Source organism: Arthrobacter glycogeni, assembly GCF_054511155.1.
Genome location: NZ_JBTNDE010000026.1, coordinates 1 through 47567, shown reverse-complemented (window position 1 = coordinate 47567; position 47567 = coordinate 1). Strand labels below are relative to the sequence as shown.

Sequence of the window (47567 nt, the reverse complement as noted above, 5' to 3'; positions counted from 1 at the left end):
CTATGATCAATCAGGGTCCCGGCGGTCACTTCCGGCACCCGGGTGGCCGCACCCAGTTCCGCCGCGGCGAGCATCCTGACCCGCCCCCGATCCTCCACCCAGGGATGCGCTCCACTGGTGAGGTCATGAAGATGGGTGACAGCTTTCGCTTCCTGCGCATCAACCCAGGAACGCAACCCTCCCAGATCCTTAATCAGGTCCAAGGTCCGCCCCGCATCCAGGCCGACCACCGCCGCCACAGCCACCCCGCCCATCAACACCGGCGGCACCTCACTGGAGCGCACCCCGGCATCAGGGCCAGCACCAAAATCGGCCTCAGGCCCGCCACCAACAAAGGCACCAGCAGAGGTGTCAGCAGAAGCATCAGCAAAGGCACCAGCGGAAGTGTTGGGCGGATCACCTACCGGGGCAGTCCACACCGCGCCGACACCCAACGGACCACCCGGACCATACCCACCAGACGCCCCACCAGACGCCCCACCAGACGCCCCACCAGACGCCCCGCCGGGCGTTCCGCCGGAAGCCCCGCCTGACGTCCCGCCTGAAGAACCGCCCGAAGCCCCCGCGGCGGTATTCGCGGGCCCGTTAGTGGAGCCGGAATCCGCGCCGGATTCGGGAACGAATCCCTTTCCGGTAGGAGAAGCTGTACTGCTTTTCATACCTTCATTCCATCATCGGGCACTGACAAAATAAGGTCCGTGGGAAGGCACCCGGAAAAGAATTTTGAACTATTTTTCCTGGCAGATCAAAATTTTGGATCGGCGGCATAAAGGGAACCACAACCCACCCGCTGAGGCGTTAGATCGGGCCCTCACAAGCCCGATGACCCACCAGATCTCACGGTTCGGCGAAATATGAGGCACGGCCGATCCACAGGGGAAGATCGTGGGGCGGGTGAGGCTGACCTAGTTCTGGCACTACCAAACCGGACTCAACCACGGGCGCAGACCGGGCGCAGAGGTGACTCAACCTCGGCTCAACCTCGGACTCAACCGGGACAAATCCGCCGCACCCACCAACCCGGCGAACGGCCCCAGGGCGGCGGCTTCCACACGGGCCGCGGGCCGGAACCCGCGACCCGTCAGGTTGCGGGCAAACGCCCGGCGGGCAGGTTCCAGCAATACTTCACCCGCCGCGCCAAGGCCACCACCGACAACGAAGGTTCCCGGATCCAGGGCCGCCGCGAGGTTGGCCAACCCAAGCCCGAGCCACTGCCCGACGTCGTCGACCAGTTCCCGGCACGCCGGGTCGCCCTCCAGAGCCAGCTTGGTGACGACAGCACCAGTGATGAGCCGCGGATCGCCGTCGACCTCCCGCAGCAGGGCCTGCGCCACCGGGGAATTGGCTGTCGCGAGCTCGCGCGCTTCCCGCCCCAACGCGTTGCCCGACGCGTACTGCTCCCAGCACCCCCGGTTACCGCACTCACAGCGGTGCCCCTGTGGCACGATGATCTGGTGGCCAAACTCCCCCGCCACACCAAAGCGGCCCCGCTCCAGGGCGCCATCCATAATCATTGCCCCGCCGATCCCGGTCCCCAGGGTGATGCAGACCAACCGGCTCTCACCCCGGCCCGCACCGAACCGCCATTCCGCCCAGGCCGCGGCGTCGGCGTCGTTCACCACGGTGACCCGCCGCCGTAAAATCCGCTCCAGATTGTGGCGGAGCGGTTCGTTGCGCCAGGCAAGGTGGGGGCTAAACAGCACCGTTCCGTTGGTCAAATCCATCCAGCCGGCGGCTCCGATCCCCACGGATCTGATCCGATACCCGGTGGAGAGCTCAGTCACCAGCTCGGCGATGATCGCTTCTACATGACGCGGGTCGTGGCCGGGGGTGTCACGCCGCGCCTCGGCCAGGATGTTCCCGCGGATGTCGACGACGCCGGCCGCCACCTTGGTCCCACCGATGTCGATCCCGATGGCAAGACCTCGGCGCAGGAAGGTCGGCGAATCCGTAGGGCCAGCCAACAGACCACCAGGCCGACGTCGGGCAGCCCTGCCGCCGGCCCCGGGACCGCGCAGTTGCGTTCGTAACCGGGGCTGCGTCGCGGCATCCGACTGTCTGATCATGGTAAGTCCTCGTCCCCGGCCAGCTCTAGGCGTTGTGTGACCGTTACCGATTCGTACATTACTGGAGAGTATTAACGCTCACCGAACCTATAGGCTAATAAAATCCCGCAGGTTTTGGAGATATCAAAGGAGATAGTCGTGCGCGAATACAGCGTCCCCATTCTGGTGGACACACCCCGTGACAGCAATATCACGGAGTTGGTTGTCAAGCAGGCTGCGAAAGCCTCCGACCCCGCGCTGTTCTCGAAGAAGGACAGTGCCGGGGAGTGGCAGAACATTCGGGCAACTGAATTCCTCGCTGACGTCCAACTCCTCGCCAAGGGCCTGATGGCCAGCGGTGTTCAGGCCGGCGACCGCGTCGCCATCATGGCACGCACCCGGTATGAGTGGTCTCTGGTGGACTTTGCCATCTGGTTTGCCGGTGCCATCTCGGTTCCTGTCTACGAGACCTCGTCGCCATCGCAGGTGGGCTGGATCCTTGAGGATTCGGGCGCCGTTGCCGCATTCGTTGAGTCATCCCGCCACGAGAACGTGGTCCGTCAGGCCACCGCAGCATCGAACATCCCGGGTGTCCAACATGTCTGGCAGCTCGACAACAATGGCCTCGACCCGCTGCGTAGCGCGGGCAGCGACATCGGCAACCAGGCGCTGGAGGCCCGTCGCACGACGGCCGGGCTCGACGACGTCGCCACCATCATTTACACCTCGGGGACCACCGGCAAGCCCAAGGGTTGCGAACTCACCCACGGGAACTTCGTGGACCTGTCAGTCAACGCCGCTGCAGCGCTGCCGGAGGTAGCCCATGAGGGCGCGCAGACCATCATGTTCCTCCCCCTGGCCCATGTGTTTGCCCGGTTCATCTCGGTGCTGTGCGTGGCATCCGGTGCGACAGTGGCCCACACCCCCGACGTCAAGAACCTGCTCCCCGATCTGCAGAGCTACCAGCCATCTTTCATCCTCGCGGTTCCCCGGGTCTTCGAGAAGGTCTACAACAACTCAATGCTCAAAGCCGAGGACGGCGGCAAAGGCAAGATCTTCCACGCCGGCGCCAAGGTGGCCATCGAATGGTCCAAGGCCGACCAGGCAGGCAGGGTGCCGCTGATGCTCAAGGTGAAGCACGCCGTGTTCGACAGGATCCTGTTCAGCAAGATTCGCGACGCCATGGGCGGACGCGTGGAACATGCAGTCTCCGGAGGCGCGCCGCTGGGCGACCGGTTGGGGCACTTCTTCCACGGCATCGGCCTGATGGTCCTCGAAGGGTACGGGCTCACCGAGACCACCGCGCCGATCACCGTCAGCACCCCGAAGCGGATCAAGATCGGCACCGTAGGCGCTCCCCTTCCCGGCAACGCTGTCAAGATCGCCGACGACGGCGAAATCCTCGCGAAGGGCGTATGCGTCATGCGCGGCTATTACAAGCGCGACGACCTCACCGAAGAGGCCTTTGTCGATGGCTGGTTCCGCACTGGCGACATCGGCGAGCTGGACACCGATGGTTTCCTCAAAATCACCGGCCGGAAGAAGGAAATAATCGTCACCGCGGGCGGCAAGAACGTCATCCCCGCGCAGCTGGAAGACACGATCCGCTCCAATGCCCTGGTGTCCCAGTGTGTTGTGGTCGGCGACCACCGAGCGTTCATCTCCGCCCTGATCACCCTTGATGAAGAAGCACTCCCGGGCTGGCTCGAACGTCACCAGTTGCCCAAGGACACGACCATGGCGCAAGCGGTCGAGCACCCGCTCGTCACCGCCGAGGTGCAACAGCTGGTCGATCAAGCCAACGCCAACGTCTCCCAGGCTGAGTCGATCAAGGCGTTCCGCATCGTCGCGACCGACTTCACCGAGACCAGCGGGCACCTGACGCCGTCGCTGAAGATCAAGCGCGCCCAGGTCTTGAAGGACTACTCGACAGTGGTCGAAGGGATCTATTCGGCCCCTCGCGCCTAGCCAGAACCCGCGGTGCGGGGCTGATTACCCGGTCTTCAGGGATAGGAGTGCGTTCTCGACTACTTCCGTCAGGGCCGGGTGGATCCAGTACTGGCCGCTGGCCATGGTCTGGGCGTCGAGCCCAAAAGACATCGCCTGAATCACCGGCTGGATGATCATTGACGCCTCGTGGCCCATGATGTGCGCGCCGAGAATCATCCCGGTGCGCTGATTTGCGATCAGCTTCACAAACCCTGTGGTGTCCTCCATCGCCCAGCCATATGCCGTCGACCCGTACCGTTGGACCGCCACCGTGACCTCGAAGCCTTCAGCTTCGGCCTTCGCCAACGCCTCTGCTTCGGTCAGTCCGACAACAGCAACCTGCGGGTGGGTGAACACCGCGGCGGGAACAAACCGGTGGTCGCTGGTGCGCAGATCCTCCGGGTGGCTCAGGTTATGCGACACGATCCGCGCCTCATGGTTGGCAACGTGTTTGAGCTGGAATTTGCTGCTGACGTCGCCGAGCGCCCACAACCCATCAACCGGCGCGCCGTTCCGGAGCACCCGCTGCTGCCCGTCGACGACCAGACGTCCGTCCGCTTCAAGATCGAACCCGACGGCGGCGGCATCCAGCCGATCGGTGTTGGGCACCCTACCCGCAGCCACCAGGACGACGTCGACGTCGAGCTCCCGTGCGCTGTCCCCTGCGAGAACTGCGTGGACCGAGCTGTCGTCGTTGGCGGTCAGCGAGGCCACCGTATGGTCGAGAACGACGTCCCACTGGCGTACCGCCTGAGCGGTGAATGCCGCGGAGACGGTGTCATCGAGCGTTCGCAGTAGCTGGCCGGACCGGTTGACCACAGTGACAGCCGATCCGAACGCACCAAAGATATGGGCAAACTCAGCGGCGATGTAGCCGCCGCCAATGATCAGGATCCGGCCCGGCAGCTCGTCCAGCCGCATGATGGTGTCTGAGGTGTGAACCTGAGGAAGGGTGATGCCGGGAATATCGGGAAGTACCGCGCGGGACCCGGCGGCGATGACTACCTGGTCCGCCTGAATCTCCTCGCCGGATCCGGTCACCAACGATCTGTCGCCGGTAAACCGGACGTAATCCTGATAGAGGGTGACATTCTCCAGCTCGTCGGCCCGGTACCGTCTGCCGTCCCGCGAGATCGCATCGATGCGGGAGAAGATCCGGTCCCGGATGGCGCGCCAGCTGACGCCGCGAAGCTCAAGGTCCACGCCCAGCGCAGCCGCTTCGCGGGCGCCGGTGGCAAGCTCCGCCGGGAAGACGAACATCTTGGTCGGGATGCAGCCGACGTTGAGGCAGGTTCCGCCGAAGACGCCGCCGTCGATCAGAGCCACTTTCCGGCCGTCCCACTCGGGGGTGATCAGGCTGTTCCCCGATCCGGAACCGATGATCGCCAGGTCGTAGTGGGTCACAGCAGTTCGTCTACCACGAGGGCGGCCAACTCGATGACTGCGTCGCGGGTGGCGGGCTTGAGCTGGGCCAGATCGATGCGGGAGCCTTCAGCCAGATGACGGTCGTAGGGAATCCGCACGACGGTGCTGACCCGCGACTGGAAATGCTCCTCGATCTCGGCGACATTCACCTGCGTGCCGTTGCCTGACGACAAGTTGATCACCACGATGGCGTTAGCCACCAGATCGTGCCGACCGTGCGCTTCCAGCCAGGACAGCGTCTCGGAGGCGAGCCGCGCCTCGTCGACGCTACCGCCGGAGACCAGCACGACGGCGTCGGCCTTCTCCAACGTCCCCTTCATCACCGAGTGCACCATGCCGGTGCCCGAATCGGTGAGGACAATCGAGTAATAGCGGCTCAGGATGTCGGTGACCGCGCGGTAATCGGCGTCGTCGAACGCCTGGGCGACGGCGGGATCCGTCTCGGACGCCAACACGTGCAGCCGTGAGCCTTCGCGGGCCACGTAGCTGGAGAGCTGGGCAAAAGAGTCAACCATGAACCGGTTCTGGACCAGCTGGCGGGCGGTGAAGTCCGCTTTGCCGGGTGAGCGATCGGAGAGTGTTCCCCGGTCCGGGTTGGCGTCCATGGCGATAATGCGGTCTTCGCGCATCTCGGCCAGGGTCATGCCCAGCAGCGTGGTGACGGTGGTTTTTCCCACCCCGCCCTTTCGGGACAGTACCGGTACGAACCGGGTGCGCTCCCCCAACCGCACACCAATGCGGTGCTCCAGGGCGCGGCGGATGCGAACGGCGTCCGAGTCGCCGAGGCTGACGTAGCCGAAAGTGAGCATGTGGAGCAGCCTGCGCCATCCGTCGACGGGTGGCCGCTTCGTCACTTCGAGGAGCCGGTCCGCGGTCAGGGAAGAAGCCGTTTCCGGGCCGGCTTCCTTCTGCCGGCGGGCGCTGCGCGCTTCAGCGGTCTCTGCGACTGGCCGGTCCGCCGGTGGTGCGGCGGTGGCGGTGGCGGTGGAGCCAGCCGTGGGCAACCAGCCGGCAAGGTCGGCTACCGCTTCCGGAGCAACCGTGGGGGCAGCCGGAAGAGCCGCAGCAGGAAGAGTGGCCGCTGGCCTTGAAGTGGCTGCTGGTCCTGAGAGATCCGCTGGCCCTGAGGATGCCACCGTTGAAGTCTCACCGGTCCTGAGGGGCAACGCGGCCGCATAATCGACCGGAAATCCGGCCAGCGCTCCATGATCATGCTCTGGCTCCCCGGCGCTGGGAGCATCGGGGGCCGTGCCGATTGGGGCGGAAAACTCCGGCTCGTCATCGGGCGCGACGCTGGTGGTGGTGGCGTCGTCGGGCGCATCAGCTTGGTGCGCCTCGGGATGCGAATCGACCGAAGTGACATTGTTTGAAGTGTCATCGACTGGTCTGTCATTGTCTGGTCCAGCGGACGGGCTGGTACCGGACGGATCTTGCGGGGTCATAGTTCCTCACAGGGTCAGCGGGCGCGCCAAAGGCGCCGAGGTTTCCAGCCAAACACTAGCGCACCGAATCCCGCGGCAGGGCACTGGCTACGCGGTCTTGATCACCAGGAGGAGGTCCCCGCCCTGCACCTGGGACACGACGTCGACGGCGATCCGCTGGACGGTACCGCCCACCGGCGACGTGATTCCCGCTTCCATCTTCATGGCCTCGATGGTGGCGATGGTGGCACCCTGTTCGACCGTGTCGCCTTCGGCCACGGTGATGGTGACCGCACCCGCGAAAGGCGCAGCGATCTGGCCCGGCGTCGCCTTATCGGCCTTCTCGGCGGCTTTGACATCGCTGTGGATGCTGCGGTCGCGGACGGCGACGGGACGCATCTGCCCATTGAGCGTGCACATCACTGTGCGCATGCCCTTCTCATCCGGCTCGGACACCGCACTGAGCGTGGCAATCAGCCGGACACCCCTTTCCAGCGGGATGACATGTTCGCGGCCCTGTTGCAGGCCATATAGGTAGTCCCGGGTGTCCAGGACTGACACGTCCCCGTAGGTTTCGCGGGTGGCGAGGAAGTCCTTGGTCGGTCCGGCGAATAGCAGTCGGTTCAGGGTGGCACGGCGCAACGCTGAGTCCCCGGTCAGGGCCTTCTGATCCTCGGCACTGAGCTCAGTGTCGCGGACCTTGACGTCGCGGCCCTGCAGCGCCTTGGTACGGAAGGGTTCGGGCCAGCCGCCGGGAGGGTCGCCGAGTTCGCCGCTGAGGAAGCCGATCACCGAGTCGGGGATGTCGTAGTTCTGTGGGTTCTGCTCAAAATCAACGGGATCCACGTTGGTGCCGACGAGCTGCAGGGCAAGGTCGCCCACCACCTTCGACGACGGCGTGACTTTCACCAGTCGCCCCAGCATCCGGTCAGCTGCCGTGTACATGTCCTCGATGGCTTCGAACCGTTCGCCGAGGCCCAGGGCGATGGCCTGCTGGCGCAGGTTGGAGAGCTGTCCGCCCGGAATTTCGTGACGATACACGCGCCCAGTGGGCCCGGGCAGCCCGGATTCGAAGGGAGCATAGACCCGACGGACCGCTTCCCAGTAGGGTTCCAGTGAACAGACGGCCGCGAGGCTGATGCCGGTATCGCGCTCAGTGTTGGCCAGGGCTGCGACCAGGGCCGACGCCGAGGGCTGGCTGGTGGTACCGGCCAGGGATGCGCTGGCGACGTCGACGGCATCCACCCCCGCGTCCACGGCCGCGAGGAGCGTGGCCAGCTGGCCGCCAGCGGTGTCGTGGGTATGTAGGTGGACCGGAAGGTGGAAGCGTTCCCGCAGGGCAGAGACAAGCTGGGTTGCTGCTGCTGGCCGCAGCAACCCTGCCATGTCCTTGATCGCCAGGATGTGGGCGCCGGCGTCGACCATCCGCTGCGCCAGCTCCAGGTAGTACTCCAGCGTGTACAGCTTCTCTTCGGGGTCCAGCATGTTGGAGGTGTAGCAGAGGGCCACCTCGGCCACAGCGGTGCCGGTGGCCCGGACCGCGCGGATGGCCGGCTCCATCTGGGAGACGTCGTTGAGGGCGTCGAAAATCCTGAAAATGTCAATCCCGGTGCCCGCGGCCTCCTTGACGAACGCTTCGGTGACCTCTTCCGGGTACGGGGTATAACCCACTGTGTTGCGGCCGCGCAGGAGCATCTGCAGGCAGATGTTCGGCAGTTCCTTGCGGAGCGCGGCGAGCCGCTCCCACGGTTCTTCGCCGAGGAACCGGAGGGCGACATCGTAGGTGGCCCCGCCCCAGGCTTCCACCGACAGCAGCTGGGGGGTGGCACGGGAGACAGCGTTGCCGGCTGCCACCAGGTCGCGGGTGCGGACCCGGGTGGCGAGCAGCGACTGGTGGGCGTCGCGGAAGGTGGTGTCGGTAACGGCGACGGCGGTCTGGGCGCGGAGTTCGGCAGCGAACTTCTCCGGGCCGAGTTCCTGGAGCCGCTGCCGTGACCCGGGGCCCGGGGCTGGCTCGCCCTCGACGGCTTCGGGCAGTTTCTCGGCCGGATCGATCTCGACACGTCGTTCACCATGGGGCTTGTTGACTGTTACGTCGGCGAGCCAAGTGAGCAGCTTGGTGCCGCGGTCGGCAGAGACCCTGGCCGTGAGAAGTTCGGGCCGTTCGTCGATGAAGTTGGTCGCCACGTCGCCGGCGATGAAGTCCGGGTCGTCCAGGACGGCCTGCAGGAAGGAGATGTTGGTGGAGACCCCGCGGACCCTGAACTCGGCCAGGGCGCGCCGGGCGCGGGTCACCGCCGATTTATGGTCGCGGCCGCGGCAGGTCAGCTTCACAAGCATGGAGTCGAAGTGCGGGCTGATTTCGGCACCCGCGTAAACGGTTCCGCCATCGAGCCGCACCCCGGCGCCGCCGGCGGACCGGTAGGCGGTGATCTGTCCAACGTCGGGCCGGAAGCCGTTGGCGGGATCCTCGGTGGTGATGCGGCTCTGCAGGGCGGCACCCCGAACCTGGACGCTGTCCTGGCTCAGGCCGAGATCGGCAAGAGTCTCCCCCGCGGCGATACGCAGCTGGGCCTGGACCAGGTCGACGTCGGTAATCTCCTCGGTGACCGTGTGCTCCACCTGGATCCGGGGGTTCATCTCGATGAAGACGTGCTGGCCCGCCCGCTCGCCCACGGTGTCGACGAGGAACTCGACAGTGCCGGCGTTGACGTAGCCCAGCGCGGTGGCGAAAGCGACAGCGTCTCGGTGCAGCGCCTGACGGATGTTCTCGTCGAGGTTCGGGGCAGGCGCTATTTCGATGACCTTCTGATGGCGACGCTGGATGGAGCAGTCACGCTCAAACAGGTGCATGACGTTGCCCTGCGCGTCGGCGAGGATTTGAACCTCGATGTGGCGGGGGCGGAGCACAGCTTGTTCAAGGAACATGGTCGGATCGCCGAACGCGGAGTCAGCTTCCCTCATGGCTGCTTCGAGCGCCTCCGGGAGCGCTTCCCGCTTGTCGACGCGCCGCATTCCGCGCCCGCCGCCGCCCGCGACCGCCTTGGCGAAGATGGGGAAGCCGATCTCGTCAGCGGCGGCGATCAGCTCGTCGACGTCGGAGCTGGGTTGCGAGGACTTCAGTACCGGGATGCCAGCCTTGCGGGCGGCTTCCAGCGCGTGGACCTTGTTGCCAGCGAGTTCGAGCACGTCGGCGGGCGGCCCCACGAAGGTGATGCCAGCCTCTTCGGCGGCGCGGGCGAGGCCAGGGTTTTCTGAGAGGAAGCCGTAGCCCGGGTAGATGGCGTCGCACCCTGACTCCTTGGCGACCCGGACGATCTCCTGGACGTCGAGGTAGGCGCGGACCGGGTGGCCCTCTTCACCAATCAGGTAAGCCTCGTCGGCTTTCTGCCGGTGGATCGAGTTGCGGTCCTCATAGGGGAACACCGCTACCGTCTTGGCCCCAACCTCGAACCCAGCCCGGAAGGCGCGGATGGCAATCTCGCCGCGGTTTGCTACCAGAATTTTCGAAAACATCGCTCTCCTGCGTCCGTGCATCTCACCACCGGGTAGGGGCGTCCGTGTCCTGCGTCACGGCAATCTTCACCCTACCGCGCTGTGACGCCGCTCCCTTAATGCTTCTCAGCATACGAATTCGGGCGACCCTGCAGCGGACCTTGCTACGGCTGGCGCTCACCTATGATGGAGGTAGGTCCGCCGCCGTAGCGGCACCGACCAGATCCAGACGCGAGCAGGCCGCCAGCAGACGGCTGCGGCCCGGGATCCCCCTAGCGCGACCCCCGGCAGCCGCGTACACGAGATGTTAGGTATTGGTTTAAGAAGTGCAAGTAGTGAGCATCAGCAGCCTCAAAGGCGGTGTCGGCAAGACGTCTGTGACTCTCGGGCTGGCATCGGCAGCACTCGCCGCAGGAATTCCAACCCTGGTGGTCGATCTGGACCCGCATGCTGATGCCACCACGGGTCTGGGCGTGAGGTCGGCCGATCAGCTTGATATTGGTCGGCTGCTCAAGATCGCGCGCCGCGGCGATCTCGCAGCCAACGTGATGCCCAGCGGTTGGGTGGCATCAGCACTGGCGCAGAACCCGCCGTCGTCGGGGAGGAAGCCCATCCTCGACGTCGCCGTGGGCTCCGCCTATTCAGGCATCTACGACCGGCCGGATCTGGGAAGGCGCGACCTGCGCCGGCTTGCTACCCTGTTGTCCCGTCTCGAGGGCTACGGGCTGGTCCTGATTGACTGCCCGCCGTCGCTCAATGGGCTGACGAGGATGGCGTGGACGGCGAGTAACCGGGTGCTCCTCGTCGCGGAGCCGGGCCTGTTCTCAGTGGCAGGCACCGAGCGGACCATGCGCGCCATCGAACTGTTCAAGCGGGAGTTCGCGCCGAATCTGTCGACTGCCGGGATTGTTGCCAACCGGGTGCGCCCGGGCTCTAACGAGCACGCGTTCCGGCTGGCCGAAATGCGCCAGATGTTTGGGGACCTGTTGCTCAGTACCACCATCGCTGAGCAGGCCAATTGGCAGCAGATTCAGGGTGCTGCCCACTCGGTACATCATTGGCCCGGCGAATCGGCACACATTGCGGCCGGGTATTTCGACGAACTGCTGAAGAACCTCTTGGATTCCGGCCGGATGAGAAGCCGAGTCGCCCGACGCGCCTGATATCAGCCACTACACGGTTTGCGGTCGACCTGTGCGGTATGGCCCGCTGGGTGCGGGAAGGGCGTGGTGTTAGCTGATCTTGCGGGTGGCCCGGCGTTTGCTGAGCTCGTCGTCGGGGAAGTTCTGATCAACTGCATGCTCGCTGGGCAGGGCAGCAAGGCTACCTTCAACCTCGCGCCAGACCTTGCCAACAGCGATACCGAAGACACCCTGGCCGCCCTGGACCAGGTCGATGACTTCCTCGGCCGAGGTGCATTCGTAGACGCTGGCGCCGTCGCTCATGAGCGTGATTTGTGCGAGATCGTCGACGCCCCGTTCCCGGAGATGCTCGATGGCGGTGCGGATCTGCTGGAGGGAAACGCCTGTGTCGAGCAACCGTTTCACAACCTTCAAGACCAGGATGTCCCGAAAACCGTAGAGGCGTTGGGTTCCCGAGCCTGAGGCTCCACGGACGGCTGGTTCCACCAGACCGGTGCGGGCCCAGTAGTCGAGTTGGCGGTAGGTGATTCCGGCGGCCTTGCAGGCCGTTGGGCCACGATAGCCGGCATCCTCATCGAGAACGGGGAGGTCTTCGGTGAACAGGAGACCCTGTGCACTGGCCGGGATCCCGGATCCGGACGCAACCGCATTGGAACCCGGACCGGCTTCGCCTTTGGGACTCACGTGCTGCCTCCTCGTTCTGATGGCCGTGGAAAAACCTGAACGGTAGGCATTGGTCACACACCAGGACTATCAGGGTTTGCTCCCAAGTCTGCCTTGAGTTCGTGGGTAGTGCAATGGAACCGTATGCTTCGACGTTAGATTGCCGGGCACCCCAGGTCAAAGAGGTGGGGCTTTAAGAGTTTGGCGTGTCGGCCTTCTCAGCGCTCGAAATCTTCGGGTTCGACGTCCGCGAGGAACTCCCGGAACTGACGAAGTTCCCGTTCGGCGTTCACCGGTGGCTGCGCGGGGGTATCGTCGTCGTCGTCGACCGCCTCGGTAATCTCCACCCCCGCCTCATCCATTACCGACACCGCGCAGTAGATGGGGCACGGTACGCGGAGGGCGACGGCGATCGCGTCGGATGCGCGCGAGCTCACTGACGTACCATCGTCGAACACCAGTTCGGCATGGAAGACCGTGTCCTCCACGGAGATCAGCCGGACCTGACTCACCGCCCGGCCCAGGGCGTTGACCACGCTGACCAAGAGGTCATGGGTCATCGGTCGGGGCGGGATGATTCCTTGTTGCACGAAGGCGATGGCGCTGGCTTCGGGGGCACCGATCCAGATGGGGATGTGGCGTTCGCCTTTAGTTTCCTTGAGGAGCACCAGCGGCTGGTTTGAGGGCAGCTCGATCCGAACTCCGACAACTTCTACTTCAAGCATTGCGGGTCGCCTCAGCTATCCATGCGGGAAATGTGGCCCTGCACCAGTGCCGTGTGCAGGTTCAGGCACAACTCGCTGATTTCGCGGGCCATTTCAGCGGCGCGGGCCTTGGAAGCGACGTCCCGCCGGGAGGCGACCGGGGCGACCACCCGTTCGACGAGGCCCAGCTCGCGGTCGGCTGCGGCGCGGAAGGGGCGCAGATGACGGGGTTCAATCCCGTGGCCCTCGAGCAAGACGCACGCTCGGGTGATCCTCAGCGCGTGTTCGTCGAAGCGACCATCAACCGGGGCGATCAATCCGAACCCCACCAGGTCCAGCACCAGAGCATGTCTGGCGCCGGCCTCGGCGGTCAGTGTTTCAAGCGTCAGGGAACGGGTGTACGAGTGCAGGTCACGTGACATCTGGTCGGAGACCATCCGCGGAGACAGCGTCATGCCGCCCGGCAGCGACTCGGGTTTCTCACCGCGGTCAATGGCGTCGACGTAATCCTTGATGACCTTCAGCGGTAGGTACTGGTCCCGTTGTAACGCGAGGACAAAGCGTAGGCGCTCCACATCGTGCGGTGCGTACTTCCGGTAGCCGGCGCGGGTTCGCTGAGGAGAAATCAGTCCTTTTTCCTCGAGGAACCGGATTTTGGACGCAGTGATCTGCGGAAAGTCCCCGGACAGCTCGGTGAGGACCTCGCCAATGTTGAGCACATTGCCGTGGACTCGCTCGGGAGCGATTCCTACGGTGCGCCGCGCTGACTGGGGTGGGGGCATGCAGCGGGACCTATTCCTGTCCGCGAGGCTGAACTGGCGACTGCTGCTGTCCTGCGGTTTGTGCGGTGTAGAAGGTCAATCGGAACTTGCCGATCTGGATCTCGTTGCCATTGCGCAGCACAACACTGTCCACCCGGTCATGGTTGACGTAGGTGCCGTTCAGGCTTCGGGTATCCATTACCGTAAATCCGGCATCGGTGCGCTCAAACTGAGCATGCTTGCGGGACACCGTGACGTCGTCGAGGAAGATGTCGGCGTTCGGGTGGCGTCCGGCGCTTGTCACGTCCTGATCGAGGAGGAACCGTGCGCCAGCATTGGGTCCGCTGTGCGCGACGAGCAAGGCGGAGGCGCTGGGCAGCGCGGTGACCGCCGCCTGCTCTTCGGGGGACAGCTTCGGATCCACAGCGGAGGGCGCCAGTGCCGGGATGCCAATCGTTGTGGTTTCGGGCGACGGCGCCTTACTTTCTGTGCCGCCATACGTGGCCGCATTCTCGTTGCCAACCATGGTGTTCCTCCCCAAAATATGTGGCCAACCAGTCGAGAGACCGGTTGACCACCGTGTCCCTACAACGGTGATCTTGCCAGCTGCGCCGGACGAATCCGGTAGCTCTAGCCTACCTGCTGTGAGTAGTCCGATGAACTCAGCAGGTCATCCACCACTGCGGTATCCGCAACCTTGATCTCGAGGAGCCAGCCTTCACCGTAAGGATCAGAGTTAATCAGTCCCGGGTTGTCTTCCAGAGCCTCGTTGCGGGCTACCACCTCGCCCGTGACTGGTGCGTAGATATCGCTGACGCTCTTGGTGGATTCCACTTCTCCGACGACGTCGGCGGCGGTGAGCCGCGAGCCGGCCTCAGGCATCTGGACGTAGACCACGTCGCCGAGCGCGTCTTGCGCGAAGTCGGTGATACCGACGCGGACCACGCCGTCGCTGGTCGGCGGGGTCACCCATTCGTGCTCGACCGTGTAGTGAAGATTCTCGGGAACGTTGCTCATGGGCAGCCTTTCGTCGTACTCCGGTCTGACTGGGCGCGACGTCCTGCGGAGGCCACTGATCGAGTATAGGCATAGTGATCGAACGATGGGCAGGGGTGGACTGCCCAGGGACTACCCACAGGCCGCTGAGTGAGGAAAGATCGGATCATGACTGATCTCCCGTTCCCCGTTCAGCCCATGCTGGCCAAAGCCGTCAGCGATGTGCCAGAACCCGACAGTGTGGCCGGCGGCCTGCTGTATGAACCGAAGTGGGACGGTTTTCGCGCCATCATCCACCGCGATGGCGACACCGTCGACATCGGCAGCCGCGGCTCGAAGATGCTGACCCGGTATTTCCCGGAACTGGTCGAGGCGTTGAAAACGTCCCTTCCGGAGAGGTGCGTGGTCGACGGCGAAATTGTGGTCCGCACCGGCTCCCCCGGCAATGAACGGTTGGACTGGGAGGCACTGTCGCAGCGGATCCACCCCGCCGACAGCCGGGTGCGGCTGCTCGCCGAGCAGACTCCGGCCTCGTTCGTCGCTTTCGATCTGCTGGCGGCCGGCTCCGAGAACCTGATTAATTCCCCCTTCGCTGAACGTCGGGCGGCACTCGAACGCATTGGCGGCACGTTTACCGCGCCGATCCACCTCTCCCAAACCACCCGGGATGTGGAGCTGGCCCGTCGCTGGCTGGTCGAATTTGAGGGTGCTGGACTGGACGGCGTCGTCGCCAAGCCGCTGGGTGCCGGCTACGAGCCGGGCAAGCGCCGGATGCTCAAGATCAAGCACCACCGCAGCGCCGACGTCGTCGTCCTCGGCTACCGTGTCCACACCAGCGGTGCGGGCGTCGGGTCCCTGCTGCTGGGACTGTACGACGACGGCGAGCTGCGCAATGTGGGCGGCGCCTCGGCCTTCTCCAATAAACGGCGGCTGGAGTTGGTCGATGAGTTGGCGTCCGACGTCGTGCGCGACGCGGACGGGGAAGCAGTTCGTGGGGAGACGGATCGCAGCCGGTTCACTTCCAGTAAGGACGTGTCCTTTGTGCGGTTGCACCCGCGGCGGGTCATGGAGGTGAGGTACGACCAGATGGAAGGGTCGCGCTTTCGTCACACCGCCCAGTTCTCCCGGTGGCGGCTGGACCGCGACCCCGAGTCCTGCACCTTCGATCAGCTGGAGGTCCCGGCGGCGTACGACCTCAGCGAGGTGCTCGCCTAGCCTCTCCTTCCCTTTTGTCGCACATGTAGGACCTGGACCCGGAATTTGCGCAGTTGTGGCGGGTTGTCCGCGTCCGGCGCGCCGTCGTCGGGAGCCTTTGTGCAGCAGTGGCGGGTTGATCACGCCTCTACTCACCACAGCTGCGCAGGTGTTTCAGTACACCCGCCACAACTGCGCAGATACGGGGCCGGAGGTGCTGAATGCGTGGGTTCCGGCACTCATGGCCCCCGGCGGAGGAGTTACTTAGCCTTCTTTGCCCGACTGGGCTGGACGCGGGACGGCTCCCCCGGCATCTTCGGATAGTCCGGAGGGAAGGGCAGCTCGCCGAGTCCAGAGTCGAGGTCGCGCTGCCACCAGCCGAGTAGCTGATCGATGGAGCCTGGCTTGTCGTGGAAGCGGGCCCACGGATCGCCGGTGGTTTTCAGACGCTCGGGCACGGTCAGCACGGTGAAGAGTTTGGGATCGGCGCTCTCCAGTTCGTCCCACTCGATGGGGCAGGACACGGGGGCGTGGGCAAGAGCCCTGGGGCTGTAGGCGCCAGCAATGGTGCGGTCCCGGTTGGCCTGGTTGAAGTCGACGAACACCTTCTCACCCCGTTCCTCCTTCCACCATGCGGTAGTGACTGCGTCGGGCATGCGGCGTTCCAGCTCGCGGGCGGCTGCGATGACCGCGTGGCGGACATCGAGGAACTCCCGGACCGGCTCAATGGGCGCGAAAACGTGGAGCCCACGGTTACCCGAGGTTTTGATGAAGGCGGTAAGTCCGGCCTCCTCCAGCACCTTGCGCAGTTCGATGGCGGCGGGAATGGCGTCGTCGAAATCTGTTCCTGGCTGGGGGTCAAGGTCGATCCGCAGCTGGTCGGGGTTGTCCGAGTTGTCGGCCCGGGACGGCCAGGGGTGGAAGACGATTGTGTTCATCTGAGCAGCCCAGACCGCGGCGGCGGGTTCATCGATGACTAGTTGAGGGTGTGATCGTGCGCTCGGGTAGATGACGGGCACCGACCGGATGTACTCGGGTGCACCCTTGGGCGGGTTCTTGGAGAAGAACTGTTCGCCGCCGATCCCGTCCTTGAACCGCTGCAGGGCGAGGGGCCGGTCGCCGTTGGCGGCAACGAAGGCCTCCCCTACCTCGACAAGATATTTGGCCAGGTCGAGCTTGGTAATCCCCAGATCGGGCCATAGCTCCCGGCCGGGACTGGAGATCCGCACGTTGCGGGTGCCATGGGGTCCGTCAACGGACAGGACAGTTGCCTCAGATGCCATGCCTCCAACATACTCCCGCTCCTGGAGGGGCTCCACCGAGCGAGGACTGGCTCCGCGCGCGGAGCTCGCCGGGTTGGACGAGGCGATCCTCCGGCTGGAGCGTGCTGACCCGTCTCAGTCGGCGAGAGCCAACTTCTGGCCGTCCGATGTCCGTTCTCCCTTTGCGCTCACCGCCGGTTCGATGGCGGGAGGGTTTCTGCAATGCGCTCGATCCCGTCCAGGACGACACGCAAACCGATATCGAACGACGCCGTGAACGGGTATACCTCGGCCTCGGCGTACGCCGCAGCCAATTCTGCAACCCGCGGGAATCGCGCGAGGTCCATGCCTGCCACCACGTCTGCCGAGCTGTCTGGCACACCGGCGACCTCGAGCATCGCCTCCTGGAGCGAGAATCCGTAGACGAAGGCGTCGAGAATCGCGTACGCGTGGGCGGATGCTTCCAGCGAGAAGCCCGACGCTCGAAGTACGGCCAGCACTCCCTCATGGCGGGCCAAGGTCGCGGGCCCTGGGTGCGCGCGTGTTTCCATGACCGGCAATGCCCAACGATGCCGCGCGAGTGCCTCCCTCATCGACACGGACCGTCGTAGCAGCTCCTCTCGCCAGTTGCCCTCGGGATGCGGGAGGTAAACCTCGCCGAACACCACGTCGATCAGCGCGTCCAGCAACTCTTCCTTCGACGTCGTGTAGTGATAGATCGACATCGGGCGGACCCCGAGGCGCGCAGCGAGTTCGCGGATGGTGAACGCGCTGAGGCCCTCCCGATCCACCAACTCCAGCGCAGCGGCAACCACCTTCTCGTGGGTCAGCGTGTTACGCGGCGCTCTTGTGGTTGACATCTTCCCAGCTTATCGTACCATGTACTGTACAACGTACGATACGCATCACGGAAGGGCGTCAGTCATGACATTCAGCGATCCACGGGTTGCAGCAGCCACATTCATCCCGCCCCTGGCATCGATGACGGCGATCATGCAGCATCGTCGCGGTTCTCCGCACATCCCGCGACAGGTATTCGGCATCGCGCGAGACTCATTCGCCGATTACGCGGTCGAAAAGGCGAATCATCTGACCCCAGCCCCACCGGAACCCACTGACGTGGTCACCGGAAAGATCGCCATCCACCTCACCGCACAGGACCGTCCATGAACACATCACTCCGCACCTCCGCGCTCGTCGCGGGTATCTCACTTGCACTCATGGTGGTGCTCGCGCCTCTCGGGCTCATGATGGCACTGCCAACCGGCGCAACCGGCGCAGCAGCTCTCGCCGTCCTACTCATCGCGGCACTCGATGTGGTCGCAGCCGTTGCGCTCTACCCCCTCCTGAGGTCGGGGGGAACACTGCTGGCTCAGAGCGCCGTCGCATTGAGGATCGCTTATGGTGGGATTTTTGCCGTCGCCGCCAGCTCCCTATACCACCCCGCCGATGCCGAGCGCTTCCAGACGATATGGGATGCCGGGCTCTTCCTCTTCGGCCTCCACCTTGCACTTGTCGGCCTCGCAATCCTGCGGTCCCCTTCGATCCCATCCTGGATCGGCGTGTTCCTGCTCATCGCCGGCGCCGGCTACCTCATCGACTCGGCCACCATCGCGATCCTGCCCGGCAGCCCGACCTCGATCGGACAATTCACCTTCGTCGGCGAAGTTATTTTCCTGATCTGGCTGATCGGCTGGGGCGGTCGCAGATCGACCGTTCACTCTGCATCGCCCCAACCCTCGGATAGCGCAGTCTGAACGGTTTGTTTTCTCGAGAAAATGAACACAGTCAACAGTCCTGTTGGCTGGAAGAAGCATAACCACGAAATCCCCAACTCAGCATGAGTCAATCCCTCGCAGCGCGGGTTACGTTGCAACCGAGAATTTGACCCATCAACTCGTCCTTCTCGGGGTGATAGGAGTCTGGGCAGCGACTGCCGTGCCGATGGCCGGGCTGGCGTGGGTGATCGCGCCGTTGCTTGCATCCGGTTGGAATTCGCCCGTCGCCCTCGCTGGGTCCCTCATCATGCTGTTGACGGTGGGCATGGTCAGACGGCTCGCGCTGATTCTGATTTAGCGTCTATAGGAGCTCTTAGGTGGTCAGCCGTTCGAGCTGTCCTTGGCTGCGGGCTCCGCGTAACCCTCAGATAGGTTTGACGCGGGGGGCGCAGGTGGTTTTGTTGTCCCGATCGGCGCCCACTGTGGAACCCCACGACTCGGAAGGCTTCGGCACGCCGCTCTGGAGGCTCTCATAGCGCCTACCCGCTGTCTGGGGTGCCAGCAGCCGCGAAATTTCGTTACAGTTGAGGCAATCTGGCCTGGTGAGACTTGACTAACGTCCCATTCGGGTCTGGCTACGTCAACCCTTCCTGTGCGCCGTCGAGCCGCGCGAGGGCTTTACGGAGACGCTCATTGGCATCGCCGGCGATCTCCCGGACGGCCGGGGTGTCGCTGAGCTGAACCATAGTTTGAGGATCAATAGCCTCAATGGTCGTCTCACCTGCGCCACTGCCCCGGCGGACAACGACGTTGCACGGCAGCAGCACGCCGAGCTCCGGCTCGGCTGCGAGGGCACGGCTTGCCAGGGCGGGGTTGCAGGCGCCAAGTATCAGGTAGTCACCGACGGCGTCGGCCGATTCCTTGCCGAGTTTAGCTTCGAAGGTGGCGCGGACATCGATTTCGGTGAGGATTCCGAAGCCCTGTTCAGCAAGTGCGTCCCGGGTGCGCTGGACCGCTTCAGTCCAGGAGAGAGGAACAGTGACCGTGTGCGTGTAGCTCATGACGACTCCTTGTGCTGATTGGCTGATTTAGGGCGGTTCAGGCCAGGGACAAGAAAAGCTTTTCCAGGTCCTTCATGTCCATGCTTGCATCTTTACGGACGATGCACTGCTCCAGACCGCTGGCGATAATAGCGAACCCGGCACGGTCCAGTGCCTTCGAAACAGCGGCAAGCTGGGTGACGATGTCCTTGCAGTCCCGCCCTTCCTCCAACATCCGGGTCACAGCGGCGAGCTGGCCCTGGGCGCGTTTGAGCCGGTTGACCACGGGGGTTAACTCTGTTGAATCTAGTTGCATGTCGTCTCCGATAACAGGAATTGGTACTTCGATTATATACCCCAAGGGGTGTGTTGACTACCCCCCGGGGTATACGTATGCTCGGTGAGTGGCCAGTTTCATCACAACCGTCTCGAAAGGACATCCATGACTCCCCCATCCACCGCACCCACCGTCACTCCCCTTGCGCCCGAGATCTTGAGTTCCTGGATCGAAGAGCACCAGGATCTCGTGGTCATTGATGTCCGCTCCGCGGCTGAGTTCGAATCCATGCATATCCGTGGCTCGTACAACGTGCCCCTGCCGTTGCTATCTGAGCACACGGACGAGCTTGCTGCTCGGCTAGGTAGCCGCGTGGTCCTGGTGTGCCACTCCGGAGCCCGCGCTGAGCAGGCCCGACAACGCCTCGGTGGTTCCGGCATCACCACTGCTTATGTATTGGCCGGAGGCGTCCCGGGATTCGCAGCGGCGAAGGGAAATGTGGTCCGAGGCAAGGCCCGCTGGGATCTGGAGCGGCAGGTGCGCCTGAGCGCTGGTTCCCTCGTCATCCTCGGCTTGGCCGGGGGCAGGTTTGTCTCCCCGAAGATCCGGTTGCTTGCCGGTGTGATCGGCACCGGCCTGACTTTCTCCGCCGCGACAAATACCTGCGCTATGGGCCGGGCAATCTCGGCCATGCCCTGGAACAAGGCAGCAGAAGAGCCCACCCGTGAAAGCGCCATCCTCCAGTTCCCAGTCGGGTCCGGCGCGACGGTTGAGACCAAAGCGTCGTGACCGAGACCCTTGTCCTGGTCCTTGCCCTATCCGTGATGATTGGGCTCTCCCTTGGCGTCCTCGGTGGCGGAGGGTCCATCCTGACCGTGCCAATTCTGGTCTATGTGGCCGGTTTCGAGCCCAAGGAGGCGATTGCAGCGTCCCTGTTTGTCGTCGGCGTCACCTCTGCGGTGAGCGTTATCAGCCATGCACGCGGCGGACGTATTGTGTGGCGGACCGGATTGATCTTCGGCGCGGCTGGTATGGTCGGGGCTTTTGTCGGCGGACTGCTCGGCGGCCAGATTCCGGGCCAGATTTTGTTGATTGCTTTCGCAGTGATGATGGTGGCGACCTCCGTGGCTATGCTCCGCGGCAGAAAAAAGGGCCGCGGGAATGACCCAGCCGAACCGGTGAAGCACGAGCTTCCCCTGGGTCGGGTAGTGCTTGACGGCGCCGTCGTCGGCCTCGTCACCGGCCTGGTCGGCGCTGGCGGTGGATTCCTCGTCGTGCCCGCACTGGCGCTGCTGGGCGGACTGCCGATGTCTGTCGCTGTCGGAACCTCGCTGGTAGTTATAGCCATGAAGTCCTTTGCCGGACTCGCCGGTTACCTCACCACCGTACATCTGGACTGGGGTCTGACTCTGGCCGTGACGGCGGCTGCGATCGTGGGAGCTCTCATCGGATCCCGGCTCGCAGGTCGCATCCCGGAAGCCGCCCTGCGCAAAGCGTTCGGCTGGTTCGTCCTGGCTATGGGGCTTTTCGTCCTGACCCAACAGGCCCCAGCAGACCTCCGGCTGATCATCGTCGCGGCAACGCTAGCCCTGGCAGCGGCGGCCGCAACGATCTGCTGGTTCTTCGTGAGCTCTTGCCCACTCCGGAAAACCCACCGGACCAACCACGACCGGGACGGCCAGCCTTCACCGGCGGCCTGACCACGACAGAGTCAGCGAGCATCTGTAATTTGCTCCAGGGTGGCGAATCCATTCCCCAACAAACAGTTCAACTACGTGAAGGAGAAACTCATGGCTGAAATCACCATCAGCGAAACCAACCAACGTCGCAACGAAGCCCGGATCCTCGATGTCCGCGAAGACTTCGAGGTTGCCGAAGGTATTATCCCCGGCGCCCTCCACATCCCCATGGGCCAACTTCAGGACCGACTGTCCGAACTGGACCCCGCTATGCCCGTGATCGCCGTCTGCCGCAGCGGCAACAGATCGGCCCGCGCAGCTGACCTCCTCAACGGTGCGGGCTTCACCGCCGACACGATGGCAGGAGGCATGATTGCCTGGACCGAGACCGGACTCCCCACCGAGGCAAGCCCTCAGGAACCCGGCATCCTTTCCTAGCTGATGCCCCCGCTACGACACCCCCGTTCCGCAGGAAGACAAATCCTTAGTTTGGGCAACCCCTGTTGCCAGATACCCCCTAGGGTATTATTATTAGTATCGGAATAACGGGATTAACTCCCCCACCACCTCTTCACAAAGGAAGACACCAATGCTTATTGAGCGTATTTACGATGAAGACCTGGCGCAGGCCAGTTACCTGATCGGCTGCCAGGCCAACGGCACGGCCGTGGTTGTTGATGGCCGACGCGACATCGCGGTGTACCAGGAGTTGGCCGCGAAAAACGGCATGAAAATCGTTGCCGTAGCCGAAACGCACATCCACGCCGACTACCTCTCCGGCACCAGGGAACTGGCCGCCGCCACCGACGCGACCATCTATGTCTCGGGCGAGGGTGGACCGGACTGGCAATACGAATTCGACGGCGAACGGCTGTTTGACGGTGACAAGATCACCGTCGGCAACATCAGCATCCAGGCACTCCACACCCCCGGGCACACCCCTGAGCACCTGTCTTTTCTCGTGACCGACGGCGCATTCAGCGACCAGCCCGGCTACCTGCTCTCCGGCGACTTCGTCTTCTCCGGTGATCTGGGACGTCCGGACCTGCTGGACGAGGCGGCAGGCGGAATCGACACCCGGTTCGAGGGTGCCAAACAGCTCTTCGCCAGCCTGCGGGACAAATTCCTGACCTTGCCAGATTATGTCCAGGTCCACCCCGCGCATGGTGCCGGCAGCGCCTGCGGCAAGGCCCTCGGCGCCATCCCGTCATCGACGGTCGGCTATGAGCGTCTCTACGCTTGGTGGGGTCCGTACCTCACGGCCAACGATGAGGCCGGTTTTGTTGACGAGTTGCTCGACGGTCAGCCCGATGCCCACGCCTACTTCGAACGGATGAAGCGCGAGAACCGCGAAGGCCCAGCGATTATGGGCGAACGCGCCTCCCTGACCGAACTGGACCTTGCGGCCGTTGCCGAAGGCCTCGCCGAGGACACCTTGACCTTCGTCGACACGCGCTCTCACAGCAAGGTCCACGAGGCCACTGTGACCGGCTCCTTGAACATACCGGCTGGCAAGTCCGTGGCTAGCTATGGCGCATGGGTTGTCAACCCCGAATTCGACAAGAACCCCCTGGTGCTGCTCGCAGACGGAAGGGAACAGGCTCAGGAAATGTGGGATCATCTGGTCCGGGTTGGGATCGACAACGTCTCCGGCTACGTCACCACGCTGTCCGGACTCCCCATGAGCACCCCCCGCCTGATCCAGCCGGAGGAACTGGACACCTTCGATGCAGCCTTGGTGCTGGATGTCCGTAACCGCACCGAACACACGGCAGGGCACGTCCCCGGATCCAGCCAGCTGAGCGGTGGACGCGTCATGTGGCACCTCGACCAGCTGCCTGCCGAGGGTACCATCGTGACGTACTGCCAAAGCGGCGTCAGGAACTCGGTCGCCGCTAGTGCCCTGCGCCGTGCTGGCTACGACATCGTCGAACTCGATGGGAGCTACGCGGCCTGGGCTGAACACCAGAACCTGGCAGCCTCCGCAACATAACCGGACAGCACCAGAATCCACTCGTCGGCGGCGGTGGCCCGGGAAACCGGGTCGCCGCCGCCGACGTCCGACCGAGCCATACGGAGTGCGCAACAGATGACCGATCGCACCCCCTCCCGTCCACAATCCGGGACAGCCGGAAACATTGTTCTGGGTCTGCGACAAAATTTCGCCCAGTTTATGCTGCTCGTGGCGGTGAACGCCCTCGTCGGCGGCACCCTCGGCCAGGAACGCACCATACTGCCCCTCCTCGCGGAGGAAGTCTTCCACCTCGACCAGTACACGGCGGCCTTGACCTACATCCTCGCATTCGGTCTGGCAAAAGCGGCCACCAATTACTTCGCCGGTTCCCTTTCCGACCGTCACGGCCGCAAGCCCGTCCTGGTTGCTGGCTGGCTCATTGCCCTCCCGGTGCCGGTGCTGTTGATCTTCGCGCCCTCCTGGGAGTGGATTGTCGGGGCCAACGTAGTCCTGGGGATCAGCCAAGGTCTAACCTGGTCCACTACAGTGATCATGAAGATGGACCTGGTGGGTCCCGAACGTCGGGGTATGGCTATGGGTCTGAACGAGGCCGCTGGCTATCTCGGCGTCGCCAGCACAGCCCTCGCGACGGGTTACATCGCGTCCGAGTACGGGTTGCGCCCCGGCCCTTTCCTCCTCGGCGCAGCCTTCATCGCCGTTGGACTTGGCTTGTCTGTCCTGACCGTGCGCGAAACCCACCACCACGCCACCGCTGAAGCCGCCGCCCACGCACCGCTTCACGACGGGAACCACCCAGGGCTCAGTAACCGCGACATTTTCACTCTGACCAGCTTTCGCGACAGGTCATTGTCCTCGGTTAGCCAGGCGGGCATGGTGAACAACCTCAACGATGGCCTGGCCTGGGGCCTGTTCCCCGTTCTATTCGCCGCCGCCGGGCTCAGCATTGAACAAATCGCTGTCCTCGCTGCCACCTACCCAGCCGTGTGGGGGGCTGGGCAACTGATCACCGGGGCCCTCTCCGACCGGATCGGGCGCAAGCCGCTGATCGCTGGCGGCATGATCGTCCAGGCGGTGGCGCTTGGCATGGTGGCTGCGGGCCAGGACTTCGAGATCTGGCTGGCAGCGGCGATCTTGCTTGGCGCCGGGACGGCTATGGTGTACCCCGCGTTGCTGGCCGCCATCGGCGATGTTGCCCATCCGGTTTGGCGGGCGAGGTCCGTCGGTATCTACAGGCTGTGGCGCGACGGCGGCTTCGCAATCGGAGCGCTGCTATCCGGCATCCTCGCCGACGCCTATGGAATACCCACGGCAGTTGCCGTGATCGCCATTCTCACAGCAATCTCCGGTTTGGTCGTAGCCTTACGCATGCGCAGCACAGATCACCACCTCAGTGCGTGAAGGCCGGGCATTAACAGAAGGCTGACATCAGCTGAACCTTGGGAGGGCGAGCGATATACTGGCGGACCTGCTGCAAAGATCTATCACAGCTTTGAGTGAAGGAGAAGGCCCTCGTGGAATGTGAATTGCGCGTCATCACCGGCTGCCCCAATACAGAAGCCGCGCGAGCTTTGTTCGCACGGGCGCTTGCCCTCGAGTCCCTCGATGCCACGACGATACGCCTACGGGTAGTCAGCACCGATGGTCAAGCGAAGGCTCTGGATTTTCATGGTTCTCCAACCTTCGTCCTGGACGGTCAGGATGCCTTTTCGGCCTCAGGCGAACCGGCGATCTCCTGCCGGGTCTACAGCAACGGGATGGGCTTGGCGGGCCTGCCGGCAATCTCGGGCCTACGATCCGCCATCCGCGCAGCGAGGGACTGAGCGGCGGGCATAACTGCTGCCCCTAACCACACGCGGTGGAATCCCGACTGCGTGTGGTTAGGGGCAGCAGTTGCCGCAATCCTGGTTGTTGGCGATCACCCGGCGTTTCAATTCAGTGCCAGGCCACGGCGCCGTGTGAGGGGATCAAGTACGCCGACACCCGTGACACGCGCCGTTTCAGATAACGGCGAGTTTATTGGTGACACCGGATTTGAATTGGTTGCACAGATCTGGCCGCGATTTTACCGTCGCAGGAATAGCCGTGAGAAGATTCCTTCTTTTCCTTTGGCTTCCTTTACGTGGCCGCGACATTGCTGAGAACTTGGCACGCCCCGCATTACCTGATCGACGTGCTGGCCGCATCCTGCCCAGGTTGTCTTTCCGCATTGTTTACATGTCGTTGTCCGACACATGGTGCCTCCTAGTTCCGGGATGGTATACCCCCTAGGGTATCGGCTTGAATGAGGAAATGCAAGGACGCAGCACTTCCTCTGCATGGTCAGAAAGTTCCACCCACTTCAACCGCAGAGCTGGCAGCGGCAGAGGGCTCTTGGGGTGCAACGTTCGTTGAACCGATTCCGGCGTACAGTTCTTCGGCTGATTCAATTGAAGGACTAATACGGTCCTCAAATTCGAACGGAAGCAACGCCGCCCCGGCTTGACCGCCCTACCCACCACTCTTGAGATGCGGGTTGAGGACTCCTTCAACTGGCGCCGACGCTCGCGGACTCAGAGCCGAACGTAGGCCCATCCCTCCCACTGACGAGCTGCCAGGTGTGCAGTGGCAGCGGGCACTACGCCTACCCCCGGCAGCAATTGGTGCGACTCCACCTCGACCGAGCGCATGCTGTTTTCGCACGCCAGCACCCGCAGTCCTTTTTCGAGGACACCAGCAACTTCCGCAGTCAGTTCCGATCCCGCGGCCAGCAATGCCACACCACGTCCCTGGATGATGATCTCGATGGCCGTGCCGTCGGGGAGAGCGGCCATCGTATTGATCCCGCTGCGCAGGACGCTGGACAACCCGTCCAACACCCCCTGTCCCGCACCATGCAGCAGTACCCCGGGCGCGCCCGCTGCACTGGCTGTCAGCGAAAGTTTGTTAGTGGACATAGTGGTTCCTTTCTTGACGCCAAGCCCAGCTAGACGTCATGTGCGTTGGGCCCGGCTGTGCGTCGCCAGACACGTGCGACCCATTTGAAGTACACGCTAACCCAATTGCCCAAATGTATAAACGTTTTGTTGCGTGGAGGTACTACGGGCTGCGCAGCTATGTGCTTCGTGGTCTAACTTGCAGTGCAATGAGGATGACGGCGAAGCATGCTGCCAGGAGAACAAATTTCAGTACCGTGAAGGCTGACGCTATCGCCACCGTGCCCGGATCGACCGGAATCGCGGCGAACATCGTCTCGATGAGAATGTTCTCGGCGATGTCCACACACAGGTAAATTACCGGAATTGGCAGAAGCAACCACCTGATCCGTCGACGTGCTGTGAGGCGCCAGATGAGCAGGACCAGAGTAGCGGCGAAAACCACGGGGAACAGCACACCCCATAGGTAGTGCGCGGCGCCATACTGCTCATAAAGTTCGTCGGTCATAAGCGACTGGACCTGTCCCACGTACCCCGGCTGATATCCGGTCATGAACGTCTCCGGCATCGCGAGTCCGTCCAGTGCACGTTGTAATGACCCCAGTTGCAGTGCATTAAGCGCAGCAAACACGACGCTGACGAGGACTCCGGCAAGGATTGAGACCGGGACCACCCATGATCTCCGCCTCGGTCGGGATCCAGATTGCGCTATCGATGTGTGAGGCTCTTCGGATGATGATGGGTTGTGATCCGGGGTACGTGCCATGGGTCCAGTATGCGTCGCGGTGCGCGTAGGTGTCTCATAACCGGGTAATCCGACTACCATCTCAAGAAGAAGATCGAGGCAGCAGGGTAAGGGTCTATTGAGGCGTAGCCCCATAAGTAGGGTCAGAGCCCGGACAAGTCAGGAGTGGACGGATCACCGCGCGGCGCTAGCAGGAACCACTATCGCGATCTGCCCACTGGCAGCCACCGACGTCTCACCGGAGGCGACCACGGAGAGCGGTTGGCGGCCTGTCATTAAGGACGCACTTGGCCTGTATGGAAGTCACTCTCCGGCGAGCCATGGCTCCGCGCATTCGGTGACACGAGCCTACTCGCCATCGCTGCAGGCCGATCGCCGAATCAGTCGCGCGCTCGGTCTGCGGTCTGGTTCGCACCAGGACGGTGTTGAGCAGGTGCGATCGAGGCGCCGATGATAGGACCGCGCCGGCAGTCGTCTAGATTCGGTGCACGCGCGGCGCACATCAAGGAAGAGCAACGAGATGAGACCACTTCGATACTCGATCAACGTCACGCTCGACGGCTGCTGCCATCACGAGGCAGGACTCCCCCCGGACGAGGAATCGATGCGCTACTGGACCGCTGAGATGGAACGAGTCGATGCCCTGCTATTCGGCCGGGTGACGTACGAGATGATGGAGTCGGCGTGGCGGAAGCCGGCCGCGGGCCCGTGGCCCGACTGGATGGATGAGTGGGAAATCCCGTTCGCCGAGACTATCGACCGGGCGAAGAAGTACGTCGTGTCGAGCACACTGACTGGGGTCGATTGGAATGCCGACCTACTGCGAGGCGACTTGAGGCAAGCGGTTCAACAGCTCAAGCAGGAGCCAGGCAAGGGCCTGTACGTGGGTGGCGTGACGCTCCCCCTGGCGCTGGCGGACCTGGGACTGATCGACGAGTACGAGTTCGTTGTTCACCCGGTCCTTGCCGGACACGGGCCAATGTTGCTCGCCCGCCTGCGCGAGCGAATCCCGCTCAAGCTCGTGGATCGCCATGAGTTCCAGTCGGGAGCGGTCGCCCTGCGATACCGACCCACGCGAGCAACGGCTTGACATGATTTGTCCTGGGTGGTGGTCGCTGTCGACGCGCTGCCCATCCCGGCACTCCACCCCCACTACCGGGTCCCGCTTGCTGCCAGGCCACCGACGTCGACTTTCCTTTTTGCTTAAATGTCTATACATTATATGTCAGTCACTATTGGCGCGATGTTTCCGGGTGGGTCATGAACCGTCACCCGCGTTCGACAATCCGTTGCCGCGCCCTGCGCCGAATATTCCCGCCTGAGTAAATCGTTATGAGATTGTGACATAAGACCAAATTTCGTGTAGCTTGATGAGGTGCCCTTCAAACGATTCGGCACCCTTGGCCTATTACCGAACTCTGCCGCTGGCCAAGGTACGAAGATCAGAAAGCTCCGGCAGAGGCGGGGGAACCAATAACGGGTCCAACAGATCCTTGGGGTTAAGTCGTCCGGACATCCACATCCGGCGACCGGGTGGCTCCCACCCGAATCCGACAGCTCACCTCGTAGGTATTGGGAGAGGTAGACACATGTCAATAGGAAATACACGAGGCCGCCACCGGGCGAACTGCAGCACAATGTCCATCATCGTGAAGGGGACCGCCGGGCAGGGTCAAATCGCCGGCCGACAGGCAGCTGTTTTCGTGGTCGGCTCAGGCTTGCTCCTCGGTATGGCGTTGCCCGCGCAGGCAGGAGCTGTAGCCTCCGATCCGGTTACAGGAATCGCCGCGACGACGGTTTCGCCATCGAACGCGCTGCCCGCCGCCGGAGCCGCCGCCGAGGCACGGACGTACACAGTCTCATCAGGGGATACCCTCGGACTGATCGGAAAACGCCACGACGTCAGTCTGGCCACAATCCTGTCTCTGAATGGCCTCAGCCTGGACTCCGTCATCTATCCGGGCGACGTCATCGTGCTTTCCGCAGCAGGGGGTTTGGACAACGAACCGACCGTCGCTGCCGCATCCACTGCAACACCCACCGCCGCACCCACCGCCGCATCCGCTGCTGCATCCGCGTCCACTCCCTCCGGCGGGATCTATCTTGCGTCCGTCGTTGAGTCGATCATCTACGAAGATGAAGCCGCCCCATCTTCCGTCAATGAAGCGATCCTCGACGCTGCAATGGCACAGATGGGTGCAACGCAGGACTGCACCGTTCTCGGCGAAGTTGCTTTGCGGGCAGTTGGCAAGCAGGGCGTGGGGGATGAGTCACCAGAGTCCTTGATGACCTACGCGACCCCGGTCTCAACTCCTCAGCCCGGGGACTTCATCTACTACGCCGATGGAGGGATGGGCTTCTCGCACAACGCCGTTTATCTCGGAAACGGAGAGGCCGTACACAGCGGGTGGAATGGGAATCAGACCGTCATCGAAAGCGTCGATGTCGGCTCTGGCCCGATGTACTACCGGGTCAATGGCTAGACAGGTGCATGTACCGGACGCGTAACGACGTGCGGGTAGGGCGAGACGGGATACCTACGAACTAGGCACCCCTGTTTCCTACCTTTGCGATTCAATACCCGGAGCATGAAGGGGGTGTCCGGTCACACCGAGTGACCGGACACCCCCTTGCACGTGCAGGCAAGCAATATGTTGGTTAGTCCGCGAAGGGGGGCCTGGCCCGGCTGCTTCGGCCTCGCGACACACCATTCCAGCGGAGTCCAGCGTCGAAGAGTCGCCGCAACTGAAGCATTCTGCTGCCCAGCGGCCGCTGGGAAAACAGCAGAACTGCGCTATAAACGATTGATTTCGTATCGCCGGACGCCACCCGTAGAGTAAATGTATAAACATTACGATCAACCTATGTAGGTCAGGAGTCTGAATGTCGTCGCACCAAACACCCTCCAGTGGTGGTCCACATCGACGAACCATCATTGTGGTGATCGCCGCCTTCGCTTCAGCCGTCCTGTTGTTGTTTGTTGGCATCCTTGCCTACCAGGGAGGAGTCTCCCAGAATGCCCAGGCAGTGCCGGAGACCCAAAACTCTCCCGAGTCCAGTGAAACAGAACTGGACGTCTCCCGCAGAATAGCGGATGACCCGACAGCGCTCGGCGATGTCGACGCGCCTGTGGTGATGATTGAGTACGCAGACTACCGCTGCCCTTTCTGCGGACTGTTTGCCCGCGATACTCTCCCACCCCTCGTGGACAAGTACGTCGAAAGCGGCGACCTGCGGATCGAATGGCGGGATCTACCCGTCTTCGGCGACGAATCCTTCGCCGCCGCAGTCGCGGGCCGTGCGGCCGGCGAGCAGGGCCTGTTCTGGGAATTCAATAAAGCGGTCTTCGAGATCGCACCCGAACGGGGCCACGCCGAACTGCCCCGCGAACGTCTCCTGGAAATTGCGGCGGAGGTAGGTGTCCCGGATATGGCCACGTTCGAAGCGGACCTCGACTCCGAGGAACTGAAGCAGGCCGTAACCACCGATTCGCAGGAGGCCACAGCACTCGGCGCGACCGGAACGCCCACTTTCCTGGTCAATGGCACACCGTTCGTCGGGGCACAGCCGCTGGCCACCTTCGAAGAAGCCATTGACACAGCCCTCAAACAAGCCGAAGTCAACTAATGGAGATTGGTTACGCCGGAGCTTTTCTTGGCGGTGTCTTGACCCTGTTAAGCCCGTGTTCGGCTTTGTTACTGCCGGCGTTCTTTGCCTACGCCTTCTCGACGAAAAGCAGGCTTCTGGCCAGGACCGGGTTGTTCTATCTGGGACTGATCACCACCTTGGTACCCCTGGGAATATTTGCCGGCGCCCTCGGATCGCTGGTAACCCAGCACCGCAGCATCTTGATCATGGTGGCCGCCACCCTTGTGATCGCGCTAGGAGTGGCGCAAATCGCCGGGATCCGGATGCCATCCTTTGTCCGCAACAACACCCAGGCTGGCTCGTCGCGGCTCTCGGTTTTCGTTCTGGGCACGGTTTACGGTGTTGCCGGAGTGTGCACCGGACCGATCCTCGGGTCCATCCTGACGGTTGCGGCAGTCGGCAGCAACGCGCTTTATGGAGGCATCCTGCTGGCCATCTACGCGCTGGGCATGGCTCTGCCGCTGTTCGCTTTGTCCCTCATGTGGGACCGTCTTGGCATCTCCGGACGCCGCTGGTTACGCCCCCGCCCGGTCACGATCGGGCGCTGGTCCAACTCGTGGATCATGATCATCTCAGGCATTCTCTCCGTTGGCATTGGAGTACTGCTTATAGTCACCGACGGCACCGCTGGACTCGGCGGAGTTCTGACCGTCTCAGATCAGTTCCAGCTTGAAAATGCAGTCAGCGGAGCAGCATCCGGTGTGACCAACACCCTGTTCTCTGTTGGAGCGGCGGGGGCACTGGTGATAGCCGTCATTCTGTATGTCCGCAGCCAACGAACCAATTCTGGTCGGGCCAGCGTCAACCCTGGTTCAGTACCGGCGGAAAAGGAGCACAACAAATGAGCAGCCGCCCACCCTTGATGGCAGCACTGGGGCTCTGGCCACGCCGCCGCTGGCTCGCCGCTGCGGGGGCCGCAGTCATCACGTACGTCGTCATTGCCGTCCCGACCGACCTCATCGATACACCTTTCTTCACCCGCGAAGTCCCGCCCACCTGGTGGTCCTTCCCGGTGGCCGGGATCACCGCTATTCTCACCGGACTGGTGGTTGCCACCTATGTGTCACGTCTGTCCAAGCCAGCGACAGAAGGCAATGCCCGTTCCGGCGCCGCCGGCACGATGCTCGCCTTCTTCGCCGTCGGCTGTCCTGTCTGCAACAAATTGGTTCTGCTGGCGTTGGGCACCTCCGGAGCCATGCAGTACTTTGAACCCATCCAGCCGCTGCTGGCAGCCGCTTCTATCGGATTACTGCTGTGGGCCTTCCAAAAACGCGCGACATCCGAGGACCGGTGCCCTCTACCATCCCCCATGACGCTCAACCGGGGGGAAACCGTTCGAACGTCCGAAACGAAAATACGGTGACCAGGTGGATCATCCCGGCCCACCCAGCCGGTCGTAAATTGCTCATGCTGCCCGTTCCCGCAGACCCTACGCCGGATCGTATAGAGCGAGCCACATGATTCCGGCGGTAGCCCTGGGCCTCGTCGTCGGCATTGCCTTGGGTCTCATCGGTGGCGGCGGATCCATCATCGCGGTGCCAGCTCTGGTCTACGGGGTAGGAATGGAACCTGGCGATGCCATCCCTACCTCGCTGCTGGTCGTGGGCCTTTCATCCCTCGCCGCGGTGCTGCCACGTTTCAGCAGCGGGATCAACTGGCGAATCGCACTCATCGTCGGTACGGCCGGGGTACCAGCCGCGTGGGCCGGAACCGCGCTCGGTCGGTTACTGGACCCCAACGTTTTGATGTTGGCCTTCTCCGCACTAATGATCGCGGTCGGGATTCGGATGCTTCAGAACACCGCAGAGTCCTCAGGCCCCTGCAGCCCAAATGGGGATCCCGCGTGGAAATCCTGCATTCTCCGCGCACTGGCCGTAGGTATCCTGGTTGGAGTGCTGACAGGGTTGCTGGGAGTTGGAGGTGGGTTCCTGATCATTCCGGCCTTGACCCTCCTGCTCGGAATCCCCATGAGGCAGGCCGTGGGCACCTCGTTGGTGATCATTGTCCTCAACTCCACCGCCGGGCTCTGGGCCCACGCTTCCGGTTTCACCATCGACTGGCCGATTGCCTTGGCCTTCAGCGGAGCTGCGGTTCTCGGTTCCTTCGCTGCCTCCCGGCTCTCGCATCGGCTCGATGACCGTCTTGTCAACATCGTATTCGCGGTGGTGATCTTCGTTGTCGCCGCTGGCGTGGCCGTTGGCACCATCGTCGACATTAGCGGAGCGTGACAGCTCTCCTACGGCTATTCCAGCTATTTTCCCGCGCCAGCATCCTGCGCAGCTGTCTCCAGTTTGCATCCGAAGGACGTCGTGATGGCGAATCTGTCGCCCAGCACGTAGCTGCGGCGGAACTCGAGCGAGGTTGCGCGGTAACATCCGATCCGCTCGACCAACGGCAGCGGAGAACCCGCTGGGCAGTCCAGATGGCTGGCCTGCCCGGCAGTCGCGAGCACGGCCGTGAGCTGCTCCGTTCCGCCGTCGAGCACAATCCCACAACGGCGGTCCAACTCGCCGTACAACGCTTTGTCAGAAAAGTCCACGGTGAGGAGTTTTCGGGCAATGTCCGCAGGCAGCCAGACTTGATCCAGCACGATCGGCTCCCCGTCCGCAAGACGCACACGGGACAGGTGGAACAATTCCGCGTCCGGTCCCAGAGAAAGTCTCGCCGCCACCTCGGGTTCGTTAACGATGTGCTGTTCCAGGACCACACTGCGGTGGCTCATTCCCGATTCACGAATAGATGCCAGAACGCTATAGATCGGTCCGAAAGCAGTGCTCATGCCAGCGACGACTTTCGGCTTCCTGCCAGGGTGCGCCGTCACGTGGCCAGCGTCACGCAACGGCCGCAGGGCAGCGCGGATGGTTCCCCGGCTGACACCGTATTTTTCGGCTAGCGCCAGCTCCCCCGGAAACCCCTGGTCGAACGCGCCTCCACGCACCTCGCTGAGCAGGTCGGCGCTGACAGTTTTCCACAACGGAGCCGAAGATCGATTTCCGGCCTTGTTTGCCGGTGAAGTCAAGGGCGACTTCTGGTCGTGATTGATCAACTGACCTCAACTATTTGGTGTGCACTTCATGATGCTACGAGGATACTTCATCCGTGAATCCTTCGGTTCGACCACCATCACGTCGGCAATTCTGGGCCTGTCGACAGTTAGCTGCCGACATGCCCAACATGCCGACAGCTAACCGAGTGGACTAGTTGGCGCATAGCCAACCGTCACATTCGCACCCATGGAGGTGGGCTCTCCACCACTGTAATAGGCAAAGATGGAATGTATAAACATTTAGTGGTCATGGTCCGGGTGTCGCCGAATACTGCCCCGTCACGCTTCCCCGAAGAAGACCTCATGCCGCCCGCGCTCCCCTCCCCGCAGTAGCCAGATCAAGACGAGACTCACAAAGCTCGGTTTCGTCGTCGTTGTGCGTGACCAGCACCACCAGTTTGTCAGCTAGCCCCAAGCGAAGGTCAGCCAGTAGTTGGCGCGCGGCGTCTCGGTCCAGATGCGCGGTCGGCTCGTCCAGCAGTACGACATCTGCTTGCGTAAGCAACGCTCGAGCAACGGCGAGGCGTTGCTTTTGCCCCCCGGAAAGCAAGGTCCCGCCAGATCCGATGGGCGTATTCAAACCTTCAGGAAGAGTCCGGACGAAGTCTCCAAGACCTGAACGATCCAATGCTGTGAGGAGCTCCGCGTCATTTGGGCGGTCAGCAGCGCTCCGCGCCAGCAATAGGTTGGTTCGAATGCTGGATTTGAACAGATGCGCTTCCTGCGGACACCACGCGATTCGCGGCCCCTCCTCAGGAACAGTTCCGCCATCTGTCGCGATGCTGCCAGCGCTGGATTCCGGCGGCTGGCCGTTGATCAGGTAACGCCCTGAATCGAGCGGCAGGAACCCAAGCAGCAGCCCGATCAGCGTGGACTTCCCACTACCTGAAGGCCCGATAACCGCCAGCCACTCCCCTCGCCTGACGCTCAGTGAGACGCTGGAAATTGCGGGGGTCGTTTGTCCGGGATAGCTGTATGTGCCGTCACTCAGTTCGAGGGAGTCTACCGGGCGACTGCCTGATGCCTCCTGATCTGATCGGATCGCGCCAGTCCCAAGATTCGGCAGCACCCGGTCTCCGACTGATCGCCATGCGCTGAACTGCTGCACGGCAGCGTTGACGGCAATAAAGGGTTCGATCAGGGCGAGCTGCAGCAGGATGACAGCGGCGGCGGCGGCCGGGCTCACTCCGTCGGCTGCGCTTAGCATGGCCAGGGAACCAAGCGAACAAGTCAATACCGTTAGCGCGTTGGCCAACCCCTGCGCCCAGGCGGCGCGGTCCAAGGTGGCCGACAAAGCAGCTTCCAGCCGACGGATGTCCGACCGCACCACCCCGGCCGCTGAATTAGCGCTGAGATCCCGTGCGGCGGCGAGCATCCGAGACGTGCTGTCAAGAATCTCGGCCTTGAGGCCAACCGCCGCACGGCGCGAAGAGCGGTCCGCAGCGACTACGAGTAGCGGCGACCCCACCAGACACACCGCAACCAGAGCCACCTGCCACGGCAAACCGGCGGGAAGCACCATGGCGGTGGTGATGGACGCGGCAACAGCAGTGAGGACCCCCACCAGGGGGGCAAACACTGCCCGCGGCGTGAGGTCGCGTAACTCGTCGACGTCGCCGATGAGCTGTTCAAGGACTTTGCCCCCGCGGGCCACATTCCGCCACGCGGCCGGACGTTCCAGCAGCCCATTCCACAGCCGTAACCGCAGCGTGTTGGTACTTTCGAAGACCGCATCGTGCAGGCGCAGTCGCTCGCAGTAGCGCAATACCGACCGTCCGATACCCAGGAAGCGCACTCCGACAATCGCCGTCAGCAGGAACAGGATGGGAATCTGCTCAGAGGCCCTCACGATCATCCACCCGGAGACCGCGGTCAGCGCTACAGCGAACAAGGTGGCGCTGGCACCGAAGAGCAACGCGGACACAAAACGACGCCGCCACGGCTGCACGATCGCTACGCTGCGGGCGAGCGACACTTTTCCTACCGCGACCGGTGCGCCCCCGGCGGGAAGCGCATTGATCTTGTCAGGCTGAACGGTGGCCGCAGCGTTCCCCGCTGACCTCGTTGCGCGGTCGTGGCCGACAGGGACACCACCATGAATCCCGACTACCTGGTCAGCTAGCGACGCCGTCTCCGGGTTATGCGCAACCAGCAGTACTGTCGTATGCCCGCGCAGGCACGCCAGGGCTGCCTCGACGGAACGAGCGCCGTGGGCATCCAGGTGCGCCGTCGGCTCATCGGCGAGGAGCAGGACGACGTCGGCGTGGGCGATCCGTGCCAGCGCTCGCGCTACCGCAACTCGACGCAGCTCGCCGGGGCTCAGATCGCCGCTGCGAGCATCAAGCAACCCCACAGCATCCACCTGGATGAGGGCTTGAACCGCTGCCGCCCTCCGTTGAACGGCACTGTCCAGACCCGAGTAGAGGCCAATCTCGTTGGCGACTGTGTCCGCCGTCAACACGGGGTGCTGCGGAATCCAGGCGATCTGTTGCCGTCGCACCCCCGTGATGGTTCCGGTAACCCGCATACCTGCCCCGTCCCCGCGGAGACCGGCCAGTACTTCCAGCACTGAGGTTTTTCCGGTACCGCTGGCTCCGGTGAGGGCGGTGATCGTTCCTGCACCCAATATGAAGTCGAGGTTTGAAACCAGGTTTCCGTCCCGCCCGTCGTACCCGATGGTGAGGCCGCTGACGGAGACCGCTGAGGCGTTCGCTGGCGCGCCGGTGTCGGGCAGTAGCACGCGGACCGCTGGTGCGTCGGTGATCCGGCGGGACCGCTCAAGCGCGTCAAGGCCGTCCTCGCTCGCATGGTGCGCCGCGCCCAGGTCGCGAAGCGGTTGGTAGCACTCGGGGGCGAGGATCAGGGCCAGCAGGCCGATCTCGAGGCTCAGATCTCCGCCGATGAGCCGGACTCCGATGACCACCGCGACCAGTGCCACCGAGATGGTGGCGATCAGTTCCAGGGCAAGGGAAGACAGGAACGCAACCTTCAACGTTTCAAGGGTCTTGGTTCGATACTGCCCGGCGACGTCCCGCAGGGCACGGGTTTGACTGCCAGCCCGGCCCAGCCCCACGAGCACCGGCAGTCCGCGGGACAGTTCGAGGAGATGGTCGGAGAGCCGGTTCAGCGACGCCGAGGCCTCCTGTACCTTGTCCTGGGTATGCTGGCCGATCAGGATCATGAACACGGGGATCAGGGGCACCGTCACCAGGATGACGACGGCGCTGAGCCAGTCGGCGACGACTATACGTGCCCCAATCAGCAACGGAACCACAGCGCAGGTCACGAGCGCGGGCAGGTACTTGGTGTAGTAGTTGTCGAGGCCGTCGAGCCCCCGGGTGACCAGCACGCTGAGAGCGCCGGTCCCGGCGTCCGCCGAGGTGCCGCCGTCGTTCAGCACGCGGGTGGTGATTGCTGATCGCAGCTCCTCCTTGGAATGGGTGGCGGCCCGTTGGGCAACGGTGTCCTGCCACCAGGTGGCCAGCGCCCGGAGGACGGCTCCGGCGATCCCCGGCACGAAGATAACCGGCCAGTCGATGCTTCCTGCAGCGTCGGAAACTGCGAGGGATGCGATGCCGGAAGCCACGGCCTGGGCAATCAGGACCAGGCCAGCCGCCTTCAGCGCCGCGAGCAGGCCGAGGAGGTAGAGGGCGCGTCTGCTGGCCGCACCAACGGGTAGCGCGGGTCTCACTGTGCTGTCACGGCATGCGCGGCCGGGATCTGGCTACGGCTGACACGCTTGCGGAACACCCAGTAGGTCCAGCCCTGGTAGAGGAGCACGGCGGGCAACCCCACGAGGGCGACGACGCTCATGACTCCCAGCGTGTACCCCGAGGATGATGCGTTGGAAACCGTGAGGTCAAACGCGGCGTCCAGGGTCGACGGCAGGACCACGGGGAACGCGGCCGTGAAAATCGTGGTGGTGCCAGCGGCAAGGAAGACAGCCATCCCGACGAAACTCCACCCATCCCGGCGCCGGCGCGCCATGGTCCACGCAGAGGCAGCGCCAACCACGGCGATCACTAGCGTGAGCATGGTGATGGTTTTGCCACCGGCGGCGTGCACCCCGATGGCCCAGCCCGCCATCGGCAGTAACCCCAGTGGTAGCCACCTGAGAAATTGTCGCCGCGCACGGTCGCGGATGTCGCCATCGGTTTTGAGCACCAGGAACCCCAGGGCATGGATCAGGCTGAAAAGCACGACAGCTGATCCGCCAAGGACCGCGTAGCCGTTCAACCAAACGAAGGCTCCCCCTTCCCGGTCGCCATTGGCATTGATGGGCAGCCCCGTCGTTGTGAGGGCAAGAGCCGCACCGATGCCAAACGCTGACACCAGCGACCCGAGCGCGATGGCCCAGTCCCACCGGTTGCGCCATGCCTCCGTATCGCCTTTCCCCCGGTACTCGAAGCCGACAGCGCGAAAGATCAATCCGATCAGAACCAGCAAAAGAGGCAGATACAGGGTCGAGAAGAGCGACGCGTACCAGAAGGGAAAGGCCGCGAAGGTCGCCGCGCCAGCTGTAATGAGCCACACTTCGTTGCCGTCCCAAACCGGTCCTACGGTATTAAGGAGCACCCGGCGGTCCTGGTCGGTGCGGGCGAACAGCTTCATCAGCATGCCGACGCCGAGATCAAACCCCTCAAGGAGGAGGTACCCGGTCCAGAGGTACGCGATGATCACAAACCACAGGGTGGGAAGGAATTCCATCTCAAGTCTCCAGACGTTCGATCAGGACCGCCGCGTTCGTCGCGGGGCCCACAGGTTTAGTAAGCGAACGCCAGCACATCGTCGTCGCCCTTCTTTCTCGCTGCGGCGTCTCCGCCGTCGTCGTCGGGCTCGTCATGGGCGGGAAGCAGTTCCGGCATGGCGGACGGGACCCCTCCACGCACGTAACGGACCAGCAACCTCACCTCAACGACCAGCAACACGCTGTACACGGCAGTGAAGGTGATGAGTGACGCCGCAAGCTCGGCCGTCGACACCCCAGGCGATACGGCCGCGGCAGTGAACATGAACACGCTATCGACACCGTTGGGGTCAGGGTTGGGGGCCACTACGAACGGCTGTCGCCCCATTTCCGTGAAGATCCAGCCGGCCGCGTTGGCACCGAAGGGCGCGAGGATCCCGACGACGGCGAGCTGCATCAGTCGTTTCGACTCGGGGACCGTCCCTCGGCGGGTTAGAACCAGAGCCATTGCTGCCGCGAATGCGGCGACGGCGCCGAACGCGATCATCATCCTGAAACCCCAATAGGTGACTTCCATGACCGGCACATAGTCGATTTCCATGCCGGCGCGTTCCCCGTACATCGGATCATCCGGGAGGTTGGTTCCATACTGTTCCTGGTACTGCGGCACCAGGGAGCTGACCCCCTGAACCTCAGTGGTGAGGTCGCCGTTGGCCATGAAGGAGAGCATGCCGGGGACTTCAACGACTGCGACGATGCCGTCGCAGTCTTGGGAGCCCAGGTTGCCGACTGACAGGACTGAGAATCCGGTCCCGTCGTGGCAGGCAGCCTCGGCTGCCGCCATCTTCATGGGTTGTTGCTCGAACATCAGTTTGGCCTGGAGGTCACCAGTCACCGCAACGCCAGCGAAGGACACCACGGCGACGACGGCGCCGATTCGTAGCGACCGGAGCCAGACCTGGTGGTCGGCAGCATCCCGGCCCGTGCGCTCGACGCTCCCGACGATGACTTTCCCATCTGGAGCGATGGTATCGATGCCGTCGCGGCGACGTTTCCACAGGTGGTACCAGCTGATCCCGAGCAGGAACCCGCCGGCCACCGAGAAGGCACCCAGGATGGTGTGTGGGAACGCGACCAACAGGGTGTTGTTGGTCAGGGCCCAGATATCAACGAGGACCGGGCGACCGTCGACCATTTCGACGCCGACCGGGTGCTGCATCCACGAGTTGGCGGCAAGAATGAAGTAGGCGGACATGATCGAGGCGACACTCGCACCCCAGATGGCGGCCAGGTGAAGCGTTTTGGGGAGGCGGTCCCATCCGAAGATCCAGAGGCCGAGGAAGACCGATTCGACGAAAAACGCGAGGAGAGCCTCCATCGCGAGCGGTGCTCCGAATACGTCGCCGACAAAACGGGAGTACTCGCTCCAGGCCATCCCAAACTGGAATTCCTGGACCAGCCCGGTGGCAACCCCCATGATGAAGTTGATCAGGAACAGCTTTCCCCAGAATTTGGTCATCCGGAGATATTGCGCTTTCCCGGTCCGAACCCACAGGGTCTGCATGATGGCCACCAGCAGGCCCAGCCCGATGGTGAGGGGCACCATCAGAAAGTGGTAGACGGTAGTGATTCCGAATTGCCAACGGGCAAGCTCCAGGGCTTCCATACAACTTCCTTTGAACCAATCAGGGCAGGCGCCCACCCATCCAGGATTTCTACACTGTGTAGAAATGACAACTTCTACACAGTGTAGAACAATGGTGAGGGGTAGTCTTGACGCTCGTCAGATAGCATTGCTTCCCGTCACCATAGGTGCATGAGTGTGCACTTAATGCTATATATTGATTCAGGAGTTTTTCACTACAGGTTTTCAGCGGACAGGATTGGCATGCTTGAGGTTCTAAAGGTCGCAGCGTATCGGAAGTTGTTCACGGCGCAGATCGTCGCCCTGGTAGGAACGGGCTTGCTGACGGTGGCCCTGGGCCTGTTGGCTTTCGATCTGGCTGGTGGGCAGGCCGGCGCTGTGTTGGGGACAGCATTGACGATCAAAATGCTCGCCTACGTCTTTGTGGCGCCAGTGATGGCTGCCCTGGTTGAACGGTTACCGCGTAAAGCCGTTTTGGTGGGAGCGGATCTGGTGCGTGCCGCAATCGCGTTAGCCTTGCCCTTCATTGACCAGGTCTGGCAGATTTATGTGCTGGTGTTTCTCCTGCAATCGGCGTCGGCCACGTTTACCCCGGCGTTTCAGGCACTTATTCCGGTGATTTTGCCGAAGGAGAAGGATTACACGCGGGCCCTGTCACTCTCCCGTTTGGCCTATGACCTCGAGTCGCTGCTCAGTCCGGTGATCGCTGCATTGTTGCTGACGTTCATGACCTACAACAACCTGTTCATGGGAACGATGGCTGGGTTCCTCCTGTCCGCCCTGATGGTGGTGACCACTGTGCTTCCGCAGATTCCTGCGGTGGAACGGTCCGGGTCCTTGTGGCACCGGACCACCTTGGGTACGCGGATTTTCCTGCGCGACCCGTCGCTGCGGGGGCTATTGGCCCTGAACCTGGTGGTGGCCACCGGGACAGCACTGGTGCTCGTCAACACGGTCGTCTATGCCCTGGACGTGTTTGACGGGTCAAACACTGATCTGGCTGTAGCTCTGGCCTGCTACGGCGCAGGGTCGATGGTGATTGCACTCGCCGCCCCACGGCTCCTGGAGCGGATACCGGACCGCACCCTCATGGTCCTGGGGGGCGTTGTTCTGGCATTGGGTATCTCAGCGGCGGCGGTGATCGCCTGGACTGAATACTCCTGGCTCCTCCTCCTCGTACTGTGGACCGTATTGGGCGCGGGCACCTCGATGATCAATACCCCATCGGCGCGGCTGCTGCGGCGCGCCGCCACCGACAGCACCCGCGCATACCTCTTCACCGCCCAGTTCTCCCTCTCACATGCCTGTTTTATCCTCACCTACCCGATTGCCGGGTGGGTTGGTGAGGCCGCCGGGCAACCCGCCGCAGCTGTCGTACTGGCTGTCTTGGCTACACTGGGAACGCTGGCAGCGTTGCGGTTGTGGCCCCGCGACCAGCGCCCGAGTCTTGACGAGGTTCCAGCAGCACAGAAAGCACACTGAATGACCGAGCGTGAAATCCGTCCGGCGCCGAGCCTGCACCATTCCGGCACCCCTGACACCCTTCGCCTTGAGGCGGGTGCGGCAGTATTCAGGATGCTCGCCGATCCCACCCGGCTTCACCTCCTGTGGCTGCTCGCTCAGGAACAGGCCGACGTAGGGTCGCTGGTAGACCAGACCGGAGCATCGCGCACATCAGTGAGCCAACATCTGGCGAAACTACGGTTCTCCGGTCTGGTGACCACCCATAAGGAAGGCCGCCATGTGGTCTACAGCATCGTCGACGGACACCTGGCCCGGCTGGTACAGGAAGGCATGAACCACGCTGATCACCAGGTCACTGGCGAGCCCACCCACGACTGATCGGTCCGTTCCAATCATTCGGCGTAGCAGCAGTGAACAACCACCAGAGTCAAAACACCCCCAAATACGCGAGGGAGGACCGCACATGAACAGTTCCGGGCTCTTGCGCGTTCCTCGTTCACTGGGCATCACGGCAGCGATTTTCTCCATTGCCGCCGGAGCGCATGTCCTCGGTGGTGAAGTATTGCCCCCGCCCGGCATTCTGGCAGTCCTGGGCGCGGTGTCGGTTGTTCCTGTTGCGGCCTTGTCTGGGCGCCGGTTCTCGTTCCTCATGCTGATCGCGCTGATGGGCGCGGGACAGGTGAGCCTGCATGGCGCCTTCACGGCGTTGTCCCTCCCGGGCCGCTGCCTGCCGTCCGTCTCGGCGGGTCTACCGCACCATGAGCCGGTGAGCTGCGCCGGATCGGCCCAGGCGCTCCCGGGATACGTCATGGAACACCCCGCAGGCCTCATGTTCATTGCACACCTCACCGCTGTCTTGCTCACAGCATTGGTTCTGGCGAAAGGCGATAAGGCCCTTTTCGGGATCCGACAATGGCTGGCCCCACTGCTGAACATCCTGCGGCCCGTAGCTCTCCTGCCGACCGGCGCCCCCAGGCTGGTTGCCCGGCGAACCCCGGTGATCCTTCGACGGGCTCGCCGAATGTATCACTTCGAACTGCGGGGACCGCCCTCCTGGATGAACCCGGCCACCGCCTAGCTTCACGCGAACAAGTGCGCCTCACATCGATCCCGGATCACCTCCCCCCGCTATCTGCCGCACCATGCGGCCACCGAAAGGTTTAGACCATGAATACATTCTCACCGCGCGCGATTGCCGTGCCCGCATCCATTGCCGCTCTCACCCTGATGATGGCCGGATTCCTGGGAACCGCCCCAGCCCAGGCGCACGACTCGCTTGTTTCGACCTCGCCGGCCGAGGGTGAAACCATTACCGAGGATCCCGGGACCGTTTCCCTGACGCTCACCGCGGAACCACAGAGCAGCAAAGGCGTGACTACCAGCTTCATCGAAGTCACCGCCGGCGACGGACACCCCTCCAGCTCCAGCGAAGTGGCCGTCGACGGAGCCACCATCTCCACCGCCGTCTCACTCGAACACGAGGACGACTACACGGTCGACTGGCGAACAGTCTCGGCCGACGGCCATCCCATCGAGGGCTCCTACACCTTCACCTATTCCCCGGAGGAGGAATCCGCAGCAGCGACGCCTGAAGCCACACCCAGTGCCGCCGAACAGACCGGCGCCCCAGCGGGCGACGAAACACCCACCAACGGCGCGACTGCAGGAGAACCAGCCGGCGCCGATAGCACGAGCAGCCCAGAAACAGTCGAAGCTGCCTCGGCAAGCCAGGACGAAGGAACAGCCACCGGGATGATCATCACTATCGCCGCGGTCGTCGTCGTACTGGCCGCAGCCGTCGCCTACGTCTTCGGCCGCAGAAACAACGCCAAAGACATTTAGCCTGCCAGGAGAGAGGGGCGGAGGGTCAGCTGCTCAGCCCCTCCCTCAACCATCTAGAAACTACTGCGCCGCGGGGATTCAATACCGCGGGCAGGACTCGAGCTATTTCATTGTCGTTACCGGTGGAGATATGTTGATTAACGGCCCTTTCCAATGAGCACGCCACGACTACCACGGGCTGCTGCCCAGGCTACCCTCCCGCGTGGTCACACTTTCCGGATCACCACGCCCGCTCTCGAGATGATCGAAGTCTTTGGCGGCGTCCTTCACTGCTTCCAGGGATCGGGGGGCTGCCGCTCGCAGGGCTTATTTTTCTCCCTCGTCCTTCCTCGGAAGCCGGTTTTCGGCACCCTGTCCCCTATCCCCGGGACAAGCGCCGACCGTCGGGATCGCGGCGCCGGTCCCCCTGCCCAGGAACACGACCTCACGGCAATTCAGCTTAGCGTCAGCAATGATCTTGCACCGAAAATCGACGGAGCCGTGCTGGACTTCGGTGATTACAACAACCTGCACCGGTTCATCTGGTTGACCCTGCCCGCGGTTAAAGGCCCGCGGTGTACCTGCCGCCGATCCTTCGGACCGCCTGCGGGAAAACGTTCACCCTGCCTGGATGACCAGCGGCTCGGGCTCAGCGGCCAGTGAACGGAGACGAGCCGGCTGCGTTTGTCTGGTGGCAGAGCGCGCTGGTGGTCATCGGTGGACTGATGGCCCTTTATGCGGTGCTATTGATCCTGCTGTGGTGCTATGCCCGAAAGCACCCGGACACACTCACCATGAAGGATGCGCTGAGACTGCTGCCGGACCTTCTGCGGCTTCTCAGGTCCCTCGCGGCGGACAAATCCCAACCTGCGGGTGTCCGCGCCGGAGTTGTCCTACTGCTGGTCTATCTACTCGTGCCCACCGATGTCGTTCCGGATTTCCTACCCGTTATCGGCTACGCGGACGACGTGATCATCGTGGCTCTAATGCTTCGTTTCATCATTCGTCGAGCGGGGCCGGACGCGCTGGTCAAGCACTGGCCGGGCAACGCCGGCGGGCTGCAGGTTGTGATGAGACTTGGGGGCGCCGGGTTCTGATGACTCTGTCCCCAGGCGAGGCAGCGGCTGCCTGACGGTTTTGCGTTAGAGGGTTGACTCGTCGGTCCGGCGGGTTGCGCGTCCTTCACCTTCGCGGATCCTGTTGTCCACCTCGGTATGCGGTTCCTGGGGCTGATTGCCGACGGACACCTGCGGGCTTCCAGCTGCCGGCTGCGTTTTCCCTGCCGGGGCGGCGGGGACACTGTGGTGGACGGTGGACGCCGATGCCTGGGTTTGACCGGGCTGAAAGTCAGCGGCCAGCGCAGCCCCCGCCCCGGTAAGGTTCAACCCGGCGACCAGGGCGAGGACAAGCGCTCTCTTCCCCCATGCGGTCCTGGGGTGTTCTGGTTCGCGTCGCATCTCGTTCTGCCTTCCATTCTGGTACTGCTTGCTGGTCCTGCCGTCTTTGGGTTCGAGTACATCTTCGCCCATGATTCCTGAAAAACACCTGAGCAGAGGACCACACATCGGCGAGTTACTGTGTCTGGGCAGCGGGGCCCGCCAATCGTGGCTGGTGGGCCCGGGCAGCACTGATCAGGGCGGAAAGGGCCAGCGCCCACAAGGTTCCTGCGGCCCAGGCGAGGATGGTGTCGGTGGGTTGCTGCCCGGCAAGGTAGAGGTGGCTGAGGACGAGCAGTGCGGTGACGGACACCAGGCCTGCCAAAAGGATTACCTTCGATGTCCACGAATCGTGCTGGCGGATCAGGAACCAGGCGGCGGTAGTGAGAATGGCGGTGGAAATCAGTGTTGTACCTGCCGGTGCGGTCAACGAGATGCCCAGTTGACTGGAATGCACCGGGGCCGGGGTTCCGGCGGCCGCCAGGTGACCGGCAGCGGTGATGATGATGGCCCCAGCTGCGGTGATTGCAGCGGGCACCACAGCGCTGCGGATGCCGCTGTGTGGGAGGGCGACAGCGGTGACGGCGATGGCCATGGCGACGACGGCCGGATGACCGAGGACGGTAATAATGCCCATGAGGATCGTGAATTCGTCGTCCTGATGGTCTGTGAACCAAGCCAGGACTGGTTGATTGATCCCCTGCAGCGCCTGACCGGTCGGGGACATCCGGCTTAGCAGGGTGTATCCGGCGGAAATCAGCATCACGGTCAGCAGCGCAGCCCCGACCGCGGCCAAGCCCTGCCTCGTGCGCAGGCCCGCTGCGGCGGGGGCAATAACTTTGCGAATCGCTGCGACTGATCGGGAGGTGCGCAGCTTGCGCACCTGCTGCTGTGTCCACTGGTTGTTGCGCAGAGCGAAACGGACGACAAGGGCAATCAGGAGGAGGCCAGCGAGGATCAGAGTGAGGATCAGGCTGGCCCTGCCGAGGTACTGTTCGACCGTTTTATAGGACTGGCCGGCGAAGTAACCCAGGAGCACTACGGTGGTGGCCCAGATGGTGCCGCCGATGCCGTTGTAGAGGAAAAAGGTTCGGTAGGGCATGCGTCCCATGCCTGCCAGCGCGGGCACCAGGGCGCGCAGCAAACCGACCCACCGTCCGATCAGGACCGCACTTCCGCCGCGTTGGGAGAGGAACTGTTCACCCTTAGCCCAGCGTTCGGCCCCGACGAACCTGCCGGCTCGACTATCTTTTAGCGCCGGCCCGAACCGCCGTCCAATTTCGTAGCCGACGGAGTCCCCGGCGATGGCGGCCAGGACGGCGACGGCGAGCATGATTCCGAGGTTGATGTGTCCCTGGCTGGCGATCACCCCTCCGATGAACAACGCTGTCTCTCCGGGCAGGACCAGCCCGATGAACGCGGCTGCTTCACCGAAAGTAAGGGCACCGATGATCACATACACCAGTGGCCCCGACAGGGACATGATGAAGTCGATGATCTGACTCACGAGGTAGTGTCCTGCGCCGGATGGTCCCTGCCTGCCCTGTCTTGGGCTATCTGGTCCTCAGCTGCCTGGCGGTGAGGTGTCTGGCGGTGAGGTGTCTGGCGTTGGGGTGTCTTCGGGGCGAGGGTTTGCAGCGGGACGGTGAGGCGGAAACGGGTGCGGTGTTCTGGCGTTTCGGTGGCGTGGATGTTGCCGTCATGGGCGCGCAGGATTTCGCGGCTGATGGCCAGGCCGAGTCCACTGCCACCGCTTTCACGGGTGCGGCTGGCATCGAGACGGACGAACCGGTCAAACACTTTCTCCCGCTGGTCGGCCGGTATGGTGTCGCCGTCGTTGTCGACGGTGATGATTGCTGATCCGCCATCGGTGGTGAGGTTGATGTCCACCCGTGTGGTTGCGTGCCGATCTGCGTTGTTCAGGACGTTTCGGAAGACCTGTGCCAGCCTGTTGGCGTCGCCGGTGACCCGCACCGGGATCAGGCGTGCACTCACCGTGTGGGTGGAAACGGATTTGAGTCTAATGATCTCCTCATGCAGTACGTCGTCGAGGTCTACGTCAGCCATTGTGAAGCGCAGCCCGGCGTCGTCGAGTTTGGCCAGCGTGAGCAGGTCCTCCACCAGGTAGCTCATGCGCCGGGTCTGGGTCTGGAGGATTCCGGTGGTTTCCCGCCAGGTGTGCCCGGTGGTATCCGCGGCGGCGATTTCCAGTCCGGTGGTCAGGGTTGCCAGGGGGCTGCGCAATTCGTGGCTGGCGTTGGTGACAAAACGGCGCTGCGCCTGGTCTGCCGATTCAAGGCGTCCGAGCATTTCGTTCATGGTGGCGGCCAGGTGCTCGATTTCGTCGCGGGTGGCAGGGACTTCGACGCGTTCGTTC

The 47567-nt window shown here is 63.2% G+C and carries 47 protein-coding genes, 1 pseudogene and 1 riboswitch; of the genes and pseudogenes, 24 read left to right on the top strand and 24 right to left on the bottom strand.

Annotation, left to right across the window (positions count from 1 at the left end; genetic code table 11):
• A pseudogene (locus tag ACX80O_RS15000) lies at positions 1–659 on the bottom strand (hypothetical protein); the annotation flags it as partial.
• Positions 660–965: 306 nt separating this feature from the next.
• Positions 966–2066: an ROK family glucokinase gene (locus ACX80O_RS14995; protein WP_459308647.1), complete on the bottom strand. Its 1101-nt coding sequence runs from the start codon at positions 2064–2066 to the stop codon at positions 966–968.
• 138 nt (positions 2067–2204) lie between these two features.
• On the opposite strand from ACX80O_RS14995, the gene ACX80O_RS14990 reads away from it, so the two are divergent.
• Positions 2205–4013, top strand: coding sequence for an AMP-dependent synthetase/ligase (locus tag ACX80O_RS14990; protein WP_459333927.1), 1809 nt, complete (start codon positions 2205–2207; stop codon positions 4011–4013).
• Between the two features lie 24 nt (positions 4014–4037).
• Here ACX80O_RS14990 and ACX80O_RS14985 read toward each other — a convergent pair whose 3' ends face one another.
• The 3 genes from ACX80O_RS14985 to ACX80O_RS14975 all read right to left on the bottom strand — a co-directional run bounded on the left by ACX80O_RS14985 (position 4038) and on the right by ACX80O_RS14975 (position 10396).
• On the bottom strand, positions 4038–5438 hold the full coding sequence (locus ACX80O_RS14985) for a mycothione reductase (protein WP_459333926.1): 1401 nt from the start codon (positions 5436–5438) through the stop codon (positions 4038–4040).
• A complete protein-coding gene (locus ACX80O_RS14980; protein WP_459333925.1) occupies positions 5435–6901 on the bottom strand; it encodes a MinD/ParA family ATP-binding protein in 1467 nt (488 codons plus the stop codon). Before ACX80O_RS14980 ends, ACX80O_RS14985 begins: the two co-directional genes overlap by 4 nt.
• Positions 6902–6988: 87 nt before the next feature.
• Complete coding sequence (locus tag ACX80O_RS14975; protein WP_459333924.1) at positions 6989–10396, bottom strand: pyruvate carboxylase; 3408 nt, start codon at positions 10394–10396, stop codon at positions 6989–6991.
• Positions 10397–10701: 305 nt separating this feature from the next.
• On the opposite strand from ACX80O_RS14975, the gene ACX80O_RS14970 reads away from it, so the two are divergent.
• A complete protein-coding gene (locus ACX80O_RS14970) occupies positions 10702–11538 on the top strand; it encodes a ParA family protein (RefSeq protein ID WP_459333923.1) in 837 nt (278 codons plus the stop codon).
• Between the two features lie 69 nt (positions 11539–11607).
• Here the strand turns inward: ACX80O_RS14970 and ACX80O_RS14965 are convergent, their stop codons facing one another.
• From ACX80O_RS14965 to gcvH, 5 genes are all read right to left on the bottom strand, one after another.
• On the bottom strand, positions 11608–12201 hold the full coding sequence (locus ACX80O_RS14965) for a MerR family transcriptional regulator (RefSeq protein ID WP_459308638.1): 594 nt from the start codon (positions 12199–12201) through the stop codon (positions 11608–11610).
• A gap of 197 nt (positions 12202–12398) precedes the next feature.
• Entirely contained in the window at positions 12399–12905 is a 507-nt protein-coding gene (locus ACX80O_RS14960; RefSeq protein WP_459308637.1) for a bifunctional nuclease family protein, read from the bottom strand.
• An 11-nt stretch (positions 12906–12916) separates the two neighbouring features.
• Entirely contained in the window at positions 12917–13666 is a 750-nt protein-coding gene (gene ftsR, locus ACX80O_RS14955) for a transcriptional regulator FtsR (protein WP_459308636.1), read from the bottom strand.
• Between the two features lie 10 nt (positions 13667–13676).
• Positions 13677–14171 carry an FHA domain-containing protein gene (locus ACX80O_RS14950; RefSeq protein ID WP_459333922.1) on the bottom strand — a complete coding sequence of 165 codons (495 nt, stop codon included), beginning with the start codon at positions 14169–14171 and terminating at the stop codon, positions 13677–13679.
• A 104-nt stretch (positions 14172–14275) separates the two neighbouring features.
• Positions 14276–14662, bottom strand: coding sequence for a glycine cleavage system protein GcvH (gcvH, locus tag ACX80O_RS14945; RefSeq protein WP_459308633.1), 387 nt, complete (start codon positions 14660–14662; stop codon positions 14276–14278).
• 147 nt (positions 14663–14809) lie between these two features.
• On the opposite strand from gcvH, the gene ACX80O_RS14940 reads away from it, so the two are divergent.
• Positions 14810–15856: an ATP-dependent DNA ligase gene (locus tag ACX80O_RS14940; protein WP_459333921.1), complete on the top strand. Its 1047-nt coding sequence runs from the start codon at positions 14810–14812 to the stop codon at positions 15854–15856.
• A gap of 239 nt (positions 15857–16095) precedes the next feature.
• Here ACX80O_RS14940 and ligD read toward each other — a convergent pair whose 3' ends face one another.
• Together ligD and ACX80O_RS14930 are read right to left on the bottom strand one after the other, a co-directional pair.
• Positions 16096–17118, bottom strand: coding sequence for a non-homologous end-joining DNA ligase (ligD, locus tag ACX80O_RS14935; protein ID WP_459333920.1), 1023 nt, complete (start codon positions 17116–17118; stop codon positions 16096–16098).
• A gap of 167 nt (positions 17119–17285) precedes the next feature.
• Positions 17286–17957, bottom strand: coding sequence for a TetR/AcrR family transcriptional regulator (locus tag ACX80O_RS14930; RefSeq protein WP_459333919.1), 672 nt, complete (start codon positions 17955–17957; stop codon positions 17286–17288).
• Positions 17958–18021: 64 nt separating this feature from the next.
• On the opposite strand from ACX80O_RS14930, the gene ACX80O_RS14925 reads away from it, so the two are divergent.
• The 3 genes from ACX80O_RS14925 to ACX80O_RS14915 all read left to right on the top strand — a co-directional run bounded on the left by ACX80O_RS14925 (position 18022) and on the right by ACX80O_RS14915 (position 19173).
• The gene (locus ACX80O_RS14925) at positions 18022–18267 is read left to right on the top strand and encodes a hypothetical protein (protein WP_459333918.1); all 246 of its coding nucleotides are present in this window, start codon (positions 18022–18024) and stop codon (positions 18265–18267) included.
• The gene (locus tag ACX80O_RS14920) at positions 18264–18854 is read left to right on the top strand and encodes a DUF4386 domain-containing protein (protein ID WP_459333917.1); all 591 of its coding nucleotides are present in this window, start codon (positions 18264–18266) and stop codon (positions 18852–18854) included. The genes ACX80O_RS14925 and ACX80O_RS14920 overlap by 4 nt, the downstream gene beginning before the upstream one ends.
• A 127-nt stretch (positions 18855–18981) precedes the next feature.
• A complete protein-coding gene (locus tag ACX80O_RS14915) occupies positions 18982–19173 on the top strand; it encodes a hypothetical protein (protein WP_459333916.1) in 192 nt (63 codons plus the stop codon).
• A 277-nt stretch (positions 19174–19450) separates the two neighbouring features.
• On the opposite strand, the gene ACX80O_RS14910 is transcribed toward ACX80O_RS14915, so the two are convergent.
• A complete protein-coding gene (locus ACX80O_RS14910) occupies positions 19451–19876 on the bottom strand; it encodes a DUF302 domain-containing protein (RefSeq protein WP_459308624.1) in 426 nt (141 codons plus the stop codon).
• Between the two features lie 37 nt (positions 19877–19913).
• Positions 19914–20171 (bottom strand): metal-sensitive transcriptional regulator, encoded by a 258-nt coding sequence (locus ACX80O_RS14905; RefSeq protein WP_019482538.1) that lies wholly within the window; start codon positions 20169–20171, stop codon positions 19914–19916.
• A 126-nt stretch (positions 20172–20297) separates the two neighbouring features.
• Between ACX80O_RS14905 and ACX80O_RS14900 the strand changes: the two genes are divergently transcribed.
• The 6 genes from ACX80O_RS14900 (at position 20298) to ACX80O_RS14875 (ending at position 25606) form a co-directional block, all read left to right on the top strand.
• On the top strand, positions 20298–20921 hold the full coding sequence (locus ACX80O_RS14900; RefSeq protein ID WP_459333915.1) for a rhodanese-like domain-containing protein: 624 nt from the start codon (positions 20298–20300) through the stop codon (positions 20919–20921).
• Complete coding sequence (locus ACX80O_RS14895; protein WP_459333914.1) at positions 20918–21832, top strand: sulfite exporter TauE/SafE family protein; 915 nt, start codon at positions 20918–20920, stop codon at positions 21830–21832. Before ACX80O_RS14900 ends, ACX80O_RS14895 begins: the two co-directional genes overlap by 4 nt.
• 90 nt (positions 21833–21922) lie before the next feature.
• Positions 21923–22249 carry a rhodanese-like domain-containing protein gene (locus tag ACX80O_RS14890; protein ID WP_459333913.1) on the top strand — a complete coding sequence of 109 codons (327 nt, stop codon included), beginning with the start codon at positions 21923–21925 and terminating at the stop codon, positions 22247–22249.
• Between the two features lie 151 nt (positions 22250–22400).
• A complete protein-coding gene (locus ACX80O_RS14885; protein ID WP_459308619.1) occupies positions 22401–23804 on the top strand; it encodes an MBL fold metallo-hydrolase in 1404 nt (467 codons plus the stop codon).
• Positions 23805–23900: 96 nt separating this feature from the next.
• The gene (locus ACX80O_RS14880) at positions 23901–25184 is read left to right on the top strand and encodes an MFS transporter (protein ID WP_459333912.1); all 1284 of its coding nucleotides are present in this window, start codon (positions 23901–23903) and stop codon (positions 25182–25184) included.
• Between the two features lie 113 nt (positions 25185–25297).
• On the top strand, positions 25298–25606 hold the full coding sequence (locus tag ACX80O_RS14875) for a hypothetical protein (protein WP_459308616.1): 309 nt from the start codon (positions 25298–25300) through the stop codon (positions 25604–25606).
• Between the two features lie 242 nt (positions 25607–25848).
• Here ACX80O_RS14875 and ACX80O_RS16700 read toward each other — a convergent pair whose 3' ends face one another.
• The 3 genes from ACX80O_RS16700 to ACX80O_RS14865 all read right to left on the bottom strand — a co-directional run bounded on the left by ACX80O_RS16700 (position 25849) and on the right by ACX80O_RS14865 (position 27371).
• Complete coding sequence (locus ACX80O_RS16700) at positions 25849–26019, bottom strand: DUF8730 family Cys-rich protein (protein WP_525929873.1); 171 nt, start codon at positions 26017–26019, stop codon at positions 25849–25851.
• 316 nt (positions 26020–26335) lie between these two features.
• The gene (locus ACX80O_RS14870; protein ID WP_459308614.1) at positions 26336–26719 is read right to left on the bottom strand and encodes a DsrE family protein; all 384 of its coding nucleotides are present in this window, start codon (positions 26717–26719) and stop codon (positions 26336–26338) included.
• Positions 26720–26876: 157 nt separating this feature from the next.
• Complete coding sequence (locus ACX80O_RS14865; RefSeq protein ID WP_459308613.1) at positions 26877–27371, bottom strand: hypothetical protein; 495 nt, start codon at positions 27369–27371, stop codon at positions 26877–26879.
• Between the two features lie 592 nt (positions 27372–27963).
• On the opposite strand from ACX80O_RS14865, the gene ACX80O_RS14860 reads away from it, so the two are divergent.
• The 6 genes from ACX80O_RS14860 (at position 27964) to ACX80O_RS14835 (ending at position 33319) form a co-directional block, all read left to right on the top strand.
• Positions 27964–28533 (top strand): dihydrofolate reductase family protein, encoded by a 570-nt coding sequence (locus ACX80O_RS14860; protein WP_459308611.1) that lies wholly within the window; start codon positions 27964–27966, stop codon positions 28531–28533.
• 348 nt (positions 28534–28881) lie between these two features.
• Positions 28882–29029: riboswitch (cyclic di-AMP (ydaO/yuaA leader) on the top strand.
• Positions 29030–29080: 51 nt separating this feature from the next.
• Positions 29081–29926 carry a LysM peptidoglycan-binding domain-containing protein gene (locus tag ACX80O_RS14855; protein ID WP_459333911.1) on the top strand — a complete coding sequence of 282 codons (846 nt, stop codon included), beginning with the start codon at positions 29081–29083 and terminating at the stop codon, positions 29924–29926.
• A 400-nt stretch (positions 29927–30326) separates the two neighbouring features.
• Complete coding sequence (locus ACX80O_RS14850) at positions 30327–31070, top strand: DsbA family protein (RefSeq protein ID WP_459308608.1); 744 nt, start codon at positions 30327–30329, stop codon at positions 31068–31070.
• A complete protein-coding gene (locus ACX80O_RS14845) occupies positions 31070–31936 on the top strand; it encodes a cytochrome c biogenesis CcdA family protein (protein WP_459308606.1) in 867 nt (288 codons plus the stop codon). The genes ACX80O_RS14850 and ACX80O_RS14845 overlap by 1 nt, the downstream gene beginning before the upstream one ends.
• The gene (locus ACX80O_RS14840; RefSeq protein WP_459333910.1) at positions 31933–32454 is read left to right on the top strand and encodes a hypothetical protein; all 522 of its coding nucleotides are present in this window, start codon (positions 31933–31935) and stop codon (positions 32452–32454) included. Before ACX80O_RS14845 ends, ACX80O_RS14840 begins: the two co-directional genes overlap by 4 nt.
• A 94-nt stretch (positions 32455–32548) precedes the next feature.
• Positions 32549–33319 (top strand): sulfite exporter TauE/SafE family protein, encoded by a 771-nt coding sequence (locus tag ACX80O_RS14835; protein ID WP_459308604.1) that lies wholly within the window; start codon positions 32549–32551, stop codon positions 33317–33319.
• A 23-nt stretch (positions 33320–33342) separates the two neighbouring features.
• Here the strand turns inward: ACX80O_RS14835 and ACX80O_RS14830 are convergent, their stop codons facing one another.
• The 4 genes from ACX80O_RS14830 to ACX80O_RS14815 form a co-directional block, all read right to left on the bottom strand.
• Positions 33343–34110: a GntR family transcriptional regulator gene (locus ACX80O_RS14830; protein WP_459333909.1), complete on the bottom strand. Its 768-nt coding sequence runs from the start codon at positions 34108–34110 to the stop codon at positions 33343–33345.
• A gap of 328 nt (positions 34111–34438) precedes the next feature.
• Positions 34439–37828, bottom strand: coding sequence for a thiol reductant ABC exporter subunit CydD (cydD, locus tag ACX80O_RS14825; RefSeq protein WP_459308601.1), 3390 nt, complete (start codon positions 37826–37828; stop codon positions 34439–34441).
• On the bottom strand, positions 37825–38844 hold the full coding sequence (gene cydB / locus ACX80O_RS14820; RefSeq protein ID WP_459308599.1) for a cytochrome d ubiquinol oxidase subunit II: 1020 nt from the start codon (positions 38842–38844) through the stop codon (positions 37825–37827). The genes cydD and cydB overlap by 4 nt, the downstream gene beginning before the upstream one ends.
• Before the next feature lie 56 nt (positions 38845–38900).
• Positions 38901–40490 (bottom strand): cytochrome ubiquinol oxidase subunit I, encoded by a 1590-nt coding sequence (locus tag ACX80O_RS14815; RefSeq protein WP_459333908.1) that lies wholly within the window; start codon positions 40488–40490, stop codon positions 38901–38903.
• A 222-nt stretch (positions 40491–40712) separates the two neighbouring features.
• Between ACX80O_RS14815 and ACX80O_RS14810 the strand changes: the two genes are divergently transcribed.
• The 6 genes from ACX80O_RS14810 to ACX80O_RS14785 all read left to right on the top strand — a co-directional run bounded on the left by ACX80O_RS14810 (position 40713) and on the right by ACX80O_RS14785 (position 44851).
• Complete coding sequence (locus ACX80O_RS14810; protein ID WP_459333907.1) at positions 40713–41951, top strand: MFS transporter; 1239 nt, start codon at positions 40713–40715, stop codon at positions 41949–41951.
• A complete protein-coding gene (locus tag ACX80O_RS14805) occupies positions 41952–42311 on the top strand; it encodes an ArsR/SmtB family transcription factor (RefSeq protein ID WP_459333906.1) in 360 nt (119 codons plus the stop codon). It begins immediately after the preceding gene.
• An 85-nt stretch (positions 42312–42396) separates the two neighbouring features.
• Complete coding sequence (locus ACX80O_RS14800; protein ID WP_459333905.1) at positions 42397–43011, top strand: hypothetical protein; 615 nt, start codon at positions 42397–42399, stop codon at positions 43009–43011.
• An 89-nt stretch (positions 43012–43100) separates the two neighbouring features.
• The gene (locus ACX80O_RS14795; protein WP_459333904.1) at positions 43101–43775 is read left to right on the top strand and encodes a copper resistance CopC family protein; all 675 of its coding nucleotides are present in this window, start codon (positions 43101–43103) and stop codon (positions 43773–43775) included.
• Between the two features lie 240 nt (positions 43776–44015).
• Entirely contained in the window at positions 44016–44417 is a 402-nt protein-coding gene (locus ACX80O_RS14790; RefSeq protein ID WP_459333903.1) for a peptidase, read from the top strand.
• Positions 44414–44851, top strand: coding sequence for a YkvA family protein (locus tag ACX80O_RS14785; RefSeq protein ID WP_459333902.1), 438 nt, complete (start codon positions 44414–44416; stop codon positions 44849–44851). The genes ACX80O_RS14790 and ACX80O_RS14785 overlap by 4 nt, the downstream gene beginning before the upstream one ends.
• Before the next feature lie 45 nt (positions 44852–44896).
• Here ACX80O_RS14785 and ACX80O_RS14780 read toward each other — a convergent pair whose 3' ends face one another.
• The 3 genes from ACX80O_RS14780 to ACX80O_RS14770 all read right to left on the bottom strand — a co-directional run.
• On the bottom strand, positions 44897–45283 hold the full coding sequence (locus ACX80O_RS14780) for a hypothetical protein (protein ID WP_459333901.1): 387 nt from the start codon (positions 45281–45283) through the stop codon (positions 44897–44899).
• 43 nt (positions 45284–45326) lie between these two features.
• On the bottom strand, positions 45327–46697 hold the full coding sequence (locus tag ACX80O_RS14775) for a DedA family protein (protein ID WP_459333900.1): 1371 nt from the start codon (positions 46695–46697) through the stop codon (positions 45327–45329).
• Positions 46694–47567, bottom strand: an 874-nt coding sequence (locus ACX80O_RS14770; RefSeq protein ID WP_459333899.1) for a sensor histidine kinase, incomplete at its 5' end; no start/stop codon positions are given. The genes ACX80O_RS14770 and ACX80O_RS14775, both read right to left, overlap by 4 nt.

Coding starts and splice junctions, on each gene's coding strand:
- ACX80O_RS14995 (WP_459308647.1), bottom strand. CDS start 2,066: ATGATCAGACAGTCGGATGCCGCGACGCAGCCCCGGTTACGAACGCAA.
- ACX80O_RS14980 (WP_459333925.1), bottom strand. CDS start 6,901: ATGACCCCGCAAGATCCGTCCGGTACCAGCCCGTCCGCTGGACCAGAC.
- ACX80O_RS14975 (WP_459333924.1), bottom strand. CDS start 10,396: ATGTTTTCGAAAATTCTGGTAGCAAACCGCGGCGAGATTGCCATCCGC.
- ACX80O_RS14960 (WP_459308637.1), bottom strand. CDS start 12,905: ATGCTTGAAGTAGAAGTTGTCGGAGTTCGGATCGAGCTGCCCTCAAAC.
- ftsR (WP_459308636.1), bottom strand. CDS start 13,666: ATGCCCCCACCCCAGTCAGCGCGGCGCACCGTAGGAATCGCTCCCGAG.
- ACX80O_RS14950 (WP_459333922.1), bottom strand. CDS start 14,171: ATGGTTGGCAACGAGAATGCGGCCACGTATGGCGGCACAGAAAGTAAG.
- gcvH (WP_459308633.1), bottom strand. CDS start 14,662: ATGAGCAACGTTCCCGAGAATCTTCACTACACGGTCGAGCACGAATGG.
- ACX80O_RS14940 (WP_459333921.1), top strand. CDS start 14,810: ATGACTGATCTCCCGTTCCCCGTTCAGCCCATGCTGGCCAAAGCCGTC.
- ligD (WP_459333920.1), bottom strand. CDS start 17,118: ATGGCATCTGAGGCAACTGTCCTGTCCGTTGACGGACCCCATGGCACC.
- ACX80O_RS14930 (WP_459333919.1), bottom strand. CDS start 17,957: ATGTCAACCACAAGAGCGCCGCGTAACACGCTGACCCACGAGAAGGTG.
- ACX80O_RS14925 (WP_459333918.1), top strand. CDS start 18,022: ATGACATTCAGCGATCCACGGGTTGCAGCAGCCACATTCATCCCGCCC.
- ACX80O_RS14920 (WP_459333917.1), top strand. CDS start 18,264: ATGAACACATCACTCCGCACCTCCGCGCTCGTCGCGGGTATCTCACTT.
- ACX80O_RS14910 (WP_459308624.1), bottom strand. CDS start 19,876: ATGAGCTACACGCACACGGTCACTGTTCCTCTCTCCTGGACTGAAGCG.
- ACX80O_RS14905 (WP_019482538.1), bottom strand. CDS start 20,171: ATGCAACTAGATTCAACAGAGTTAACCCCCGTGGTCAACCGGCTCAAA.
- ACX80O_RS14900 (WP_459333915.1), top strand. CDS start 20,298: ATGACTCCCCCATCCACCGCACCCACCGTCACTCCCCTTGCGCCCGAG.
- ACX80O_RS14890 (WP_459333913.1), top strand. CDS start 21,923: ATGGCTGAAATCACCATCAGCGAAACCAACCAACGTCGCAACGAAGCC.
- ACX80O_RS14885 (WP_459308619.1), top strand. CDS start 22,401: ATGCTTATTGAGCGTATTTACGATGAAGACCTGGCGCAGGCCAGTTAC.
- ACX80O_RS14880 (WP_459333912.1), top strand. CDS start 23,901: ATGACCGATCGCACCCCCTCCCGTCCACAATCCGGGACAGCCGGAAAC.
- ACX80O_RS16700 (WP_525929873.1), bottom strand. CDS start 26,019: ATGTGTCGGACAACGACATGTAAACAATGCGGAAAGACAACCTGGGCA.
- ACX80O_RS14870 (WP_459308614.1), bottom strand. CDS start 26,719: ATGTCCACTAACAAACTTTCGCTGACAGCCAGTGCAGCGGGCGCGCCC.
- ACX80O_RS14860 (WP_459308611.1), top strand. CDS start 27,964: ATGAGACCACTTCGATACTCGATCAACGTCACGCTCGACGGCTGCTGC.
- ACX80O_RS14855 (WP_459333911.1), top strand. CDS start 29,081: ATGTCCATCATCGTGAAGGGGACCGCCGGGCAGGGTCAAATCGCCGGC.
- ACX80O_RS14850 (WP_459308608.1), top strand. CDS start 30,327: ATGTCGTCGCACCAAACACCCTCCAGTGGTGGTCCACATCGACGAACC.
- ACX80O_RS14845 (WP_459308606.1), top strand. CDS start 31,070: ATGGAGATTGGTTACGCCGGAGCTTTTCTTGGCGGTGTCTTGACCCTG.
- ACX80O_RS14840 (WP_459333910.1), top strand. CDS start 31,933: ATGAGCAGCCGCCCACCCTTGATGGCAGCACTGGGGCTCTGGCCACGC.
- ACX80O_RS14835 (WP_459308604.1), top strand. CDS start 32,549: ATGATTCCGGCGGTAGCCCTGGGCCTCGTCGTCGGCATTGCCTTGGGT.
- cydB (WP_459308599.1), bottom strand. CDS start 38,844: ATGGAATTCCTTCCCACCCTGTGGTTTGTGATCATCGCGTACCTCTGG.
- ACX80O_RS14815 (WP_459333908.1), bottom strand. CDS start 40,490: ATGGAAGCCCTGGAGCTTGCCCGTTGGCAATTCGGAATCACTACCGTC.
- ACX80O_RS14810 (WP_459333907.1), top strand. CDS start 40,713: ATGCTTGAGGTTCTAAAGGTCGCAGCGTATCGGAAGTTGTTCACGGCG.
- ACX80O_RS14805 (WP_459333906.1), top strand. CDS start 41,952: ATGACCGAGCGTGAAATCCGTCCGGCGCCGAGCCTGCACCATTCCGGC.
- ACX80O_RS14800 (WP_459333905.1), top strand. CDS start 42,397: ATGAACAGTTCCGGGCTCTTGCGCGTTCCTCGTTCACTGGGCATCACG.
- ACX80O_RS14795 (WP_459333904.1), top strand. CDS start 43,101: ATGAATACATTCTCACCGCGCGCGATTGCCGTGCCCGCATCCATTGCC.
- ACX80O_RS14790 (WP_459333903.1), top strand. CDS start 44,016: ATGATCGAAGTCTTTGGCGGCGTCCTTCACTGCTTCCAGGGATCGGGG.
- ACX80O_RS14780 (WP_459333901.1), bottom strand. CDS start 45,283: ATGGGCGAAGATGTACTCGAACCCAAAGACGGCAGGACCAGCAAGCAG.